At 38.1% G+C, this 57671-nt stretch carries 55 protein-coding genes and 1 CRISPR repeat array (2 of these 56 cut by a window edge); of the genes, 44 read left to right on the plus strand and 11 right to left on the minus strand.

Features of this window, described 5'->3' with window-relative positions; translation table 11 throughout:
* Positions 1-461 carry the 3' portion of a 16S rRNA (adenine(1518)-N(6)/adenine(1519)-N(6))-dimethyltransferase RsmA gene (gene rsmA, locus ATZ99_RS02830; RefSeq protein ID WP_245641289.1) on the plus strand. Its footprint begins 382 nt before the window's first position, so only the last 461 of its 843 coding nucleotides appear in the window; its start codon lies beyond the left edge, outside the window; its stop codon occupies positions 459-461.
* Between the two features lie 14 nt (positions 462-475).
* A complete protein-coding gene (locus tag ATZ99_RS02835) occupies positions 476-946 on the plus strand; it encodes a ribonuclease H-like YkuK family protein (RefSeq protein ID WP_068747839.1) in 471 nt (156 codons plus the stop codon).
* Here ATZ99_RS02835 and ATZ99_RS02840 read toward each other — a convergent pair.
* Positions 936-1727, minus strand: a complete 792-nt coding sequence (locus ATZ99_RS02840; RefSeq protein WP_068747733.1) for a glycosyltransferase family 2 protein — start codon at positions 1725-1727, stop codon at positions 936-938. The two genes, ATZ99_RS02835 and ATZ99_RS02840, sit on opposite strands and share 11 nt — an antisense overlap.
* Positions 1728-1826: 99 nt before the next feature.
* Between ATZ99_RS02840 and yabG the strand changes: the two genes are divergently transcribed.
* The 17 genes from yabG (at position 1827) to ATZ99_RS02925 (ending at position 16266) form a co-directional block, all read left to right on the plus strand.
* Positions 1827-2687, plus strand: a complete 861-nt coding sequence (gene yabG, locus ATZ99_RS02845) for a sporulation peptidase YabG (protein WP_068747734.1) — start codon at positions 1827-1829, stop codon at positions 2685-2687.
* 18 nt (positions 2688-2705) lie between these two features.
* Positions 2706-4100 carry a stage II sporulation protein D gene (gene spoIID / locus ATZ99_RS02850; RefSeq protein WP_068747735.1) on the plus strand — a complete coding sequence of 465 codons (1395 nt, stop codon included), beginning with the start codon at positions 2706-2708 and terminating at the stop codon, positions 4098-4100.
* Positions 4101-4237: 137 nt separating this feature from the next.
* Positions 4238-4510, plus strand: a complete 273-nt coding sequence (locus tag ATZ99_RS02855; protein ID WP_068747736.1) for a Veg family protein — start codon at positions 4238-4240, stop codon at positions 4508-4510.
* 61 nt (positions 4511-4571) lie between these two features.
* Positions 4572-5576, plus strand: a complete 1005-nt coding sequence (locus tag ATZ99_RS02860) for a chymotrypsin family serine protease (RefSeq protein ID WP_068747737.1) — start codon at positions 4572-4574, stop codon at positions 5574-5576.
* A gap of 194 nt (positions 5577-5770) precedes the next feature.
* On the plus strand, positions 5771-6427 hold the full coding sequence (locus ATZ99_RS12095; protein WP_068747738.1) for a CAP domain-containing protein: 657 nt from the start codon (positions 5771-5773) through the stop codon (positions 6425-6427).
* Positions 6428-6587: 160 nt separating this feature from the next.
* Positions 6588-6809, plus strand: coding sequence for a hypothetical protein (locus ATZ99_RS02870; protein WP_068747739.1), 222 nt, complete (start codon positions 6588-6590; stop codon positions 6807-6809).
* Between the two features lie 67 nt (positions 6810-6876).
* Entirely contained in the window at positions 6877-8499 is a 1623-nt protein-coding gene (locus tag ATZ99_RS02875) for a DUF3794 and LysM peptidoglycan-binding domain-containing protein (protein WP_068747740.1), read from the plus strand.
* A 149-nt stretch (positions 8500-8648) separates the two neighbouring features.
* Positions 8649-9503 carry a 4-(cytidine 5'-diphospho)-2-C-methyl-D-erythritol kinase gene (ispE, locus tag ATZ99_RS02880; RefSeq protein WP_083947309.1) on the plus strand — a complete coding sequence of 285 codons (855 nt, stop codon included), beginning with the start codon at positions 8649-8651 and terminating at the stop codon, positions 9501-9503.
* Positions 9504-9520: 17 nt separating this feature from the next.
* On the plus strand, positions 9521-10216 hold the full coding sequence (locus ATZ99_RS02885; RefSeq protein ID WP_068747741.1) for a GntR family transcriptional regulator: 696 nt from the start codon (positions 9521-9523) through the stop codon (positions 10214-10216).
* Positions 10216-10965, plus strand: a complete 750-nt coding sequence (locus ATZ99_RS02890) for a nucleotidyltransferase family protein (RefSeq protein ID WP_068747742.1) — start codon at positions 10216-10218, stop codon at positions 10963-10965. The genes ATZ99_RS02885 and ATZ99_RS02890 overlap by 1 nt, the downstream gene beginning before the upstream one ends.
* On the plus strand, positions 10962-11765 hold the full coding sequence (gene purR / locus ATZ99_RS02895; protein WP_068747743.1) for a pur operon repressor: 804 nt from the start codon (positions 10962-10964) through the stop codon (positions 11763-11765). The genes ATZ99_RS02890 and purR overlap by 4 nt, the downstream gene beginning before the upstream one ends.
* 91 nt (positions 11766-11856) lie before the next feature.
* The gene (spoVG, locus tag ATZ99_RS02900; RefSeq protein WP_068747744.1) at positions 11857-12114 is read left to right on the plus strand and encodes a septation regulator SpoVG; all 258 of its coding nucleotides are present in this window, start codon (positions 11857-11859) and stop codon (positions 12112-12114) included.
* A 128-nt stretch (positions 12115-12242) separates the two neighbouring features.
* Positions 12243-13646, plus strand: coding sequence for a bifunctional UDP-N-acetylglucosamine diphosphorylase/glucosamine-1-phosphate N-acetyltransferase GlmU (glmU, locus tag ATZ99_RS02905; protein ID WP_068747745.1), 1404 nt, complete (start codon positions 12243-12245; stop codon positions 13644-13646).
* The gene (locus ATZ99_RS02910) at positions 13627-14568 is read left to right on the plus strand and encodes a ribose-phosphate diphosphokinase (RefSeq protein WP_068747746.1); all 942 of its coding nucleotides are present in this window, start codon (positions 13627-13629) and stop codon (positions 14566-14568) included. Before glmU ends, ATZ99_RS02910 begins: the two co-directional genes overlap by 20 nt.
* Positions 14569-14674: 106 nt before the next feature.
* A complete protein-coding gene (locus ATZ99_RS02915; protein ID WP_068747747.1) occupies positions 14675-15307 on the plus strand; it encodes a 50S ribosomal protein L25/general stress protein Ctc in 633 nt (210 codons plus the stop codon).
* A 5-nt stretch (positions 15308-15312) separates the two neighbouring features.
* Positions 15313-15882, plus strand: a complete 570-nt coding sequence (pth, locus tag ATZ99_RS02920) for an aminoacyl-tRNA hydrolase (RefSeq protein ID WP_068747748.1) — start codon at positions 15313-15315, stop codon at positions 15880-15882.
* Positions 15883-15954: 72 nt separating this feature from the next.
* Complete coding sequence (locus ATZ99_RS02925) at positions 15955-16266, plus strand: hypothetical protein (RefSeq protein WP_068747749.1); 312 nt, start codon at positions 15955-15957, stop codon at positions 16264-16266.
* Between the two features lie 54 nt (positions 16267-16320).
* On the opposite strand, the gene ATZ99_RS02930 is transcribed toward ATZ99_RS02925, so the two are convergent.
* Positions 16321-17544, minus strand: a complete 1224-nt coding sequence (locus ATZ99_RS02930; RefSeq protein WP_068747750.1) for a dicarboxylate/amino acid:cation symporter — start codon at positions 17542-17544, stop codon at positions 16321-16323.
* Positions 17545-17865: 321 nt separating this feature from the next.
* Between ATZ99_RS02930 and ATZ99_RS02935 the strand changes: the two genes are divergently transcribed.
* The 5 genes from ATZ99_RS02935 (at position 17866) to ATZ99_RS12180 (ending at position 23419) form a co-directional block, all read left to right on the plus strand.
* Positions 17866-19230 (plus strand): PTS mannitol transporter subunit IIBC, encoded by a 1365-nt coding sequence (locus tag ATZ99_RS02935; RefSeq protein WP_068747751.1) that lies wholly within the window; start codon positions 17866-17868, stop codon positions 19228-19230.
* A 71-nt stretch (positions 19231-19301) separates the two neighbouring features.
* The gene (locus ATZ99_RS02940; protein WP_068747752.1) at positions 19302-21380 is read left to right on the plus strand and encodes a PRD domain-containing protein; all 2079 of its coding nucleotides are present in this window, start codon (positions 19302-19304) and stop codon (positions 21378-21380) included.
* Positions 21381-21396: 16 nt separating this feature from the next.
* A complete protein-coding gene (locus tag ATZ99_RS02945; RefSeq protein WP_083947319.1) occupies positions 21397-21873 on the plus strand; it encodes a PTS mannitol transporter subunit IIA in 477 nt (158 codons plus the stop codon).
* 1 nt (position 21874) lies between these two features.
* On the plus strand, positions 21875-23032 hold the full coding sequence (locus tag ATZ99_RS02950) for a mannitol-1-phosphate 5-dehydrogenase (protein ID WP_068747753.1): 1158 nt from the start codon (positions 21875-21877) through the stop codon (positions 23030-23032).
* A gap of 102 nt (positions 23033-23134) precedes the next feature.
* Positions 23135-23419 (plus strand): CC/Se motif family (seleno)protein, encoded by a 285-nt coding sequence (locus ATZ99_RS12180; protein ID WP_281178154.1) that lies wholly within the window; start codon positions 23135-23137, stop codon positions 23417-23419.
* Between the two features lie 4 nt (positions 23420-23423).
* Here the strand turns inward: ATZ99_RS12180 and ATZ99_RS02955 are convergent, their stop codons facing one another.
* Entirely contained in the window at positions 23424-24194 is a 771-nt protein-coding gene (locus tag ATZ99_RS02955; RefSeq protein ID WP_068747754.1) for a helix-turn-helix domain-containing protein, read from the minus strand.
* Between the two features lie 145 nt (positions 24195-24339).
* Here ATZ99_RS02955 and trxA point away from each other — a divergent pair, with 145 nt between their 5' ends.
* Together trxA and ATZ99_RS02965 are read left to right on the plus strand one after the other, a co-directional pair.
* Positions 24340-24654, plus strand: coding sequence for a thioredoxin (gene trxA / locus ATZ99_RS02960; RefSeq protein ID WP_068747755.1), 315 nt, complete (start codon positions 24340-24342; stop codon positions 24652-24654).
* A 130-nt stretch (positions 24655-24784) separates the two neighbouring features.
* Positions 24785-26350 carry an MBL fold metallo-hydrolase gene (locus ATZ99_RS02965; protein ID WP_068747756.1) on the plus strand — a complete coding sequence of 522 codons (1566 nt, stop codon included), beginning with the start codon at positions 24785-24787 and terminating at the stop codon, positions 26348-26350.
* Here ATZ99_RS02965 and hepT read toward each other — a convergent pair.
* The 3 genes from hepT to ATZ99_RS02980 all read right to left on the minus strand — a co-directional run bounded on the left by hepT (position 26339) and on the right by ATZ99_RS02980 (position 27545).
* Positions 26339-26761 carry a type VII toxin-antitoxin system HepT family RNase toxin gene (gene hepT / locus ATZ99_RS02970; RefSeq protein ID WP_068747757.1) on the minus strand — a complete coding sequence of 141 codons (423 nt, stop codon included), beginning with the start codon at positions 26759-26761 and terminating at the stop codon, positions 26339-26341. The genes ATZ99_RS02965 and hepT overlap by 12 nt on opposite strands.
* On the minus strand, positions 26745-27179 hold the full coding sequence (gene mntA / locus ATZ99_RS02975) for a type VII toxin-antitoxin system MntA family adenylyltransferase antitoxin (protein ID WP_068747758.1): 435 nt from the start codon (positions 27177-27179) through the stop codon (positions 26745-26747). Before mntA ends, hepT begins: the two co-directional genes overlap by 17 nt.
* A 99-nt stretch (positions 27180-27278) precedes the next feature.
* Positions 27279-27545, minus strand: a complete 267-nt coding sequence (locus ATZ99_RS02980) for a DUF1294 domain-containing protein (protein WP_068747759.1) — start codon at positions 27543-27545, stop codon at positions 27279-27281.
* A gap of 174 nt (positions 27546-27719) precedes the next feature.
* Here ATZ99_RS02980 and ATZ99_RS02985 point away from each other — a divergent pair, with 174 nt between their 5' ends.
* From ATZ99_RS02985 to ATZ99_RS03000, 4 genes are read left to right on the plus strand one after another with little or no spacing between them, the layout of a single operon-like run.
* Complete coding sequence (locus ATZ99_RS02985; RefSeq protein ID WP_068747760.1) at positions 27720-28622, plus strand: metal ABC transporter substrate-binding protein; 903 nt, start codon at positions 27720-27722, stop codon at positions 28620-28622.
* Between the two features lie 31 nt (positions 28623-28653).
* Positions 28654-29406, plus strand: coding sequence for a metal ABC transporter ATP-binding protein (locus ATZ99_RS02990; RefSeq protein ID WP_068747761.1), 753 nt, complete (start codon positions 28654-28656; stop codon positions 29404-29406).
* A gap of 5 nt (positions 29407-29411) precedes the next feature.
* A complete protein-coding gene (locus ATZ99_RS02995) occupies positions 29412-30221 on the plus strand; it encodes a metal ABC transporter permease (protein ID WP_068747762.1) in 810 nt (269 codons plus the stop codon).
* On the plus strand, positions 30212-30637 hold the full coding sequence (locus ATZ99_RS03000) for a Fur family transcriptional regulator (protein WP_068747763.1): 426 nt from the start codon (positions 30212-30214) through the stop codon (positions 30635-30637). The genes ATZ99_RS02995 and ATZ99_RS03000 overlap by 10 nt, the downstream gene beginning before the upstream one ends.
* On the opposite strand, the gene ATZ99_RS03005 is transcribed toward ATZ99_RS03000, so the two are convergent.
* The 4 genes from ATZ99_RS03005 to ATZ99_RS03020 all read right to left on the minus strand — a co-directional run bounded on the left by ATZ99_RS03005 (position 30627) and on the right by ATZ99_RS03020 (position 35627).
* Positions 30627-31616 carry an ornithine cyclodeaminase family protein gene (locus ATZ99_RS03005; RefSeq protein ID WP_068747764.1) on the minus strand — a complete coding sequence of 330 codons (990 nt, stop codon included), beginning with the start codon at positions 31614-31616 and terminating at the stop codon, positions 30627-30629. The two genes, ATZ99_RS03000 and ATZ99_RS03005, sit on opposite strands and share 11 nt — an antisense overlap.
* Positions 31617-31715: 99 nt before the next feature.
* Positions 31716-32435 carry a FadR/GntR family transcriptional regulator gene (locus ATZ99_RS03010; RefSeq protein WP_068747765.1) on the minus strand — a complete coding sequence of 240 codons (720 nt, stop codon included), beginning with the start codon at positions 32433-32435 and terminating at the stop codon, positions 31716-31718.
* 244 nt (positions 32436-32679) lie between these two features.
* Positions 32680-33963: a dicarboxylate/amino acid:cation symporter gene (locus ATZ99_RS03015; protein WP_068747766.1), complete on the minus strand. Its 1284-nt coding sequence runs from the start codon at positions 33961-33963 to the stop codon at positions 32680-32682.
* A 74-nt stretch (positions 33964-34037) separates the two neighbouring features.
* Entirely contained in the window at positions 34038-35627 is a 1590-nt protein-coding gene (locus ATZ99_RS03020; protein WP_068747767.1) for an L-serine ammonia-lyase, iron-sulfur-dependent, subunit alpha, read from the minus strand.
* Positions 35628-35959: 332 nt separating this feature from the next.
* On the opposite strand from ATZ99_RS03020, the gene ATZ99_RS03025 reads away from it, so the two are divergent.
* Positions 35960-36721, plus strand: coding sequence for a YlmH family RNA-binding protein (locus tag ATZ99_RS03025; protein WP_068747768.1), 762 nt, complete (start codon positions 35960-35962; stop codon positions 36719-36721).
* A gap of 1 nt (position 36722) precedes the next feature.
* Here the strand turns inward: ATZ99_RS03025 and ATZ99_RS03030 are convergent, their stop codons facing one another.
* Positions 36723-37874, minus strand: coding sequence for an NAD(P)/FAD-dependent oxidoreductase (locus tag ATZ99_RS03030; protein WP_068747769.1), 1152 nt, complete (start codon positions 37872-37874; stop codon positions 36723-36725).
* Between the two features lie 213 nt (positions 37875-38087).
* Between ATZ99_RS03030 and ATZ99_RS03035 the strand changes: the two genes are divergently transcribed.
* From ATZ99_RS03035 to cas2, 13 genes are all read left to right on the plus strand, one after another.
* Positions 38088-40208 (plus strand): BglG family transcription antiterminator, encoded by a 2121-nt coding sequence (locus tag ATZ99_RS03035; protein ID WP_187694812.1) that lies wholly within the window; start codon positions 38088-38090, stop codon positions 40206-40208.
* Positions 40209-40223: 15 nt separating this feature from the next.
* Positions 40224-41498, plus strand: a complete 1275-nt coding sequence (locus ATZ99_RS03040; RefSeq protein WP_068747771.1) for a PTS ascorbate transporter subunit IIC — start codon at positions 40224-40226, stop codon at positions 41496-41498.
* Between the two features lie 17 nt (positions 41499-41515).
* Entirely contained in the window at positions 41516-41809 is a 294-nt protein-coding gene (locus ATZ99_RS03045) for a PTS sugar transporter subunit IIB (protein ID WP_068747772.1), read from the plus strand.
* 12 nt (positions 41810-41821) lie between these two features.
* Positions 41822-42565: an SIS domain-containing protein gene (locus ATZ99_RS03050; protein ID WP_068747773.1), complete on the plus strand. Its 744-nt coding sequence runs from the start codon at positions 41822-41824 to the stop codon at positions 42563-42565.
* A 91-nt stretch (positions 42566-42656) separates the two neighbouring features.
* Positions 42657-43811, plus strand: coding sequence for an N-acetylglucosamine-6-phosphate deacetylase (nagA, locus tag ATZ99_RS03055; protein WP_068747774.1), 1155 nt, complete (start codon positions 42657-42659; stop codon positions 43809-43811).
* 129 nt (positions 43812-43940) lie between these two features.
* Complete coding sequence (gene cas6, locus ATZ99_RS03060; protein ID WP_222927059.1) at positions 43941-44669, plus strand: CRISPR-associated endoribonuclease Cas6; 729 nt, start codon at positions 43941-43943, stop codon at positions 44667-44669.
* Entirely contained in the window at positions 44670-46298 is a 1629-nt protein-coding gene (cas8a1, locus tag ATZ99_RS03065; RefSeq protein ID WP_068747775.1) for a type I-B CRISPR-associated protein Cas8b1/Cst1, read from the plus strand. It abuts the gene before it with no gap.
* A 1-nt stretch (position 46299) separates the two neighbouring features.
* On the plus strand, positions 46300-47244 hold the full coding sequence (gene cas7i, locus ATZ99_RS03070; protein ID WP_068747776.1) for a type I-B CRISPR-associated protein Cas7/Cst2/DevR: 945 nt from the start codon (positions 46300-46302) through the stop codon (positions 47242-47244).
* A gap of 2 nt (positions 47245-47246) precedes the next feature.
* The gene (cas5b, locus tag ATZ99_RS03075) at positions 47247-47993 is read left to right on the plus strand and encodes a type I-B CRISPR-associated protein Cas5b (RefSeq protein ID WP_068747777.1); all 747 of its coding nucleotides are present in this window, start codon (positions 47247-47249) and stop codon (positions 47991-47993) included.
* The gene (locus tag ATZ99_RS03080; protein WP_068747778.1) at positions 47983-50331 is read left to right on the plus strand and encodes a CRISPR-associated helicase/endonuclease Cas3; all 2349 of its coding nucleotides are present in this window, start codon (positions 47983-47985) and stop codon (positions 50329-50331) included. The genes cas5b and ATZ99_RS03080 overlap by 11 nt, the downstream gene beginning before the upstream one ends.
* A 47-nt stretch (positions 50332-50378) precedes the next feature.
* Positions 50379-50897, plus strand: a complete 519-nt coding sequence (cas4, locus tag ATZ99_RS03085) for a CRISPR-associated protein Cas4 (RefSeq protein ID WP_068747779.1) — start codon at positions 50379-50381, stop codon at positions 50895-50897.
* Between the two features lies 1 nt (position 50898).
* Positions 50899-51882, plus strand: a complete 984-nt coding sequence (cas1b, locus tag ATZ99_RS03090) for a type I-B CRISPR-associated endonuclease Cas1b (RefSeq protein ID WP_068747780.1) — start codon at positions 50899-50901, stop codon at positions 51880-51882.
* Position 51883: 1 nt separating this feature from the next.
* Positions 51884-52147: a CRISPR-associated endonuclease Cas2 gene (cas2, locus tag ATZ99_RS03095; RefSeq protein WP_068747781.1), complete on the plus strand. Its 264-nt coding sequence runs from the start codon at positions 51884-51886 to the stop codon at positions 52145-52147.
* A gap of 174 nt (positions 52148-52321) precedes the next feature.
* Positions 52322-57671: a CRISPR direct-repeat array (repeat unit 29 nt; unit sequence GTTTTTTCTTAACTATGTGGGATTTAAAT); it runs 7184 nt beyond the window's last position.

Consider the following 57671-nt stretch of genomic DNA (forward strand, 5'->3'; position numbering starts at 1 on the left):
TAATGAAGGTAATAGAAAACAGGGAGATTATCTCCAAGGCGGTTGTCATGGTACAAAAAGAGGTAGCAGAAAGGCTCGTATCACCACCGGGAAGCAAAAGTTACGGCATACTCAGTGTGGCGGTTCAGCTGTATTCGGATGTGGAGATTGTCGACCTGGTAAAAAGGTGTGCTTTTTTTCCACCTCCTAAGGTGGATTCGGCCATCGTTAAACTCGACATCAGGAAAGAAGCAAAAGTGGCAATGCCCGATGAAAAAACCTTTTTTAAAATTGTGGAAGCCGCTTTTTCCGAAAGGCGTAAGACCCTAAAAAATTCCTTAAGGAACAATTTAAATCTGAGCAACGAGGAAATAGAGATGATTTTAAAAATTTCGGGTATAGATGGAAGTAGAAGGGCGGAAACACTGAGTTTACAGGAATTCGCATCGCTTTGTCGGGTTTTCATGGATTTGAAAGAGTGAAAGGAAGGGGTATAATGTATTTTATAAGCCCGACAAAAGGGAGGCTATCCCTTAAAGAAACCGTAATGGATATTATCAGTTATATAGAGGAAGACCCAGAAGCTCGCTACAAACTGATAATAGGTACCGATTCTCAGGAAAAAAACAATACCTGCTTTGTTACGGCAATTATAATTCACAGGATTGGCAAGGGAGCCAGGTACTATTACAGGAAAAGAATCATGTCCCTTGTAAAAAATTTAAGACAAAGGGTTTATATCGAAACCTCTTTGTCTTTAGAGGCGGTCAACTCTATAAAGAATGAGCTTGCCAGGACGAATTACAAAGATATGGATGTGGAGGTACATGTGGATATAGGGCAAAACGGAGATACGAGGGAACTTATTAAGGAAGTTGTGGGTTGGGTTATGGGAAGCGGCTTCAGGGTTAAAATAAAGCCTCAGGCTTACGGTGCTACGAAGGTGGCGGACAGATTTACGAAATAAAATTTTTTAATATATCAAACCTTCTTTCGCTATTGTATCCCGTATATTCTTTGTTGTTGATAACGCGAGTTCGCGGTAAGCCTTTATAAAAATTTAACGCTTCAATTATATCGCCGATAATGGTATCGGCCATTTTTTTTGCATGACTAAAGCCGCGAAGCTTGGAACCCGGCTCCTCCACCCGCATAATTGAGGGTGCGGCTACCTTCAGCCCTTCTTTTACCGCAAAAACCGACTCTAAAGGGGGTATTGCAAAATAGCTGTAATCAACACTTTGTAAAAATTTTCTGGAAACCGCGTGAGGACCGTGGGAGGGTATAGCTGTATATACCTTATGGTACAGGTTTAACGTCTCGTTAAACAGTCTTTTATAATAATAAAGCTCTAAGGAAAGCCGGTTTTCTTTCAGGTAATCGGGGTAAAACCTGGTTAAAGAAAGATCGACCTTTTCCTTGAGTATTGATTTAATTAGAGCTTTTAATTTACAGTTCATTCTCCCTTCCATATCTCCATCCACAAAAATAACGCACTCCGCTCCTTCTTTATAGGCGGTGTAAGCCCCTATGGCTTTGGGCACGTCATACCCTAAGGCTTCTTTGAAATGAATAATTTTTATTATACCCGCAAAAGAGGTGCTCAATTTTTGTACTTCGTAAAGGGTATTATCCGTGGAACCGTTAATTACGGTAATAATTATATCCACTCCTATTTTTATCAAATTAATTAAAACCTTTGAAATCCTTCCCTCCTCGTTTTTTGCAGGTACTACAGCAGCAATCACGAAAAGCCCCCCAATTTAATTAACATGCGGCTTTATGGTAGCATATTATGTAATAAAGTTTAAAAGTGTGAATAAAGAAAATTCGAGGGGGTGAAGGGGATGGCTAAGGTTAAACCAGGAGATATAGTAAAGAGGATTTCTTACGGAGGGGATTTACTTTTTAAGGTGGTAGAGGTTCATGAAGAAAAAAATTTAGCCCTTTTAAAGGGTATTAACATAAGGGTTTTAGCAGATGCGCCGCTGGATGATTTAATATTACCCACTAAAAATGAAATTAGGGAATACAGAATCAATCTTATAAAAACCTACAACGAATGTTTGGAGAGGGTTTTTTACAGGAGGGAACTGGAAAAAGAAAAAAACTACACCAGGAACGAAAGGGTAGAGAACGGCTTTTTTTGTATGCCGGTAAAGGTTCTGCACTTGGACGGCGATGAGGATTACTTAGAAATATGCCTGAATACCTATAAACAGTTAGAGATAGAAGCTGTGGGTTTTAATATTTCCGAAAAGGATCAACCAAAAAATATTAAAAATTTGCTTTTTGAGTTTGCACCGGATATTCTCGTGATTACCGGGCACGACGGCCTTTTAAAAAATGCAAGGGATTACAATAATGTAAATTCGTACAGAAACTCAAAGTTTTTTATAGAATCGGTAAAAGAGGCAAGAAAAATACAGCCATCCAAGGATGAGCTGATAATCTTCGCCGGTGCGTGTCAGTCTTACTATGAAGGCCTGATAAAAGCCGGAGCGAATTTTGCAAGTTCTCCCCACCGGGTTTTTATCCACGCCCTGGATCCCGTTATGGTAATTGAAAGGGTGGCTTATACTCCCATATCAAAAATAATCTCTTTGAAAGAAGCCATTGAGGCGACGATTACGGGCACAAAAGGAATAGGCGGCATCGAAACCCGGGGCAAGTACAGGGAAGGGCTCCCGCGTTCTCCTTACGAGTAAAGCAGGCGGTGATGAAAAATGGAGCAAGGATTAATGCTAAAGGTTTTTGATTCAAGGATGAAGAAAGTATACCGAATGGAATTAGAGGAGTACGTAAAATACGCCGTGGCATCCGCAATGCCCGCCGATTTTCCCATGGAAGCCCTAAAATCTCAGGCGGTTTGCTGCAGGACAATTGCCGTAAGGAGGATGAGAATATTCGGCGGAAGCGGATGCACGAGATACCCCGAATACGATGTGTGCACAGACCCTGGACACTGTCAGGGATTTTCGGATAAATTGGGGGAAATTCCCGAGAGCATAAAAAAAGCCGTTGAGGAAACCTCCGGATTAATTTTAACATACAATGGAAACCCTGTAGAAGCCCTGTACCACGACACCTGCGGTGGATATACGGAAGATTCGGAAAATGTCCTGGGAAATAAGATAAGTTATTTGAGGAAGGTAGAATGTGGATTCTGCAGCGATTCACCCCATTACGTTACCCGCAGGATTATTACAATTAAAAATTTAAAAAAAAAATTGGGGGTTAACTTCGACTCAGCTACGGGCAAGGTGGATATAAAGGGAATCTTTGAGGAAATAAAAACGACGGGATCCGGGCGGATAAAAAGGATAAAGGTAGGAGACAGGGAATTTTCCGGAGAAGAAATAAAAGAACTGCTTTCCATAAATTCTAACAAATTAAACTGGAAGGTAGTAGCTATAGCCTTAGAAATTATGGGGAAAGGCCATGGACTGGGAATGTGTCAGTACGGGGCAAGAGGGATGGCTTTAAAAGGGCAGGATTTTGCGAATATACTAAAGCACTATTTTACGGGAACGGAAGTAGAAAAAATAAAAATGCCCTCCGAGGATAATCCGCTAATTTTTAAAAAAATTGCAGTGGATCCCGGCAAGGGGTCCGAGGACGATTTATGCGGGCCTATGGGGTTATCGGAAGGATTTATAAATTACGAAATGGCAAGGGTTTTGCGGGAGATACTTTCTAAAGAAGGGGCAAAAGTGATCCTCACCAGGAATAATAATGAAAAAAAAGACCTCATGGAAAGAATAAGGGTTATTAATGATTTTGATCCGGACCTTTTTATCAGCCTTCAGCAAAATTTTTTGAAGCCCGACAGGGAAGGGTATGTGGAAATTTTTTACCTGCCGGGAGATAAAGAAGGGAAAAGACTTGCTGAATGCATCAAGGAAGCTTTTATCTCAAATCTAAAGGTTCAAGCGGTATCCTATGAGGCAGACCTTTTCCTGCTGAGAGAATGCAAATGCCCCGGAGTAATGATTTTCACTTGCAATTTAAACTGTCCCCGGGAAGAAAAAAGGATATCGGAAGAAAAGTATAGAAAAAATGTCGCACAGACAATTTTTTCTGGGATTATCCTCTATTATTACGGCCTCACATTAAAATAGGCCGTTTTTTGTTTATAATATGACATTTGACAAAACAGCATAATACTGATAAAATATTCTACTTTTTATTTGACATTTCGGACAAGGGGTGTTATAATACAATCGTGTAGTTTGTATAATAAAGAGGTGAGTTTAATTTGTTAAAGGATAATGCTCTCCTCAAAATAAAAAAAAGTATAGAACCCTTTGTGGGGAAAAAGGTTAAGATTAAAGCAAACAGGGGTAGAAAAAAGACTTACGAGAAAATAGGTATTCTCGAAAAGGTTTATCCCAATATATTTGTTATAAGGATTGAAGAATCTCCCGAATTTATAAACAGGGTTTCATACAGTTATTCCGATGTATTAACCGATTCCGTCGAGCTGATATTCTGTGCCGGTAACGGCAAAGCGGTGAAAATTAAGCATTAGGGCGCAAAAGCCTCCCTCATGAATATTATAATTATAAAGATTCATGGGGGAGGCAATTTTTATGGACCGAACCGAAAGAATATTAAGAAAATATACAAAAAAGCTTCTTGAAATTCAAAACGTGGTGGGAGTGGGTATCGGTTATAAAACCGTTAATGGAGAGAGAACAAATAAAAAATCACTGCTGGTACTGGTTAAGAAAAAAATCCCCCGGGAGGAATTGAGAAAAGCTGAGGTTATCCCCGAAAGGGTAGAGGATGTGAACACGGATGTCATTGAGGTGGGAGAAATAAAACTCCTGGGGCTGAGGACAGAAAAGTTAAGGCCTGCCAGGCCCGGCATCAGCATAGGCCATTATAAAGTTACTGCGGGCACCTTTGGAGCGCTGGTAAGGGATTCGGTTACCAGGGAGCCTTTAATCCTCTCCAACAATCACGTTCTTGCAAACTCCACCAACGGCAGGGATAAAAAGGCAAGCCTTGGTGACCCCATCCTGCAGCCCGGAGCTTATGACGGCGGGAAAAGCGAGGATGTCATTGGACACCTTTTCAGGTTTATCCCCGTAGAGAAGGATATGACTCAGGTAGAATGCCCCGTGGCCAAAGTCGGAGAGAGAATTCTGGACAAAGCCGTAAAAATCCTGAGGCCAAGCTACAACGTAAGGTTTTATAAAAAGAAAGCCATGCAGAACCTGGTGGATGCTGCTCTGGCAAAACCCGTTCACCCTTCCTATGTGTCCGATGAAATTCTGGAATTGGGAAAGGTAAAAGGCGAAACCCTGCCGGAGCTGGGGCTGTCTGTTGTGAAAAGCGGGCGCACCAGCGGGGTTACAAAAAGTGAAATAAAAGCGATGAATGTGGTAATCAAGGTAATGCTCGGAGAGAATGAAGAAGCGACTTTTTACGAACAGATACTTACGGGCCCCATGGCAAAACCCGGAGATAGCGGTTCCCTGGTATTGACGGAAAAAAACGAAGCGGTGGGTCTTTTATTTGCAGGCTCAGAAGAGGCCACATTAATAAATCCGATAATAAATGTCATGAAGCTTTTAAAGTTTACTTTTTAAGGTTATAGGACCTCTTATTACCATCCTGTTTCATTTTACCGCTACGCTTATGTATTTTATATAAAGGCTATGGTATTTGAAATTAAAAAGCCTCAGGGCTTTTTTTTTATTTATTTATCAGAAAACCGGGTTTGTGTACGGTGTTTTGGTTTTTTATAATTAATAAAAACTAATTAGTACAAGGAGGTAAAGGTATGAAAGGCATGAAAAACAAGGTAATTGTGCTACTACTGCTGTTATCTCTTTTTATATCCTCCACGGCCTTTGCGGCAACCAGCATAAACATAAGTTTTAATGCGGGAAAATTGTTGCCGGGGGTAAAGTATGTTTTTTACATAAAATATAACGGCATTACCTATTTGAGTACCCTTTTAAAAAGCATTGAAACAAAGGCCCCATCTTCTACAAATAGCGGTGTCTCATCAAATAACGGGCAGTCCCAGAACAGTACGGTTGTTCAGGGTTTGACAAAGGATGAGAAGCTAATGCTTGACCTGGTTAACAATGAAAGGATTAAGGCGGGGCTAAAGCCTTTAGAAATAGATATGAGGCTTGTGGATATCTCCAGGAAAAAGAGCAAGGATATGATTGAAAAAAATTACTTTGGGCATATTTCCCCTACCTACGGGTCCCCCTTTGATGCATTAAAAAATGCCGGAGTAGCTTACAGGTATGCGGGAGAAAACATCGCCGGGGCACCAACGGTGGAAAAAGCTCATCAGGCTTTAATGAACAGTCCCGGCCACAGAGCAAACATTTTAAATCCTAACTTCAATAAAATAGGTATTGGAATCGTTGACGGGGGTCCTTATGGCAAAATGTTTACCCAGACCTTCATAGGGACTAATTAGGGAAGATTCTGTGGAAATGTGCATTAAATGTGAATAACTCTGTGGATAATGTGGATAAAAGCAGGCAATAGCCTGCTTTTTATCTTTTTTTGAACCTTTATTTTAACAAAATAATATATTAGTATTAAAGCTTTACCACCCTTTAGCGGGGAGGATTTTAATGGAAAGCCTAATGGCCTTTATAATTCTAATGGGTATTGCGGTGATATTGTTTTACCTGTATCTTTTAAGATTTTTTAAAGAAAACATCTATGAGGATTTGGAGAAAAGACTATCCCCCGTAAAAGGTAATGATGGGGATGTAAAGGATGAAGGGACCATAAAAAATGATGTAAAGGATGAGGCTAAGATACCTGAAATCGAAGAAGAATTAAAATTGTAACATATTTACGAATAGTGACATATATTAATAAAAGTAAAGGGAGTATTTTATTGAAGGGAGGAATAGTATGGGAGTCGTTTTAACAAAGGAAATAGTCAGGGTAGACCAGGTAGTAGGAGAAGACAAAGCCCAGGCAGTAGTAGAGGGCATAATAAACCTGCCGGCAGGAAAACCGGATATCAGCCGTGTAATTTCAGTAAAGGCAGAAGTAGATTTAGATTCATTGAAAATTAGCATACTGGACGGGAAAATAATGGTAGAAGGCGAATTAGAAGTGGATGCCATGTACGTCGCCAACATTGCTTCCCAGCCGGTTCATGCGGTGGAAGGCAGAATATCTTTTAGCTTCTTTGCCAAGGTGCCGGGCGCTAAAAAGAATATGGCGGTAAAGGTCATGCCCAAGATAGAGTACAGCAAGTTTTCCTTTGACCCGCAGAGGCCCCGGGAGATATCCGCAAGCTTTGTAATCCAGTTCCTGGTAAAAGTGCTCCAAAGGGTTGAAGTGGAGGTTGCCGTAGATGCCACCGGACCCGCAGACCTGCAGGTATTGAAGGAAACGGTAAAGCTGGATCACATAGTAGGAGACGCTTCTTCCCAGAGCATTGCCAAGGGAGATATTGCCGTTCCCAACGTAAAACCCGATATCCTGGAGATAATTAAGGTTCAGGGCACGGCCAGGACCACTCAGGTTAAGGTTTTGGACGGTAAAATAATCGTAGAGGGAGTCCTGGATGTAGGGGTTCTTTACGTAGCCAGGGTTCCGGAAAACCAGCCCCAGCAGCCGGTGCATTTCCTGGAAGGCCAGATACCTTTCACCACCTTTGTGGAGATACCCGGAGCCAAGGAATCCATGACCAGAATAGTCAGGGTAGAAGTAGAACACATAAGAGGACGGAAAAAGGACGATAGAACCGTTTCCGTGGAAGCGGTAATAAAGGCAATGGTCAGGGTATACGAGACAAAGGTACTGGATGTAATTATAGACCTCTTTAGCCCCTCAGAAAAATTAGAGGTTAAAAAGATAGAGCTCAAAGTTGACCAGGTGGTAGGTGAAAACGAAAACCAGATAATCGTAAAAGAAACCGTCAATGTACCCGATCCCAAACCCGACATCCTGGAAATTTACTCTACAAATGCTACCGCCCGAATTGACAATGCGAGGATTATCGACAGCAAGGTAATAGTAGAAGGAACATTGCTCGTAGAGACACTGTATGTGGCCAAGGTTCCCGAAGGCCAGCCCCAGCAGCCGGTACATTTCATGGAACATGAAATACCCTTCACCACCTTCGTAGAGATTCCCGGTGCCCAAGAGAATATGATGCTGGACTTTGATTTGATAGTAGAACACGTTACCGCAAGCTTCGATCCGGCTTCGCCCAGGAAGATGGAAGTCAGGGCAATTATAAAATTATTTGCGAAGGTGACGGAAACAATTGAAATTGAAGTGGTGACCGAAGTAATCGAACCGGAAGAGGAAGAAAAGCCCGAAAAACCTGAAAAGCCTGAAAAACCCGGTGAAATGCCGCCAGAAAAGCCGTCCCTGACCATTTATATAGTGCAAAGAGGCGATACCCTCTGGAAGATAGCAAAACGCTACAATGTGACGGTGGACTCCATAGTAAAGGCAAACAACCTGCAAAATCCGAATATGATAATGCCCGGCCAGCAGCTAATAATTCCAAGGTAAATTTTAGGCCCGCAAAATCAAGCGGGCTTTTTATTTTTATATTATAATAAAGACGTATTTATAAATAATTTCGTTAAATTATTTGTTTTTGAAGGATTTTTGAATAAAATGTGAAATATATATTTAGGGACGAAAAGGCGGGGATAATTTTGCACAGATTTGAGATGGATGTAAAAGCAAAAATCAACCTTACATTAGATGTTCTTTACAAAAGGCAGGATGGTTACCATGAAGTGGAGATGATAATGCAGACGATTTCTTTAAGTGACAGGGTCAGTATTAGGTTACTTCCTGAAAAAGAGATAAGAATTCTCTGCGAAGCCCCCGGAGTACCTCTGAATGAAGAAAATACGGCTTATAAAGCGGCAAAACTTATGATGGATAAGTTTAATCTGGATGCCGGACTGGAAATAGATATCAAGAAATATATTCCTGTTGCAGCCGGGCTTGCAGGCGGGAGTGCCGATGCGGCTGCCGTATTGATGGGCATTAATGAGATTTTTGATTTAAAGAAAGATTTAGGGCAGTTGATGGAGCTGGGCAAAATAATTGGAGCCGACGTTCCTTTTTCGATAATGGGGGGAACGGCCGTAGCACGGGGCATAGGAGAAAAACTGGAACCTTTGCCCGGTTTAAAGGATATAGTTGTTTTACTGGTTAAACCCCCCTATTTTGTTTCCACAAAGGAAGTATACAGTAGACTGAATGTAGGAAATATAAAAAAAAGGCCTGACACCATGGGAACTATAGATAAAATAAAAAGAGCGGATGTCCGGGGGATTGCAGAAGGCCTCTGCAATGTTTTAGAAGAGGTTACCTTTAAAATGCATCCGGAACTTGAAAGGATTAAAGAGGCTATGAAGGAAAGGGGAGCTCTGGGCAGCCTGATGTCGGGGAGCGGACCCACGGTATACGGCATTTTTGAAAGCCTTAAGGATGCTCAAAAGGCTGCTGAAAAATTTAATGGCAACAATAATACTGTGATAATTACGGAACTAAGTTAATTCGGGGAGGGGAAATTTTGGCAGGCAGATTTAAGACAATAAGGTTGGACAATTATAAACCCCTGAGGGAAATAGTATTTCAGGCATTAAGAGAGGCTATAATTTCCGGCGAATTAAAACCCGGCGAGAGGTTGATGGAGGTTCAGTTAGCGGAAGAGATGGGGGTATCCCGAACTCCTGTAAGGGAAGCTATAAGGAAACTGGAACTTGAAGGGCTTGTGGTGATGGTGCCGAGAAAGGGGGCCTACGTGGCGGGGCTTTCTATGAAGGACGCTGCCGACGTTTTTGAGGTAAGGCAGAGTTTGGAAGGCCTTGCAGCGGCCTTAGCTGCCGAAAGAATTACCGATGAAGAGATAGAATCTTTAGAAAGGGTGCTCCTTGAAATTAACGATGCCGCGGAAAAAAATGATTTAGACCTTATAATCCAGAAGGATGCGGAATTTCACAATATCCTTTTTAAAGCCAGCAGAAATGACCGTCTGGTGCAAATAATAAGCAATTTAAAGGAGCAGATTGACAGGTTCAGGATACAATCCTTTGAAAATCCGGGTAGATTGAAGAAATTGATGGAGGAGCACAAAAAAATAGTGGAAGCGATTACCGAGAGGAATGTGGAAAAGGCAAAAAAACTTGCCGAGGAGCATATAGAAAAAGTGGAAAATAATGTTATGGATATTTTAAGAAAACAAATGGATATTGGAGATGATAATTAATGAAAGCTCTTATCCTTGCCGGGGGGACCGCTGAGGATAGTTTAAAGGATAAAGGAGATAACAAGGCGTTTATTAAGATAGCCGGAAAGGAAATGATATTATACATTGTGAACGTGCTTAAGGAAATTAAAGCAATTGATGAGATTTTTGCAATAGGACCTGAAAAATTGAAGGAAATATCGAGAGGAGATTTTAATGTAATAAAGGAAGAAGGCTCCCTTTTTGAGAATGTTAAAAAGGGATTATCGGTTTTTTCGGAGGAAGAAGAAATTCTTATCCTTACCTCCGATATTCCCATGATTACAAAGGAGGCCCTGGAGGACTTTATAGTGAGGGCTAAGGCTACGGGTGCGGAATTTTGCTATCCCATCGTGAAAAAGGAGGTCAACGACAAAAAATTCCCCGGGGTAAAAAGAACCTACGTGAGGGTATATGAAGGGTCTTTTACCGGTGGGAATGTGGTTCTGGTAAAGCTAAGCGCCGTAAAAAGGGCTATCGATAAGGTGGAAGGTTTTTTTAAGTACAGAAAAAATCCTTTGAAGCTTTCTATGATTTTCGGCCCCGTTTTTCTCGTTAAATTCTTGATTGGCACTTTGAGAATAAAGGACCTGGAAAAAAGGGTATATGAGCTTTTTGATGTGAGGGCAAAAGCCATAATAAGCGAATATCCGGAAATCGGAACGGATGTGGACAAAATTAGCGATTTAGAAATTGCAGAAAAGGTGCTCGCAAAAGGGGGCGGATTATGAGGAGAAGTCAGAGATTGGTTTTAATTACTAAACATCTTACGGAGAATCCCAATAAAATAATTCCTCTTAAATATTTTGCAGAAAGGTATAATGCCGCAAAATCTTCGATAAGCGAGGATTTGAACATTATTAAGTCTTCCCTTTCTTATTCCATGGAGGGGGTTTTGGAGACCCTTCCAGGAGCTGCAGGGGGAGTGCGTTACCGGGTAAAAAACTCTAAGGATAAAATACAGTCTCTTTTAGGGGAACTCTGCGAACTTATAAACGATAAAAACCGGTTGATTCCGGGGGACTATATATATCTTACGGATATAATATTTTCTCCCGAATACTCCTACCGCATAGGAGAGGTAATAGCCGAGAAATTTTTAGAAAAAGAGCCTACGTGCGTGCTCACGGTGGAAACCAAAGGAATCCCACTGGCTTTGATGACCGCAAGGGCTTTAAATGTCCCTCTGGTGGTGGCAAGAAGGGATATAAAGGTGACCGAGGGCCCGTCGGTAAATATCAGCTACGTATCCGGCTCCAGCGGCAGAATTCAAAACATGGCCCTCCCCAAAAGGGCTTTATCGGAAAAAGCAAGGGTTTTGATTGTGGATGATTTCATGAAAGGCGGGGGGACAGCAAGGGGAATGACGGAGCTTGTCCGGGAATTTAATGCTGAAACCGCAGGTATAGCCGTTTTTATTTCCACCGAAGAGCCCAAGGAAAAACTTGTAAAAAATTATACCTCACTTCTGGTGCTGGAAAAGGTGGAAACCCTGAGGGGGATAATCAAAATTCGTCCGGGAATTTTTTAAAAAATCTATAAAAATTATTAAAAATCAGGAGGACTTTGTCCATTTTTATAGAAGTACAACTAAAAGGAAAATATTTTTGGAGGTGCGGTTTTTGGAAATTACCGATGTAAGAATTAGAAAAATCCAGGAAGAAGGAAAGATGAAAGCCATTGTTTCAGTGACTTTTGACAATGAATTTGTGGTCCATGATATCAGGGTTATCGAGGGGGACAGCGGTCTTTTTATTGCGATGCCCAGCCGCAAGACCGCCGATGGGCAGTTCAAGGATATTGCTCACCCTTTGAATTCTTACATGAGGGCTAAAATCCAGGAGGCTGTCCTGAAATCCTATCAAGCTGCAATTAGTTAAATTGAAGATAGAAAATTTAAAAATATAGGGCAAATCTGTCCCTATGTTTTTTTTTTGACTTAGATTTCTTCAAAAGGCTCTTTATGATATATTATAAAAGGTGATATTTTGTTTCAGGAGGGTAGTGTATGGGTGAATTTTCTGCGGTTATCCTGGCTGCGGGTGAAGGGACGAGGATGAAATCGAATACTCCAAAGGTTTTACATAAAATCTGCGGTTATCCCATGCTGCATTACGTGGTAAACTGTGCAAGAGAGGCCGGAGCGGATAAAATAGTGGTGGTAGTGGGGAGAGGAGCTGAAGAGGTAAAAAAAGCCTTTGAAAATGAAAATGTAAAGTTCGTTCTGCAACCGGAACAAAAGGGTACGGGACACGCTTTAATGCAAGCAGAGGAAGCGGTTAAGGGCAGCAAATATATAATGGTTTTATACGGCGATATGCCCCTTATAAAACCCCAAACCTTGAAAAACCTCTTCAATTTTCACATAGAACATCAGCCTGCAGCTACGGTTTTGACGTGCGAATTTGATAACCCTTATGGGTACGGAAGGATTATAAAAAAAGAGGGCAGGGTGGTAGCCATAAGGGAGGAAAAGGATGCAAAAAAAGAGGAAAAACTAATAAAAGAGATAAATTCGGGAATATACTGTTTTGAAACGGAAAAGGTTTTTTCAGCATTGAAGAATGTTAAAAACGAAAATCGCCAGGGAGAATATTACCTTACCGATGTGGTGGAGATATTTAACAATGAGGGAGAAAAGGTACTGGCCTTTAAAACAGAAAACCCAAATGAGGTTCACGGGATAAACGACCGGGTGCAACTTGCAAAAGCCCGGGCATTAATGCAAAGAGAAATAGTGGAAAATTTGATGAGGGATGGAGTTACCTTTATCAATCCGGAAAGCTGTGTCGTGGATGCAAGGGTGAAAATAGGGAGGGATACGGTTGTTTATCCCGGTGCGGTTATTGAAGGGGAAACCCAAATAGGAGAAAGCTGCTTAATCCTGGGTAATAGCGTAATAAGGGATTCAAAAATTGGCAACAATGTGGAAATATTATCCAGCTTTGTGGTGGAAAGCGAAATAGGGGACGGAGTAAAAATAGGGCCTTTTGCCAACCTGAGACCGGGCACCAGACTTTCCTCCCACGTAAAAATTGGGGATTTTGTTGAAGTAAAGAACAGCACCGTAGGAGAGGGCACAAAAATTCCTCACCTTTCTTATGTGGGGGATGCGGAAATAGGAGCGGGAGTGAATATTGGCGCCGGGGTAATTTTTGTCAATTATGATGGATACAAAAAACATAAGACGGTGGTTCAGGATAATGCTTTCATAGGGTGCAACTCCAATCTCATTGCCCCTTTAAAAATAGAAGAAGGCGCCTATGTGGCGGCGGGTTCCACCCTGACCAAGGATGTGCCCGGCAAAGCCTTAGCAATTGCCAGAGCTAAGCAGGAAAATAAGCCGGGGTGGGTAGAAAAAAGAAAGAAGATTTTTGAAGGAGGAAAAACAAATGGCGGAGAGCAAGCTTAAGATTTTTACAGGGAATGCCAACCCGGATTTAGCGAAGGAAATAGCCCAGATACTGGGAGTAAATGTGGGCGATGCGGTTGTCAATACCTTCAGCGATGGCGAAATTCAGGTGAAGATAAACGAAAGCGTAAGAGGCGCCGACGTGTTTGTTGTTCAGCCTCTTTCCTATCCTGCTAACGACCACATAATGGAACTTCTGATAATGCTTGATGCTTTAAAAAGAGCGTCGGCCTGGAGGATAACGGCGGTCATACCCTATTACGGTTATGCAAGGCAGGATAGAAAGATCCGCGCAAGGGACCCCATTACGGCAAAACTGATTGCCGATATCATTTCCACTGCCGGAGCCCACAGGGTTTTGACAATGGACCTACATGCAGGGCAGATACAGGGATTTTTTAATTTCCCGGTGGATCACCTGCTGGCAGTACCGATCCTTGCGGATTATTTCAGAAAAAAGGAGATTGAGGACCTGGTGGTTGTGTCGCCGGATTTAGGTGGGGTAACCAGGGCGAGGGAGCTGGCAAACAGGTTAAATGCTTCCATAGCCATTATTGATAAAAGGAGACCGGAGCCCAATGTGGCTGAAGTTATGAACATTATCGGAAATGTCAAAGGGAAAACGGTAATTATTATTGACGATATAATAGATACCGCAGGTACCATTACTCTTGGCGCCGAAGCCTTACTGGAAAGAGGAGCAAAAGAGGTTTTTGCCTGCTGCACTCATCCGGTGCTTTCCGGACCTGCAATTGAAAGATTGAGAAAATCGGAAATAAAAGAAGTTGTAGTGACCAATACCATAGCCTTGGATGAGGAAAAGAAAATAGAAAAAATCAAGGTGCTTTCGGTAGCTCCCCTTTTTGCTGAAGCGATAAACAGAATTCATCAACATCTTTCGGTGAGCACGTTGTTTGATTAATTGATTTTTGAAAACTTTCAAATATTGATTATTTGTTAAAAAGGGGATATACTATTGTATATGCATAGAAGCCATAATATTCCACAATTTTGAAAGGGGGATTTATATGGCACAGGTTACTCTGAAGGTTGCGGAGAGGAAACTAAATAGTAAGGGCACACTCAGGGCTTTAAGAAGGGAAAGAAAAATTCCTGCGGTTTTGTACGGTAAAAACATAGAAAACAAATACTTAGCGGTGGACGAAATGGAGTTTTTAAAAGCCATTAAGGGGCATGGGGAAAGCGTCCTCATAGACCTTATCTTTGGCAACGAAAAACACACAGTAATTATTAAAGAAATTCAAAGGGATCTACTAAACAACGTTATAAACCACATAGATTTTTATAAAGTTTCCATGACCGATAAGGTAGAGGTGGACGTGCCCATATTATTAAAAGGCGAGCCGGAAGGCGTAAAAATGGGCGGAGTTTTACAGCACCAGCTGGATGAACTTACAATAGAGGCTCTACCGCAGGATATTCCCGAACATATCGAAGTGGATATTTCCCATTTGAAGATAGGAGATGTTCTTACCGTAAAGGAAATAAGCCTTCCCGACAAAATAACCGTGCTCGACGACCCCGAAGAAATTGTGGTAGCGGTTCTCGCACCCGCGGTTGAGGAAGAGGAAGGAGCTGGAGCCGCTGAAGGCGAACCTGAAGTGATAGCAAAAGGTAAAGAAAAGAAACAAGAGGAGTAGTGTAAATGCATTTAATTGCAGGCCTGGGTAATCCGGGTAAACAATACGAAAAAACGAGGCACAACATTGGTTTTATGGTGCTGGACCTTATAGCCGAGGAACTGGGAACGGTAATAAACAAAATTAAATTCAAAGCCCTTTACAGCGACATTTATTACAAAGAAGAAAAATTAATTCTTTTAAAACCCATGACATACATGAATCTGTCGGGGGAAAGCATTAAAGAGGCAGTAAGTTTTTACAAACTGCCTCTTTCCAGCTTAATAGTTGTATACGATGACATGGACCTGCCCCTTGGCAGAATAAGGATAAAAAAAGGGGGCAGCAGCGGAGGGCACAAGGGGATAGAATCCATAATCTACCATATAAATTCTGAAGAATTTACGAGGGTGCGGGTGGGGATAGGAAAACCAAAACCCGGTCAGGATACAATAAGTCATGTTCTGGGCACTTTTCAGGAAGACGAAAGGGAAAAAGCGAGAGAAATTATACAGCTTGCGGCCAAAGCCGCTTTATGCGTAGTAGAAAAAGGCATAGAAAATGCGATGAATGATTACAATGGCATTAAATTATAAAAAAATTTACATAAATTACCGGGAATTTTATTAATTAAACAGGGCATCCTGAATTTTAGAGGAGGGATGCCCGTGTCTGTTATAAAAAAATTGTTTTACGGGATGGGTCTTGCTGCTCTTGCCTACATGATTATGCCGGATAAAATGAAAAAAAAGGTAGAACCCATGGTTTCTAAGAGAATGGATGAGGCAAAAATGCTGGCAGAGAAAGGCAAGAACATGCTAAAAAAAAACTTTGATGAAAAAAAAGAAGATATCATGGATAAAATTTGTGGTGATGAGGCTCCTGAAAAAGAAGAGGTGGATTTGAAAAAGGAAATTGAGGAATTAAAAGCGACAGTTAAGGCACTTCAAAACGAAATAAAAGAATCCCGCATTTATTAAAAAAAATTTTAAAGCTGGCCGGAAAAATCTGGCCAGCTTTTTTGTTAAATTTTATTATAGTGCTTTAGCTACGTCCGGGTTAAGTTCTCCTTCGGTAGCCGCAACCACCACGGAGCCGGCAATATCACCGGTTACGTTGATGCAGGTCCTGGGCATATCTAATATCCTGTCAATACCGGCAATCAATGCAATACCTTCTAAGGGGAGACCTACCGACTGCAGCACCATGGATAGCATTATAAGGCCGGCACCGGGAACACCGGCAGTTCCTATGGATGCAAGGGTGGCGGTTAGAATAATGGTAAGCTGCTGGGATAGGGTTAGGTTAATTCCGAAAATCTGGGCGACGAAAAGCGCGCAGACTCCCTGGTACAATGCCGTTCCGTCCATGTTAATGGTGGCTCCTAAGGGCAGGACGAAGCTGGATACGGATTTTGAAACCCCAAGGTTTTTCTCGGTGACATCCATGCTTACGGGAAGGGTAGCGGAGCTGCTGCAGGTGGTAAAGGCTACCAGCATGGCAGGGGCAGCCCCTTTGAAAAATTTTGCCGGACTAATTTTGCCGAATATCCTCACAAGGGTGGAGTAGACTATGCCTGCGTGGAGAGCAACTCCAAGATAAACAGCTATTATAACCTTTAAAAGGGGTAGGAGCACTTTGGGACCATTGGCGGCTACAACGGGGACGATAAGGGCGAATACACCGATGGGAGCGTATTCCATTATGATTCCGACTATTTTATAACTCACTTCTGCCAGGCTCTCAAAAAAGTCGAGCACCGGTTTTCCTTTTTCCCGGGCAATGGTTATTCCTATTCCCAGGAACAGGGCAAAAGCGATGATTTGAAGCATGTTAGCATCTACCATAGCTTTTACCGGGTTTGTCGGAATGATGTTTAAAAGGGTTTCCACCACCGACGGAGCTTTGTTTACCTCAACCTTTGCGTTAGCCGGAAGAGTAAGACCGAAGCCCGGATCGATAATGTTTCCAAGGATTAGGCCAAGGGTTACGGCAAAAGCTGTAGTCAAAAGGTAGTAGGCTATGGTTTTTACTCCAATCCTTCCAAGCCTTCTTACATCACCCGTGCTTGCTGCTCCTACAACTAAGGATGAAAGAACCAGCGGGATGATGATCATCTTAATGAGGTTAAGAAATAGGTCGCCGAAGGGTTTGATATAGGTCTTAGCTGCATCGGGCGCAGATTGGAAGAAGAGACCCACTATTATACCAACTATAAGTCCTATAAAAATTTTGGTGGTTAAATTGAGCTTCTTCATGCAAACACCCTCCTTTATAATTTTTTTAAAATATATTTTCTCAATAAAATATTATACAATTTACCCCACAGAAAATAAATAAAATACCACAAAATACTACACAAAAGTAAAGACAAATATGAAATATTACAATATTTTACCCTATTAAGACAAAACTATTAATTAAAATTATTAAACAATGTCACCAGAACATATGTTATCTGGTGAATATGTTTTCCTTGAAAATCAATGCACAAAGGTATATCATAAAATCGGAGAATTTCAAATGCTAATTAAAAAATGTCACCAAATGCGGGTGACAAAATTTAAAGGAGGTAGGCTATGAGGACAAAAATTCAAAGCTTTGGGCGGTTTTTAAGCGGGATGGTGATGCCTAACATCGGGGCTTTTATAGCCTGGGGTCTCATAACGGCCTTTTTCATTCCTACCGGCTGGCTGCCCAATGAAAAGCTGGCAAAACTCGTGGGCCCCATGATAGTATACCTGCTCCCCGTTCTAATTGGCTATACCGGAGGGAAGATGGTTCACGGCGTTCGCGGCGGAGTAGTGGGTGCTGTGGCAACAATGGGCGTAGTTGTGGGTGCTGATGTTCCGATGTTTCTGGGCGCCATGATTATGGGACCGCTCGGGGGATATGCAATTAAAAAGTTTGATGAAGCTTTTCAGGACAAAATTCCAGCGGGTTTTGAAATGCTTGTAAACAACTTTTCTGCCGGTATCATAGGTATGATTATTACCCTGCTCGCATATCTTGGAATCGGCCCGGTGGTTCAGGCCTTAAATAACTTCCTTGCCTCAGGAGTTCAGGCGATAGTAAATGCAAAACTCCTGCCCCTTGCATCCTTGTTTATAGAACCCGGTAAAATCCTCTTTTTAAATAACGCTATAAACCACGGGATTCTTGCACCCCTCGGAGTACAGCAGGCAGCACAAACGGGCAAATCTATTTTCTTCCTCCTGGAAACAAATCCCGGTCCCGGTCTTGGAGTGCTCTTGGCTTACTGGCTGGTGGGTAAGGGCATAGCAAAGGAGTCCGCTCCAGGGGCTATTATTATACACTTTTTTGGCGGTATTCACGAGATTTACTTCCCCTACGTCCTGATGAACCCAATCCTGCTGCTGGCGGTAATCCTCGGAGGAGCAACCGGCGTATTTACCTTCGTGGTAATGGGCGCAGGGCTTGTGGCCACCCCGTCTCCCGGAAGCATATTTGCCGAGCTTGCCATGACACCTAAAGGGGGATATATCCCGGTTATTTCGGGTATTGCGCTTTCTGCTCTCGTATCCTTCCTGGTTTCCTCAGCCCTGTTAAAGAGATTTGGCCAGGAGGAAGGAGATTTGATTGCGGCCCAGGATATGGTAGATCAGCTGAAAGGGAAACAAGCCTTTCATGCGGTGAAGAAAACTACCAGCGTAAGGAAAATAGTTTTTGCCTGCGATGGCGGCATGGGTTCTTCTGCCATGGGGGCTACCGTTTTGAGAAAAAAGATTCAGGAAGCCGGTTTAAAGGTAGAGGTAGTTCATTCAGCTATCAATGAAATTCCGCAGGATGCCGATATAGTTATATCCCACAAAGAGCTTACAGAAAGAGCAAGGGAAAAGGCTCCCAATGCGGAACACATATCCATAGAAACCTTTGTAAATAATCCCGTTTACGATGAAATAGTAAAAAGGCTTTCCAAGTGATATAATAATTTAAAATAAAATAAAGTAACGGCAAATGCCGTTACTTTAAATTTTTTGGTATGGTGATGAATATGGCCGATGAATTGGAAACGAGGGAAAAAAGGATTTTAGAATTTCTACTGAAAGGCCCCAAAACCGCACAGGATTTGGCCAAAGAACTTTCGGTATCCCGGAGGACAATTTTGAGGGATTTGCCGTCGCTGGAAGAAAAGCTTAAAAAAAGAGGGCTTTTTCTTGAAAGAAAGGCCGGCAAGGGTATCAAGTTAAGAGGACCCGATAGTGCTATCGAAAACCTGTCAAAAGAGCTTTCTAAAAAAACGCTTTCTGAAGACAGGCTTCCCGCAAAAGAAAGGCAGATACTTGTGCTTTTAAACCTTATTGAAAAAAAGGGGATAGAAAAATTATACACCTTTGCAAGAGAACTCAGGGTAACGGAAGCGACTATAAGTTACGACTTAGACCAATTAGAAGGGATACTGGGGAAATACGAGCTTAAAATAATTAGAAAACCTGGGCTGGGAGTTTTCTTAGAGGGGGAGGAGAAAAATAAAAGGGCACTCCTGGCAGATCTGATTTACGAACAGTTTAACGAGTCCGAGTTAATCGAGCTTTTAAAATCCAGGTTCGGGGAAAGAAATGCACCAGAAGAAGATTCCGGGGACATAATAGACGAAGTGAAGTTGAGGCTTTTAAAGTTTATTGAAAAAGATTTGATAAATGATATTGAAGAAGTTCTAAGGGAAATTACTGAGGAATTCGACATAAAACTGGCGGACAGTGCTTTTGCGGGGCTTTTGGTGCATATCGTCCTATCCGTGGCACGGCTGAAAAAGGGCGAAAAAATTACGATGGAAAAGAACGTCCTGGCAACCCTGGAAATGACCCGGGAATTCCAGATAGCAAGATCTCTTGGGAAAAGGATGGAGGAAAAGGGGATTTTCCAAATTCCCGAGGAAGAACTCGGATATATAACCATGCACCTTCTGGGGGCAAAAATCAGAGAAAGAGAAGGATTTGACGAAATTTTCTACTTTATCAATGATGACGAAGCGTTGAAAATGGCGGAGGAAATTTTTATAAATGCCGGTAAGGTCCTTCAAAAGGAAATTAATAAAGACAATAAGGCTGTTAAAGACCTTGCCCTGCACCTGAAACCCGCAATTGCAAGGTTGAGGCTAAAGATGGATATAAGAAACCCCTTACTTTTTCAGCTAAAAGAAAAGTACAGCGATTTGATGGAAATCTGTAAAAGAGCTGTTGAACCTCTGGAGAACAGGCTTTTAATTAAATTTCCTGAATCGGAAATAGGATTTATTGCAATGCATGTGGGAGCTGCTGTGGAGAGGATGAAAAGGGACAAAAAATACAGCGTTATACTCGTCTGCCCCACCGGCATAGGAAGCTCTAAAATGCTTTACAGCAGAGTGGAAAAAGAACTTCCGCATTTAAAGGTCCTGGATGCGGTCTCCCTTCTCGAATTAGACGGGGCATTGGCGAAATACCCGGGAGTGGATCTTGTAATATCTACAATACCGATTGAATTACCCCGGGTAAAAACGATAAGCGTTTCCCCCCTTCTCACAAAAAACGAAGTGGAGAAAATAAATACCCTCTTAAATGAAATAGAAAACCATTCAGCAGAAACCGAAAATGCCGAAGAAAATTCGGACTATCCCAAGGAAGAATTAAAAGATGCGATATTCAATCTGATAGAAAAAATGGTTTTTATCAAGGAAATAGCAAAGAAAAATATAGAAGGATTAATGGATGAGGTGATTAAATATTTTAATGACGTCGTAGTAGACGGGAACCTATTGAAGGAAGATTTAAAAAGGAGAATGGAGCTGAGCGGCTGCGGAGTTCCTGGAACGGGGGTATACCTGCTGCACGCCAAATCCCGTTCGGTAAGGGAGCCGTTGTTTGGAGTTTTTGGAACAAAGGAAAAAATGTTTTTAAAAAACATGGATGGACAAAAGGAAGGTTACCGGGACTTTGTCCTGATGCTTTTACCGACGGAGGGTTATAAAAAAACCGCGGAAGTTTTTGCAAGGATAAGCGTTTTAATACTGGAGGATAAGGAATTTTTAACAGCATTAAAAGGGCAGAACGAATCGCTGTTTATAAAAATACTGTTAAAGAAGCTTAAATAGGAGGTTTTAGGTGCAAATGGTATTCGGTTTTTTAAAGAAAAACAATACTCAAAATAAAAACGGAGAAATAATAAAAGAAAGTATGATAGTGGTGGATGCAAAGGTAAGGGATAAATTTGAAGCAATAAAAATGGCGGGAGAAATCCTGGTAAAGGAAGGATATGTGGAACCTGAATATATTGATGCAATGTTTGAAAGGGAAAGGATGCTCTCCACCTATATAGGCAATTTCATAGCCATACCTCACGGTGTGGGAGAGTCAAAAAAATACATTAAAAAAACCGGATTATCGGTTATTCACGTGTCCGATGGAGTAGACTTTGGAGATAATAATATAGTTTATCTTGTCATTGGCATAGCTGCCCTTGGAGATGAACATTTAAACATCCTGGCCAACATAGCCACCCTTTTTGAAAACGAAGAAAAGGTAAAGAAATTAATTCAAAATCCATCCAGGAAAGAAATTTTCGATTTTCTAAACGGGAGGATCTGACATGAAAAAGGCGGTTCATTTTGGAGCCGGGAACATCGGAAGGGGATTTATCGGTTTTTTGCTTTCCCGGTCGGGTTTCGAGGTTACCTTTGTTGATGTGGATAGGGAACTCGTGGATTATTTGAATAAACACGGCAGGTACAGTGTGGTGGAAAAGTACGGAGAAAAAGAAACGGTTATCCCCGTGGAGGGGGTAAAAGCGGTAGTTTTTGAAGAGGAAGGGGAAATCATAAAAAAAATTTCTGAAGCCGATATTATTACCACATCCGTAGGGCCAAAGGTACTGGAAGTAATTGCAGGAGTGATCAAAAAAGGGCTTCTTAAAAGAGAAAAAGAAAACCTTGAGCCTGTAAATGTAATTGCGTGCGAAAACCTCATCAGGGCATCTACCCATTTAAAAGAATATATGTTGAGGGATTCGGATAAACAGGAACGAGAAATAATATCAAAAATTGCAGGGTTTCCCGACGCTGCGGTAGACAGGATAGTTCCTCCCCAGGAAAGGGATTATTCTAAGGTGTTAGTGGAGCCTTATTTCGAATGGACTGTGGAAAAGCCGGGTTTCAAAGGTAAAATTCTTGAAATAAAGGGCATCACCTGGGTGGAGGACCTTGAACCCTATATCGAAAGAAAAATTTTTATATTAAATGCCGGCCACGCGGTCTGCGCTTATTTAGGATATCTAAAAGGTTACAGAACCATAGAGGAATCCCTGCAGGATCCCGATATTTTAAATACCGTAACCGGTGCCATGAGAGAGGCGGCTTTTTATCTTTCAAAAAAATTCGCTTTCGAAGGCCTGGAAGAATATATTAAAAAGACCTTAGACAGATTTAAGAACAAAGCGTTAAAAGATAGAGTGGAAAGGGTAGGAAGGGAGCCCTTGAGAAAACTTTCTATTAATGAAAGATTGGTAAGACCGGCCAAGGAAGTCGCCGATTTAGGAGCAAAACCGGTAAACCTTGCAAAAGGAATAGCTGCAGCCCTCCTCTTTGACTACCCGGAAGACAAAGAAGCTTTGAGACTTAAGGAAATGCTAAAAAATCAGGGGATGGAATACGTTTTAAATTATGTTTTAGGTTTATCGAGGGAGGATGCAGATCTAATCCGTCTTATAATGGAAAATTATAATAATCTTTTGGGCGAAAGAAAATCATAAAATAGGGGACTTTATTAATAGCCCCTATTTTATTTTTGCACTTTTATATTGACGGCGAAAATTTATAATAGTATAATTAAATTAAATCAGGAGGTGAAAATAATGGTAAATATTATAATAGATGAAAGGGCTAAAAAATACTTGGAAGAAAAGGGACTTTCCGAGGTCACCGTAAAGCTGGAAAAAATCGGCGGAGGATGAGCGGGCTGCAGATATATACCTGCCGTGTATGCGGGTTCGCCTGCCGATGCCTCTAATTACGATGTATACGAAGCGGATGGAGTAAAAGTTTATGTAAGTCCCTTTATAGACGTAAGCAGGGGTTTAAAGATTTATCTTTCGGGCTTCAGCCTGTTTAAAGGCCTTGCCGTTGCCCCCGCTTATTAAAGAATCAGATTTTCCTGTGGGATTTATAAAGTTCGATAAAGCGCAGAATAAAGCTCAATTCTTCAGGGGTACAGTCGGCCACCATTTCCAGAACCGATTTTACCTTTGGATCTAAAAAAAGCTCTTTTAATGCCGGGTTCATTATTTTAAAGATATTTTCAGCACCATCGTCGTCGGTTACGAAAAAACACGGGGTTACGGATAAGGCCTGAGCTAATTTCTCTAAGGTTTTAATGGAAGGTTCTACCTTTCCGTTTTCTAACTGTCCTATCAGGGCGGGAGAAACCCCGGCTTTTTTAGCCAGTTCTACCTGGGTAAGCCCCCTTTCGGTCCTCAATTTTTTAAGTTTTGCACCCATATTGGCACTGTTATTCAGTAACTCTTCAGGTTTTATATCGAGGAATTTCGTAAGGCCGGTAAGGGTGGAAAGGGAAGGTAGGACATTTCCTTTCTCTATCTGACATAAATAGGAGGCGGAAATACCGGCTAATTCAGCGAGTTTTTCCAGGGATAAATTTTTCCTTTGCCTGAGAAGATGAATTTTTTCTCCTATGGATAAGGGCTTTTCGGGGGTACTATCTTCACCCGTGTTAAAAAAGGCTTCGACGGATACGTTTAAAGCATCGGCAAGTTTTTGAACAACTTCTAAAGACGGTTTCTTTTTACCCGTTTCTATTTCGCTCAAATAGGAAACCGAAAGCCCTGTTTTTTCAGCAAGTTCTTTTAAGGATAATTTTCTGTTTTTTCTAAGCTGACGTATTAAAGAGCCTTCCATGCCCATTCTCCTTCAATTTTGAAAATACTTTAACAAAATTATAGTATAAATATAGTGAATGGTCAAAGGGAAAGAATTGTTTACTTTTTAAAATTTAAGGGGCATAATAAAGTTAAGAAAATATAAATTTAAAGGAGGAACTATGATGAAACCCGTAAATGTTACCGATGCCAATTTCCAGGCTGAGGTTTTAAACTCTGATTTACCCGTGCTTGTAGATTTCTGGGCTGCATGGTGCGGACCCTGCCGTATGATGGGTCCGGTAATTGACGAGATAGCTGGTGAATACGAAGGTAAATTAAAAGTCTGCAAGATGAACGTGGATGAAAATCCTAATACCCCGACAAAATACGGTATTATGAGCATTCCCACCCTTATACTTTTCAAGGATGGGGCACCCGTTAAAAAGCTCATCGGCTTCAGGCCTAAAAACGATATAATCGCGGAATTGGGGATATAAAAAGACCGCAAAAAGCGGTCTTTTTTTTGTGGAGTTTTTCAGGGTAAATTTTTGAAAAAAGCAGTTTAATAAATCAAGTATGATATAATTTATTATAAGTTATTTCAGATAATTAAAAGAAGGTGATACTATGCCGGTTTCCCTTACTTTTTACGATGGTGCGGGATGTATTGGGGGTAATAAAATACTTTTGGAAAACGGCAACGATGCCGTATTTTTTGATTTTGGAACTAATTTTGGGGCGGAGGGTAAGTTTTTCGACGAATTCCTTGCACCGAGAGCATCCTTCGGCCTGTACGACCTTCTTTGCCTTGATATTCTTCCACCGCTCAAAGGGATTTACAGAAAGGACATGGAATACCCCGGAATCTGGGAAAAATTTTCGTCCCATGGGTATTTCAGACATTTAACCCTAAGGGGAGTAATACTTTCCCACGCCCACTACGACCATTGCGGACATTTTTCCTATATAAGCGAGGATATCCCGGTAATTACGGGGCTTTCCAGCGCGCTTATATGTAAAGCCCTTCAGGATACGGGCGGAGGAAACAGACTTCAGGAGATCTGCTATATTAACCCCAGGGAATTAAAAGATGGACTTTTGCAAACGGGACATTATAAGGTCACTCCCTACAGGCAAAGAAAGTTCCTTATAACCGACCGAGAAGATATTCCAGATAAGGCCTGTGAATTCTGGGAAAAGGTGGATAGTTCCAGGAGTTTACATTGCTGCTCGCTGGAAAGCGTGAATAATAGCAAGGGGATAAAGGGTTTAAAGATAATTTCCTGGCCGGTAGACCACTCCGTACCGGGAGCTTCTGCTTATGCCATCGAAACTTCGGAGGGCTGGGTGGTCTACACCGGAGATTTAAGGCTTCACGGGAAAAACGGGGGACTTACCCGGAAATTTTTCAGTGAAGCGGCGAAGCTAAATCCCGCAGTTCTTATATGCGAGGGGACCCACCCGGGCACGGTAAATCCTGTGACGGAAGAACAGGTGGCGCAAAACTGTTTTGATGCGGTTAAGAAGGCGAAAGGATTAGTGGTAGCCGACTTTGGCCCCAGAAATGTGGAGAGGCTTTTATCCTTCCTTTCCATTGCTAAGGAAACAAAAAGAAAGCTGGTATTGACTTCGAAAGATATATATCTTCTTGAGGCTTTAAATTGTGCGGATGAACCGGAGATTCCGAATCCTTTAGCGGAGGATTTAATTCTTCTTTATGATAGGCCAAAAACCCGGCGGGATAAATGGGAAGAGGCTTTATATGATAGATTTGATTCTTCAAAGATAATAGATGCGGAGGGTATCAAGCAAAATCCCAAGGATTACATACTTTGCTTTTCCTATTACGATTTTCATGCCTTTTTGGATATAGAGCCACAGGGAGGAACCTATATATACTCATCCAGCGAGGCCTATGATGAAGAAATGCTTATAGACCACAACAGAATAAAAAATTGGATTGAATATTTCGGCTTTGCATTATACGGAAGCCTCGGCAGGGACAGGGAAAAATCGGGTTTTCACGCCAGCGGCCATATTCACGGCCCGGGAATTGAAGAAATGGTGGAGACCATAAAGCCCCGGGTTTTAATTCCTATTCACACCCAGGATAAAGAATTCTTTAGACGGTTTGAAGGGAAATGTCAGGTATTATGGCCGGAAAGAAGTAAGACTATAAAATTATATCAATAGTTTATTCATTTGATTTATAAATGACTCGAAATCCTTTAAATTATATTTTATTATTTTATAAACCTCTTTATCATCTACTTCATCATAAAAATGAACTATACGATTTCTAAACTTAGCCATTAATTTGTATGTATCGGCTTCTTTTTTTTCTATTATTCCATTTTTATAAAGTATTTCAAAAGTATCAACGTAAGTTTTTGGGATACCAAGTCCTTTTCGAGATATAATGTGGTTTCCTATATCTATCATCGCTTCGATAGCTGTCTGCAAATTATATTTCGCGGAATCGAAGTATCTAAAATCAGACGTGAATTCCTCTTGTGGAAGTTGAGCAAGGGTCTTTAATTTTAAGAGATTTTTTTGAATTAATTGAATTTTATCCAATATCTTTTTTTTATCTATTGCCTCCATATTTGATTCTCAACCCTTCCTTTAAGTCTTCATAAAATTTTTTTAAGGTTATCCCGTAGTCACCGTAGATTTTAAATACTTTTTCTTTAAAATCTGAAAGAAGTATTTCGTCGCTACAGTAAAGAAGGTTACCTGTATACAACACTTCATGGCAAATATCAATGGGTGCTGTATTTAAATTTATCACATCGATATTATCACGTTCAAAAAAGCGGCTTAACTGGCATTCGATTTCGAGTTCATTATAAAGAGTAGGATTGTTTTTATATAATATTGCAAGATCAATATCGCTGTTAGGTTGTTCATAATCCGTACCGAAGGAGCCAAAGAGAAAAACTGCCACAATATTTTTATTGGTTTTGAAGTAATTATTTAATTTTAATATTTGCGAATTAATTTTACTCAGATTTCTTTTCATAACAAACCACCGCTAATTAGTTTATGTTTTTATTATAACACAATTAAATAAATTATGAATAAAATTATGAAAATAGGGAAGTTAAAGGGATAGTGGATATTATAAATTTTGTATTAAATACCCCAAAAGTAGTATCTGTATGATTATAATTACAGGAATTCCCAGGGTAAAACTTGAATGCCTGGTTTTATGATTAAAAAAATACATTCCTAAATATACGCCTATGCTTCCGCCCAAAAGGGCTAAGGTAAAAAAGGTCTTTTCCGGGATTCTGGATTTTCTCTTTTTAGCCTTTCTTTTATCTACAAACATTAATAATAATGAAACGATGTTTATGATTATTAGATAATATATAAAAAATTTCATTTTTTAAACCTCACTAAATCGGAGTTATTATTGCTTTTTATTATATCATAAATATTTTATTGTATGACTTTTTATATTGTAACTGCAAAATTTGACAATGCTTTTTAAAAGCATTATATTTTTTATAGAATGTAAATGCAAATCATTTGCAAAAAGGAGGCGGAAACTTAAAAAATGTACAGAAATAGCAGTATTCTCTCTGCATCAAGAAAACTATTATTTATTATTTTAATTATATCCTTAGTTTTTCCTTTGATGGGTTGCCAAAATAAAAAGGCCAAAGTAGATGAGAATAATATTGTGGTATATACCTCCATTTATCCCTTATTCGATTTTGCAAAAAAGATAGGACAGGATTACATAGTTGTAGAAAATATTACACCTGCGGGGGTTGAGCCTCACGAATTTGAGCCTTCATTGAGCAAAATTTCAAAAATATACGAGGGCAATGCCTTTATATATCTGGGCGGGTCTATGGATCCGTGGGCGGAAAGAATTGCGGGAGAGCTCGTTAAGAGGAATATACCGGTTTTAAAAGCAGGAGAAGATTTGATAGAAGGAAATGACCCTCATATATGGCTCTCACCGAAAAAATCGATGCAAATGGCAAAAAAGGTTTACGACTTGTTGGCCAAGGTCGATGGAAAGAACAAAGATGTATATGAAAAAAATTATAATCGTTTAATTGAAGAACTCAAAAAATTGGATGAAGAGTATAAAAAAGAATTGACCTCAAAAAGGCTAAGAGACTTTGTGGTATCCCATGCGGCATTCGGCTATTTGGCAAAGGAATATGGATTAAATCAGGTATCCATTAAAGGACTTTCCCCTCAGGAAGAGCCGTCTTTAAAACACATCAAAAATTTGGCGGATTTTTGCAGGGAAAGGGGAATAAAATACATCCTTGTTGAAAGTTCTGAAACTCCCAAGGAAGCTCAGGCTTTAGCGAAGGAAGCGAATTTAAAGATACTGACTTTAAACCCCATAGAGGGCCTGTCGGAGCAGGAAGAAAAGACCGAGGATTATTTCAGCTTGATGAGAAAAAATTTAGAGGTTTTGAAGGAAGCTTTGAAATAGAAATAAATCTTGTATTCTGGGGGAATTTTATATGTCTACTCCCATTCTGGAGCTAATAGATGTCAGCTTTTCCTATAACGGGAATCCGGTGCTGGAAAATGTAAATCTCAAAGTAGAGAAAGGAGATTTTTTAGCCCTGATAGGCCCTAATGGGGCTGCAAAAACCACGCTGATGAAAATAATGGTGGGGCTTTTAACTCCAAAACACGGCAGGGTATTAATTTTCGGTGAAAATATAAGGGAATTTAAAAAATGGGACAAGATAGGGTATATTCCTCAATTAACCGGGGAAATAAATACGGGTTTTCCGGCTACCGTGTGGGAAATAGTCGATTCGAATTATTATAACGGTTTTTTAAAAGGATTTATAAATAAGGACAGGAGGGAAAAATCGGTAAAACAGGCCCTTGAAAAAGTGGGAATAGATAAGCTTTCTCAAAAAATGCTTAAAGAACTATCCGGAGGAGAAAAACAGAAGGTATTTTTGGCCAGGGCCCTTGTGAAAAATCCAGAAATCCTATTTCTCGATGAGCCTACCAGTGCCATGGATGCCCCTTCCCGGGAAGATTTTTATAATCTCCTTACCGACTTGAATAAAAATTTGGGGATTACCGTGATCATAGTTACCCACGATATCGGTTTTGCCTGTGAAAAAGCTACGAAAATAGGCTGTGTAAAGGGGAAAAGGGTATTCATTCACGAAAATGTAGGGGAAGTAACGGAAGGTCATATTGCAGGTTTAATGGGGTATAAAATTGCTGCTAGTGATATTCATAAGGAGTGAAAGGCATGGATTTTTTAAGTATTTCTTTTATCAACAGGGCCTTTGCGGCAGGCGTATTGACATCCATATTAATTTCTACGGTAGGGGTCTTTGTGGTTTTAAGACGAATGTCAATGGTAGGGGATAGCCTTTCCCACGCTTCCTTGGCGGGAGTGGCTTTCGGAATGCTTTTTGGCATTTATCCTTTTTACGGCGCTCTGGTCTTTACTGTAATTGCGGCAATTCTAATAGAAATTCTGCGGAAAGCTTTTAAAAAATATTCGGAAGTGGCGCTGGCCGTAGTAATGTCCGCCGGAATAGGGCTTGCGGTGGTCATGATAAGTTTGGGGAAGTCCTTTAACAGAGATCTTTTTTCCTATCTTTTTGGAAGCCTTATCGCGGTTAGCGAAACAGACATAAAAATAATGGGCTTTCTGGGATTGGCGGTGATAACTTCTATAATTGCTTTGAATAGAGAGCTTTTTGCGGTGACCTTTGACGAGGAGTCGGCGAAAATTTCCGGAATACCGGTAAATCTAATCAATTTATATCTATCCCTCGTTACCGCTTTGTCGGTAGCCCTATCGGTTAGAATCGTGGGGACTCTGCTGGTTTCCGCGTTAATGGTAATACCCACTGCCGTAAGCCTGCAGGTCTCAAAAAGCTTCAAAATGGTTTTTATTATTTCAAACCTGGTAGCACTTTTTTCGGTTATTCTGGGTATCATTATTTCTTACTATTTTGACCTCGCGCCGGGCGGCACTATAGTATTGATATCCTCTTTTATCCTTGCCATTGCTCTTTTAATTAAGGGGGTCAGGAGCGGATGGGATTGATCTCATCGGAAGAAATAATAAAAAACGCCGGACTTAAGGTTACCGAAAAACGAAGGGCAATAATAGATACCCTCCTCAAGTCCGGCAATATGCTCTCAGCAAAAAAAATATATGAAAAGGTTAAAAAGGACTATCCGGATATAAATTTTTCTACGGTTTACAGGAATTTAAACCTCCTGGCAAAAAAAGGCATATTATGCTTTGTTTTATCCGAAAATAAAAGCATGATATTCAGCGTAAAGCTTACCGAGGAGCATCACCACCACGTTGTATGCAAAAATTGCGGGACTTCGGTGGCAATAAATTACTGTCCCATGAAGTTCATAGAAAAGGAACTGGAAAATTTCGGATTTTCTGCTATGGAGCACAACTTTATAATATACGGTATATGCCCCGACTGTAAATCTAAAGGGTAATATCTTTACCAAGTCCCAGCTCCAAAGCCTTTTCGTAGATTTTAGCTGCGGTTACCACATCCTGAACGGCCAATCCTACGGACTTGAACATGGTAATTTCGTTTTCGGAAGTTCTGCCGGAAAGTTCTCCGGTCAGCAATTTTCCAATTTCGCCGGTTATTTTTTCTTTATTTATAACTCCTTTGTTTATGGGTATAATAAGGTCCCCGGCCTCGGCCATGCAGGCTTCCAGCGAATCCACATATATTTTATCCGCTTTTAATACGGCTTCTTCGGGGATTTCCTGCATTTCGGGGGTGTAGGCTCCTATTCCGTTTATGTGTACGCCTTTTTTAATTAAATTTCCGTTGAACACCGGTTTTTTGGACGTGGTGGCGGTGGTAATAATATCTACTTCGGGAAGTACATCGTCCGCATTTTCCACTGCGGTTATTTTTGCATTGTAATCCTTGAAAGTTTCGTTCATTTTTTCGGCAAACTGTTTTGCTCTGTTAAAATCAATATCAAAGACGTATACCTCTTCAAGCTTTCTAACACAGAGCAGTGCCCAAAGCTGGGTTTCTGCCTGCCCGCCCGTGCCGAACAGAAGGGCTTTTTTGGCATCCTTTCTTGCCAGGATTTCCGTGGCTGCACCGGAAGCCGCACCCGTTCTAAGCCTGGTAAGATATGTACCGTCCATTATCGCATTGACAATACCTGTTGAGCCGTCAACCAAAATCATGGTTGCGGGTACTGCCGGCAGGCCTTTTTTAACATTTTCCGGGTATACGGAAACTACCTTTACTCCGGCAAAATCAACACCTTCTACGTAAGAAGGCATAAAAAGTATTTGTCCATTATGCTTTTTTACGGTAATGTTGGTCCTCAAGGGCACAATGCTGTTGCCCCGGGCTAAGGTAATATAGGCTTTTTTCACAGCTTCAATGGCTTCTTTCATAGAGAGCACCTTTTTCATTTCTTCAGCACTTATAATAAGCACGTAACTCAGCTCCTTATACAATATAATTATTTAATAAAGAGATTAGTATTATTAGAAATTTTTATAATCTACAGGACTTTTAAAAAAAGTGAGACCTAATTATTTAGGTTGTGGATTGTCTCCCATGTTTAGTGCAGATTTAACTATATCAAGGTGTTCTTCCATACCTTCACTCGCAGATACAGGATCACCTTCTTTAATTGCCTTAATAATTTTTTCAAACTGTCTTATGGTTATTTCGCAGGTATACGGTAACGTCTTCATAAAAGCTATAGCTTGCCCTGAAACCCTTTGTATAAGCAAATTAATTAATTCTGTTAGTAAAGAATTTTTACATGAACCGGATAAAGTAAGGTGAAATTGTAAATCATAATCGAAAAAAAGATTTAAATTATTTTTATCAACCTTTTTCATTTCCTTAATTAGTTCTTCCAGTTCGGATATATCATCGTCCGTAGCCCTTTCAGCAGCCAGTCGTGCTGCTGTTACCTCAAGTATTCTTCGGACTTCCATAAGTTCAAACATAGAAGCGCGTTCGATCATCTGACCCCATGTTAGCGAATTTAGTATCATAATGGCATCTTTGTTCAAAAACCTTCCAATACCCGGTCTTGTTTCTATAAGTCCCAAATGCTCTAAAGACTGAAGCGCTTCTCTCACAGAAGATCGCCCAACACCAAATGCTTCGCATAATTCCATCTCGGTTGGAACTTTTTCGCCCGGTTTTAACACCCCCTTTTTTATCAAAGAACGTATTTCATCTGCAATAGTTTCAGTAATTTTACTGGGTCTTTTAATCTTATTAATGTTTTTAATCATACTCAAACACCTCATTTTTCTTGCAACCATTATAAACTAAAAATATCATTTTATACAAAAAATTCTGTTCTGCAGTACTAAAATCAAAATTTTTCAATTATATATACTCTTTCCTTTTATTATACCTAAAAAAAATACTACAATACAAATGGTCTCTTTGATGTTTAATTTCTTTATTGTATACGTCTGGAGACCATTTTTATAATAAATGGTCTCCAGACGGGCATCTATAATTGTAACTTTTTTATACCCATTTTTCCATATCTAACATTCCTTCGGATTTTGCTACAATACAGGTTCCAACCATATCTCCCGTAACATTGCACATCGTTCTACCCATATCGAGAATCACATCAATTCCAAGCACTAAAGCAAAGGCTCCTGCAACCACAGTTCCCGGTTCAACGTTAAGGCCTACCATATTCATAACTGCTAATAATACCACCGGACCGGAACCGGCAATACCGGCAGTTCCCATAGTACCTATTGTAACAACAAGAATAACTATTAACTTTTGAATAGCAGTAAGATGAATTCCCGCCGCGAAAGCTACAAAAAATACAGAAATAATCTGATAATAAGCTTCTCCGTCTAAATTAATTTGCGACCCAAGAGGGAGGGTAAAACTACCGATATTTCTCGATACCCCCAAGTTTTCTTCTGCAACTTTTAATGTAAGTGGCAAAGTTGCACTGCTACTTCTTGTAGCAAAAGCCATAAGCATAGCGTCTTTTGCTTTTGCGATAAATTTGGCATAACTTAACTTAGCTAATATCGTGAACAGCAAACCGTATACAATTAATAATTGAAAAGCATAACCTATATAGCATGTTAAAACTAATTTAGCAACAGACCCAATTACCTTTGTACCTTCTTGTGCGAATAGCACGGAAATTAGGGCAAAAACACCTATTGGAGAATATTCAAGAACACCTTTTGTAATGCTGAACATTAATTCAGCTGTGCCCTGACAGAATTTATAAACAGTTAATACTGCTTCCCTTATTGTATCGTCTTTTGCATCTCTTAAAAATGAAATAGCAATACCAAAAATGACAGCAAATACCAAAACTTGTAAGTAAGCTCCATTTGCAAACGATGCCGCTACGTTATCAGGCACCATGTTTAAAAGCACGCTACTGACAGAAGGGGTTTGCACTGCAGCGCCTTCGGCTGCGGTGCCGCTTAAAGATAGGCCAAGACCAGGCTTAAATATCTGGGAAAATAAAAGTCCAAAGGTAGCTGCAAAAACGGTGGTTGAAACATAATACAATAAAATTTTCCCTGCGACTCTTCCGATTTTTGATGCAGGCATACCGCCTACACCGGTTACAATTGCAGAAAATATAAGAGGAAGTATGATCATTTTTAGTAATTTAATCATCAAAGTGCCTAAGGGTTCTATTACAGCTATTTTTGGGCCAACTATTAGACCAACAATGGCACCTATAATAAGTGCTATTAGAATTCTCCACACAAGAGGTGTACCAAAATACCAGCCAAGAAATCTTTTTTGCTTTTCTACCATTTTTTTGCCTCCTTTTTCACAAGAATTTTTTCAGCACATTGGCAACAAAATTCTTTTTACCCTGTCTAACTTTATCACCCCTTTTCTGCGCGTTTTTTTAGAGCGTTATATATTTTTTTCGAAGTTTCTGTTGTTGATAGACCTCCGAGGCCGGTGCAACGCAACTCGGGGGGCAACATCCTCCCAACTTCATCCATAGCCACCAGCGTCTCTTCTAAAGGGATAACCTTATCATACCCTGCCAAGGCCATATTGGCACAAGCTATAGCGTTTGCGCCTGCCATAATGTTTTTCCCCAGGCAGGGCACTTCCACCCTTTCCGCAACAGGATCGCAAATCAAACCCAAAATGTTTTGCAATGCCATGGATGCTGCATCAACACACTGCTGTGCACTCCCGCCGAGTAATTGTACAAGGCCGGCAGCAGCCATACCCGAGGCAGCACCGCACTCTACCTGGCAACCGCCCACTTCTGCGGCAAAACCAGATTTTTCTGCAATAAAAACGCCAATCATCCCTGCAGCAAGCATGGCCTTAACAACATCATCAATACTAAACCCCATCTCTGTAGCCACACCTATAATCGTGCCCGGCAAGACACCACACGATCCCGCAGTTGGGGCCGCTACGATTACCCCCATAGAGCTTTTAACTTCCATCATTGATGTGATATAAGCTATTACCGTATTAAAAATCCCGGGGATTAATTTATTTTCTTTCTTACATTTTTCGATCATCCAAGCCTGGGGGCCAAGAATCCTGTCTTCATATGAAGTGCCTTTTAGCCCGGCTTCAATAGATGATTTCATTAAAATTACTATTTCCTTCATCTTGTCAAAAACCTCTTGTTTGGGTATATTACCTCTGGCACTCTCATACATTAGAGCAAGTTCCCACAATTGCAAATTTCCTTCTAATGCTACCTGCAACATTTCTCCAATGTTTCTAAAAGGAACATTACAATTTTTTCTGGATATAATTGGTAGAACGGGAATAAGCTGTATTAAATTTTCAACCTGCTCAAAACTTTCGATTTGCTTTATTACTTTGTCCGGTAGCTGACAGCTGGTTTTTACATTTATCAGTCCTCGCTGCCTATTTGTCAGGCAATTACAAAAATCAAAATCCCCTATAAGTGCTTTGATTGCGTCAGCTTTTTGTTTAAGAATATCCTCGTCTATTTTATTTAAAAATATTAAAGTTTCGTAAAAATCACCGGAAATTTCAACTTCAAATCCATCTATTTCTTGAACCTCAATCATACCACCGCCAATAGAAATAGCAGTTAGCCGCTTAATCTCATTGTCATTGCTAATAACTGTTATTCGATATGTATTGGGGTGTTTTGCGGGATAGTCAACAATTTTAAAACTAACAACAATACCTTGTTTTTCGGCTAACTTGAGTGAATCAGTCAAACGGTCATCTTCCGGTCCAAAACCCAAAAGCCCGCCAACAAAACCGATATCTGAGCCATGTCCGTGGTATGTAGTTGCCAGGGACCCTTTTGTATCAAACTCAACAATAACTTCTTTGAGCTTTCCCTTAACCATCTGTTTAACCAGGTTGCCAATTCTTAGTGCTGCGGCTACATGCGAACTTGAAGGGCCTCGCATAATTGGACCAATTACATCATTAAAAATACTGGCAGGTTGCTTAAGCATTTGTATTCCTCCCGATATAATAATTTTTTCTTTTGTATACTGAAATAAAATCAGATAATAAAATATCATATAATCAGTTCATCAGATTGTCTGATGTCTTATTAACTAATATTTTATATTCGATGTATTAAGAGATTTTCCTTCTTAATTTTATAAATTTTTATTAATTTATTTTTTATTAAAATATTTTTAGAAACACTTATCTACGTAAAATTCTACAGCAAAAAGACGAAATTTTTTGGGTACAGGGTTATCTTACACTATAAAGGTATGATATTTTTTATTAATGTATGATATTATTAATAAAAAACATCTTAAAGGAGTGTCTTAACATGGAGGTAATGGATGAAAAATTGGCGATGGCAAGGATTAGAGACCTTTTCAGAGCAGCCGAAAAAAAGGGGGATTATGCGGCGAGCAATTTTCTTACACCCCTGGAACAGGAAATGGTTTTTGATATATCAAGGGAGTTTCCTGAAGTTAAATTCTTTTTTGAGGGCGGATATAAAGAAGCTGAGAGGAAAATACTGGTAACGTATCCCGAATACGTAGAAGGGCGCCCCTTTGTCGCACCTGTAAAGGCCCTTCGCGTAAAGGTAAGGGAGGAGGATGCTTTCCCCGGGCACAGGGATTTTTTAGGATCTATACTGGGCCTTGGCATATCCCGGGAAAAAATCGGAGATGTTCTGGTAAAAAAGGGAGAAGCCATAGTTATAGTAAAAGAAGAAATAATCGAATTTCTCGGGCTTAATCTTAATAAAGTGAAAAATTTCGATGTGGAAACGGAAGAAATAACGTTGAAGGAAATAATTGCACCCGAAAAAACCTATAAAGAGGTAAAGGGCACGGTGGCCTCCCTGCGCTTAGATGCGGTGGCAAGCCTTGCCTTTGGAGTATCCCGTTCGAAAATGGCACCTTATATAAAAGGGGAAAACGTTAGAGTAAATTTCAAGATAATTTCCGACCCTTCCCACGAGGTGAAGGAAGGGGATATCATATCCGCCACCCGCATGGGAAGGGCAAAGGTAGAGAAAATCGGAGGAGAGAGCAAAAAGGGCAGGATTTACGTTACAATACATAGATTTACAGGGTAGTTCATACGCATGCGGGTTCGAAAATTAATTCCCCTTTTTCAAATCTTTTCAGGTTTAAAACATCTATATCGATGTGGCTTTTTCCTTCGACTACGAGTTCGGCGAGCAAAAGGCCTACAATTGGTCCCATTTGAAATCCGTGTCCGCTCCAGCCCAAATCAAGGTAAAAACCTTCCACATCGGTCTTTCCTATAATTGCCTGTTGATCCGGGGTCATGTCGTAAAGGCCGGCCCAGTGCCTTACAATCCTCAGGTTTTTGATTTTCGGAAGGTGGAATACAAATTTCTTGACCGCATTCTCCAAGAAATCCCAGGAGGAATTGACATTGAAATCCTTTACCTCATGTTCCGGATCGCCTACCCCCATTAATATAGTTCCGTTAGGAGATTGTTTAAAATAAGTTCCGTGCAAAAAGGAAATCACCATGCAGGGAAGAAAGTATTCAATGGGTTCTGTTACGAATATCTGGTGCCTTTCCGGATATACGGGAATGTCAATACTTAGCTTTTTAGCAAGCTCCTTCCCCCATGCTCCGGCGCAGTTCACCACAACCGGCGTTTCGTAGACCCCTTTTTCGGTAATAACTTTAAAAAGACCGGGTCTTATGATTTCAATATCCAAAACCCGGTTGTGAGTTATTATACTCGCTCCCATCCTTCGTGCGGCTTCCGCATAGGCGAAAGTAACCATGAAGGGATTGGCATGGCCGTCCTTTGGGTTATAGGAAGCACCGATTACGCCTTCCAGGTTTAAATCGGGTACAATTTCCTTTATTTCTTGCGGTGAAAGAAAAACAGATTCCTTTATTCCTAATTCGTGCTGCAGCTTAATATTTTCGTTAAATTGCTTTACCTGAGATTCATTATAAGCCAGCATCAAATAACCGCCCCGGGTAAATTCTATGCTCCTATCAAAATTCAGTTCTTCTTCAAGGTTTTCAAGCAGTTTCATGCTTTCCTTCATTAAAAGGCAGTTTATTTTTGTTCCGAACTGATGCCTTACACCCGCTGCGCACCTGCCCGTTGCCCCGCTCGTTAAGTATTCCTTTTCGAAAAGAAAAATATTTTTCAACCCTTTTTTTGCCAGATTGTATAAAACCGAAACTCCGTGAATACCCCCTCCTATAACCACTGCTTCTGCGGTTATTGCCATTTACCGCCCCTCCTTTTTAATTCATAATTAAAAGAAAAAATAATACAATTAAAAATAGTATACAAAATAATCAAAAATCAATCAATTATAAAATGATCGACAATAACCGGGAATAAGATATTTTTTTGCAGGATTTCGGTTTTTTTCTGCGAAAGACATTAGTCTTTTAATGGGGCATTCCTTGAAATACAATATAATTGGTAGGTGAAGAAGTTGCTGGACGAACGGAGTGCAAAGATTTTGTTAAAGCTCCTCAGGGAAGGTGACTTTGTAAAAATTGAGAATTTAAGCAGGGAATTCAATGTATCGATAAGGACGGTACAGTACGACTTAGACAAAATCGATTATTTTTTAAAAAACAATGGATTTAGCATTTTAGAAAGAAGGCCTAAAAAAGGTATAAGGCTTTTACAGGAAGAAAAGCAGAGGCTTAATGAAGTATTGAAAAACAAAATTGAATCTTACTATTATCCCACCCAAAAAGAAAGGCAAAACAAAATCTTAGGCGAACTTTTTAAAGCCAAAGGCTTTATAACCATCGAGGCTCTCGCAAGCCTTCTCGGGGTAAGCAGAAGTACAGTCATAAAAGACCTTCTAAAGGTGGCACAGTGGCTTTATAAAAATAATCTCAAACTTGTAACCCTGCCCAGGTACGGGGTGAAAATAGAAGGAGAAGAAAGGACAATAAGAAAAGCTGCTTTACAATTTTTAAGGGAAAATTTGGATTCCGAGCTGCCTTTTTTGGAAGAGATCGAGTCCAACAATTTGCTGATAAATAAGGATTCCATAATAAAACTCCTTGATGGATTAGATTTTAAGCTCATTATCGATGCGGTAAAAAAGGCTGAAGAAAAATTTCACATCTATTTAACCGATAAAACCTTCAATGCCGTCGTCCTTCACATTGCTTTTGCCATAAAGCGGATAATGTCCGGAAAAGACATTTCCATGCCCCGGGAAGAACTTTTAAAACTTAAAAAATACGGCGAATACGAAATCGCAAAAGACATAGTAGAAAGGCTTCAGGAAAACTGCAGGATCAAAATACCTGAAGACGAAGTGGGTTACATTACAATTCATTTAGTGGGAGGTAATTTTGTTAAGGAAGATTTTTCTTCCTATAAAGATAATTTATTTTTGGTGCAGATAATAGCTGCGAGGCTTGTAGAACTTGTTGGCAAGGAACTTAAACTGGATTTTTCCCGGGACAAAGAACTTTTTAACAACCTCATCCAGCATCTGGGACCTGCTTTTTACAGGCTTAAAAACGGCATTCCCATTGTTAATCCAATTCTCGGCGAAATCAAAGAAAAATTCCGGGAGATATTTGAAGCCTGCAGAAGGAGCGTCAAGGAGATAGAAAATATCAGTGAGTTTTCCATAAGCGATGATGAGGTGGGTTATATAGCCATTCACTTTGGCGCTTCCATTGAGAGGATGAAATTCTTTAAGCAAAGGTTATTCAGAGTCTACGTGGTATGCGGAACAGGCATAGGAACAGCCGAGTTTTTAACGCTGAGGCTCAAAAAGGAATTTAAAAATTTGGATATTCTGGGAACAGCCTCCTGTCACAATATAAGGGAGGTGGTTTCAGGAAGGCCGGTAGACCTAATTATTTCCACCGTGCCGCTTGCTATTGAGGGAGTACCCGTCGTTTGTGTAAGTCCTATTCTTTCGGAAAAAGACATTGAAAATATAAAAGAGGTCTTATCAGGGATTGAGAAAAAAGTCAACTCTTCCCTGGATGAGCTGAAGTTAATTGAAACGATAATGGAAGCGGTAGAAAGATACGCAAAGATTATGGATAAAGAAGGGCTTTACAGAGAGCTTTACAAAATCCTTTATAAAGATGAAGCAGTAATTACGAAGGGAGATGGCCAACCGGTGCTGAAGGAACTTCTGACAAAAGATACGATAAGATTAAAAGTCAAGGCAGAAAACTGGGAGGAAGCGGTAAGGATTGGAGGAAGACTTCTTTTTGAAAATGGGTTTGTAGAATCAACTTATGTAGAGGCTATGGTGAAAAATGTAAAGGAGATAGGGCCGTATATCGTAATTGCTCCGGGCATTGCCATGCCCCACGCCCGGCCGGAAGACGGGGTAAAAAGCATTTGCATGAGTTTGATAACCTTGGAAAATCCTGTAGAATTCGGCAACAAGGACAACGACCCCGTCAGTATGGTGATCTGTTTTGGGGCGGTTGACCATGAAAACCATTTGAAGGCTCTGTCCGAATTGATGGAAATATTGATGGATAAGGAGTGCCTGAACGGTATACTTAAATCTCAGTCGGTAAATGAAGTTCTTAATATAATAAAAAACAAAAAAAATTAAAAAGGAGGGGTTTTTTTGGGTATTATTAATTTTCTGGTTAACAACTTATTCAATCAAGTGGCAGTTTTAATCGGACTCATTGCATTAATCGGCCTTTTGCTCCAGAAAAAATCCTTTGAAGAAGTGATTTCAGGCACCATCAAAGCAATGGTTGGGCTTTTAATCATGTCAGCAGGTGTGGATGTCTTCATAGGAGGACTTGTATCCTTTCAGACCATAGTTTCTTCTGCTTTTCATATTTCTGCACCTGTTGCAAAAAACACTCTGCAAAACTTCACCGGGAATTTTGGGAGTATCGCTGTATCAATAATGGCCCTTGGATTTTTAATTCACTTAATAATAGTCAGGTTATTTAACACAAGGTTTGTTTACCTTACCGGCCACCTCATGTGGTGGATTTCCTTGGTAATTGCGGCAAGCTTAATTGAAGTGTTTCCCGACATGAATCAGGGACTTCTTATAGTTACCGGCGCGGTATTGATAGCCCTTTACTGGACCTTCCAGCCCCTGTACCTTCATAAGTACATGAAAAAAGTAACGGATAGTGATGAAATAGCCTATGGTCATACTTCTTCCATAGCGGCTTATTTAGCCGGACGCTTTGGGCATTTATTCGGTAAGCCCGAGGAAAGCACAGAAAAAATAAAGATTCCGAAGAGAATAGAATTTATGAAGGATGTCACGGTAGGCACGGCTTTCATTATAACGATCATAATGCTCCTTGCCAGCTTCTTTGCCGATAAAGAAGTGGTGGTAAAGCAAGCCGGTGACCTCAACTTTGTAATATGGGGAATCCTTCAGGGATTCAAATTTGCAGCAGGAATTACCATACTGCTTTATGGTGTAAGGCTCTTCTTAGCCGAGATAGTGCCTGCTTTCAGAGGTATATCTCAAAAGCTCATCCCCGGAGCAAGGCCGGCATTGGACGTTCCCGTGGTATTTCCCTACGCTCCAACGGCGGTTTTGGTGGGATTTATTAGCTCCACACTGGTATTTTTAATCTTCATGTTGATTTTTGGACTCACAGGCTTTGCAACTATAGTACCTTCCATGATAATGCTCTTTTTCCCAGCTGCCGGTGCTGCGGTATTTGGCAATGCCGTAGGTGGATGGAAGGGTGCCGCCTTCGGAGGAGCAGTAAACGGTTTATTCCTGGCTATCGGGCAGGCGTTAACCTGGCCCATGCTATCCAATACAGCCCCAGAACTTGCGGTACTTGCCGATCCCGACTGGTATGTTATAATATGGGTAATAATGGGAGTGGGAAAACTTATTAAAGCAATATTCTAATCAGGGGGTCTTAATTAATGGATAAAATTAAGATAGTCACGGCCTGCGGGGTAGGTATGGGCAGCAGCCTTATCTTAAAAATGATGGTGGAAGATATTTTAAAGGCAGAAGGAATAGATGCAAAAGTAGAAAACATCGATATAGGAAGTATAAAAAGCGCCAATGCGGATATGGTGGTGGTGCAGTCTTTCCACGAGGATAAGGTAAAAGATGCGGCGAAGGTTGTCGTAAACATTGATAATTTCCTCGATAAAGAAAAATTAAAAAATAAGGTTTTAGAGGGAATAAGGGTTTTGCAAAATAAAGATTAAGAAGGTGAAGCAATGATGATAAATTATTTAAAAGAAGTGGAAGCAGCATTGGACAGAATAAAAGCCACCCAGATAGAAAATATAAAAAAAGCTGCGGAATTAATATTCGAATCGTTAAAAAATAAAGAGGACAGCGTTTTTCACGTATTCGGTTGCGGACATTCCCACATGGCAGCGGAAGAACTTTTCTACAGAGCGGGAGGCCTTGCCTGTGTAAATCCCGTATTACCCGCCGAGCTAATGCTCCACGAAGGTGGATTAAAAAGCTCTTTTTACGAAAAAAAAGAGGAGCCGATAAAGTTTATTTTAGATAGGTACGATTTAAGAGAAGGAGAATGTTTGGTAATTGTATCCCATTCGGGCAGAAACGGCGCACCCGTAGAAGCGGCTTTTGAAGCAAAAAGAAGGGGATTAAAGGTCATAGCGGTAACCTGCAGGGAATACAAGGAGAAAACAACCTCCAAGCATTCTTCAGGGAAATTTTTGCAGGATGTGGCCGATGTGGTGATTGATAACTGCGGGAATTACGGTGATGCGGTACTTTTTGCAGAAAAAGAGGGGCTGGATATCCCCTTTGCTCCATTATCCACGGTGTTGAATACCGTTATATTGAATATGCTTATTGCGGAACTGGTAGAATTAATGCTAAAAAACAATATCACACCACCCGTGTTTTTAAGCGGTAACATAGACGGTGCCACTGATTACAATTTAGAGCTTATTAAAAAATACAGACACAGGGTAAGGCATTTATAAAAGTTTTGGGCCCTAAAAAGGGCTCTTTATTTTGTCCATATGTTGTAATATATTGGAAGAAAGAGTTTTTACTTTATGGGGGTGTTTAAATTTGAGGACACTTATTAAAAATGGAAAAATAATTACTCCGTTTGAGATTGTAAAAAATTACTGTCTTGCCATAGAAAACGGGAAAATTGTAGACCTTTTTGAAAAAAAGTTCGTTAAAGAGGAATTTTACGATGAGATAATAGATGCAGAAGGAAATTACGTATCTTTTGGGTTCATCGATATTCACTGCCACGGCGCTTCGGGATATGATGTGATGGATGAAGGCTTTAAGCCCCTGGAAAGTATAGCAAGGTTTAACTTAAAAAACGGCGTTACTTCCTTTTTTGCAGCTGTAATGACAGGGCCGGTTGAAAAAATAAGGTATTCCTTAAAAAATATCACCATTTATATATCTTCCCAGCAAAGAAATGAGGTCTGTAGGGACAAAGCTTCTATCCTGGGGATTTATTTGGAAGGCCCTTATTTTTCTCCGACAAAAAAAGGGGCACAGCCCGAAGAATATTTAAAGAAGCCTGATAAAGAAGAAATGGCTTCCTTTCTTGAAGATTCCCATCATTTTATAAAGGTTGTTTCCCTTGCTCCCGAACTGGTAGGAGCTCTGGAGGTGATAAAATATTTAAAAAAAGAAGAGGTTGTAATTGCCCTCGGGCATACCGATGCAAGTTACGAGGAAACCAAAAGGGCATTGTTATTGGGTGCAAGCCTTGCTACCCATACATTTAACGGTATGAGAGGTTTTAATCACAGAGAGCCCGGAGCCCTGGGGGCGTTTTTAACGGAGGAAGGAGTCTACTGTGAACTGATTGCCGACTGCGTACATGTAAATCCAGCTGCAATGAAGATGCTTGTAAAAGTAAAAGGAACCGATAAAATAATATTAATCACCGATTCCATGATGGCAGCGGGACTTTCCGACGGCGAATATCTTTTATCCGGGCAAAAAGTAATGGTTAAAAACGGTACAGCAACCCTTCCCGACGGCACCTTAGCCGGCTCTACCCTTACTTTAAACCGGGCAATATACAATATGGTATATGAGGTAGGCGTAAGCCTTCAGGATGCGGTAAAAATGGCCACATTGAATCCGGCAAAGGCCTTAAAACTTACCGGAAAGGGGAGCATTGAACCGGGGAATGATGCTGACCTGGTGATTTTCGATGAAAACATAAATGTAGTGAAGGTTATAAAATCATAAGCAGGCAATATGCCTGCTTTTTTAAATATTAAGAAAATATGGAGGATTTTTTGGAAAAATGTAGAAATAAGATATAAAAGAGAATTAAAAAATAATAGTCAATTAAAATTTTAAAAGGGAGGTGGAGTATTGAGATTTACTGCTATTTTTAGTACCGATAAGCTTCCTCAAGCAAATAATATGCTATTTGTAAGCTTGATGAAGGAGGCCATTCAAAAAAGTAATCCCGAATATTATGAAAAGATATATTTTTATGATGGCAAAAAAAATAAACGGCCTAAAAATTTTTGCTTCTCGATTTTTGTAAAAGATTTTGAAGTGATGGATGAATTTTACCATATAAAAGATAAAATATTCTTGAACATAAGTACTCCCGACTATGAATGTGGAGTAAATATTTACAATGGCCTTCTTAAAATCAAAAATTTTAATTATAAAAATTTCTATCTTAATAGAGAAAAGATATTTTTAGTAAGAGAAAAAAAGATCAATGATAATCAAGTAGTTTTTAAAACGCTTTCACCAATTTTAATAAAAGATAAAAACAACAATTTTTTAGAACCTAAAAATGAAAAATTTAATGAGGAAATGAATTATATATGTAACGAAATATTAAGGAATTACAGAGGCATTGGGCTAAAAAGACCTTTAACATTTCAAGATATTTCTCTAAGAAAGAAAGTAGTGAAACAGGAAATTGAGGGTTTTACTCAGATCACCGGGAAAAAGATTTTTTATGCAAATGCATATGCAGGCCTATTTAAATTAGAAGGTGACGTAAGTGACCTTGATGACCTTTACAAATTAGGTATAGGTTTCAGGCGTTCTCAGGGATTTGGGATGATCGAGGTGGTATAAATGGAAAGAGTATACTTGAGTGATTGGGCATATAATGCAGGGATTATAGGCTTTCTTGAAATAATACTGGATGGGGAAGATATTGATAAACAAAATATTATAAAGATTGGAGATAATTATATAGAATTTGACAGGAGTAGTTTATCCGGTTTTTCTGAAAAGTTTTTCAAAAAGGCTTATGAAAGATATCCCAGAACTGATGAAGTAATTACTTCAGCAAAAAAAATCTACGAAGATATTTTAAATGATAAATTAAATAATGAAACAAAAGAAGAATTGAATAAATTGAAAAGAAGGGTTGCTGGTTTTAGTAAATTAAGTAAAGCCCTGGATAATGAAGAAATAAAACTTAGCCCAAAATACAGTGAAGACGAAGCGATTATGTATTTAAATAAAATAGTGGAGATATTGGACAATAATAAAAGCGAGTTCATGGAAAATGATGTTAAAACCTATCTTGCCGCTATAAGTTCTATTTGCGGACAAAAGAGTTTTCTTCAAAATAATGTAACCGATAAACTTTTAGAAAGATTTAAAGAAGATTTTGAACAACCTATTATAGATGAATCAAATGAATATGATAGAAATAATTCTTGTCTTATTTGTGGACAAAGAAAGGCAAAGAGAGATGCTATGCTTGACACAGGGCTTGTGAGCTTTCTTGGAGCAAATAAAGATAACAAAAACTTTTTCTGGAATTTTAAGCCTAAACTACCTATTTGTGAAATCTGCGAGTTAATATATTTTTCTATCTTTGCAGGGTTAACCGAATTTAGATTCGGCCAGAATAAAAAATACTATTTTGTGGATAAAAGCGAATCTGTTAAAGAACTTTATTATTCAAACAAGCTTTTTATGGAACTGATGAGGAAAGAAGAGAATTTGTTGAAAGAAAAAGGTATATTAAATTTTCTTAATGATTATATTCTTATGAAGCTTAAAGAAGAAAGCAAATTTTCCCTTGCTAATATCTCCTTTATAGAAATTGATTTATCCGCAAGTTTCCCAAAGGTTTATGGTTTTAACATATCAAGGCAAAAAGCTCAATTTATTACTTCGAATTATAAAATTTTGGAAAAGTTAACGGGGTGTAATTATAAAATAAAGGATACGGTTAACTATATATTTGGAAGTTTTATGAATAGCATTTTAAACAATACCCTTAATTACCAGTATTTAGGAATGCTTGAACAAATTTTTATCAATTCGCTTAAACCAAATCCATCCTATAGTACAAATTTAACCTCTTATAAACTACAATTGTTTAATTTGCTTAGTTTTAAATATATAAAAATTTTTAAGCGAGGTGAACAAAATATGGATGAAAGGCGACTATGGCGTATGTACTTTTTTGGGCAAGAACTTAAGAACTTGTTTATTGAAAGGAAAAGCCAAAATAAGATATCATCATTGGCTTACAGGTTGATATCCGCATTGAGAGTAGGGGATATAAATACCTTTATGAATCTAATCATTAGAACTTATATGAGTTTTGAAAAAGAAGTGCCTTCTTTGTTTGTCTCATGTATTAATAATGAAGAAGACTACTGTGCATTAGGATATAGTTTTGTAAATGGGTTATTAGGACAAGATAAAGAAGATTTTAATAATAAGGAGGAGGAATTCTGATATGAATAAAAATGGTGGAATTACATTTACAGTTGTCTTTGAAGGAATGAGCTTGAATTATGGAGAAAGTTTGGGGAATATTTCAGAACTAAAAAAACTTACGAGGGAGAATAAAGTTTATACATATATGTCGAGGCAAGCATTAAGATATGAGAAATTCAGATTTATTTTGGAAAATGAAAGATGTAACCTTACCCCGGTAACGGGAAATGAACAGGTGATCCAATTTGCAAAAGAGGCCAATATAAAGGAGTATCCTGAAATAGATTTATTTGGTTATATGAAAACATCGGGGCAAGGACAAAATTCACAAAATAGGACAGCCGTAGTTAAAATTACTCCTGCAATTTCTTTAGAAGAATATAAAAATGATATTGAATTTGCGACGAATCTAAATTTGGCTCAAAGGGCAGTTGCACAAGGAATAAAAGCAAATCCAAATCCGTTTCAGTTAGAGCAACATAAATCTTTGTACACATATACGGTTTCTATAGATTTAGATAGGCTCGGCAGAGACTTTAATGAAAAAGGAGAGCTTTTGGAAGAAATAGATATCCAAGAAAAAATTAATAGGGTTAATATGATTTTGGATGCGGTTAAATTCTTAAGCCGCGATATAAAAGGCAGGAAAGAAAATTTAAGTCCTTTATTTATAATAGGAGGTCTATACCCGATTAAAAATCCCTTCTTTTTAAATAGAATAAAGCTTGTAAAAAATGAAGAAGGTTATGGAATTGATTCGAAGTTGATAAAAAGCACGTGCGAACTAACTCTTCCAGATAAAAATAAAGTAAAGGATTATACTTTGATAGGAATTTTGGAAGGATATTTTGCTAATGAAGGGGAATTTAAGAATTTATTACAGGGTTCGTGCGGTTCTATTGATTTCTTCTTTGAGGCATTAAAAGATAGGACTAAAAAATATTATAAAGAGGGGACAATATAAAAATGTCTCTGAAAGTATTAAAAATAAAACTGTATCAACCTTTTGCAAATTATAGGAAGCCCTTTTCTTATGGAATTGTGGATTCATACCCCTTACCTCCTCCGTCTACGGTAAAAGGATGGCTTCATAATGTTCTCGGAGCAAAAAATGGTGAATACTACGAAATGGCGGTTTCGATTTCAGGGAGGTTTGACTCAACAGTATATGATATACAAAAAATTATCAAATTTGACAGAATTAGAAAAGAAAGCAACCCAAACCAAATATTAAGAGAGTATTCCTCTACAGTTATTTCATCGATGGTTTATGTTACGAATTTGATTGATGTGGAGCTTTGTATTTATGTAAATTCTAAACCGGAGATACTGGAAAGGATACAGGATAATATATATTCTTCTTTCTGGGGCCTTGGAAGGAAAGAAGACCTGATGAGATTAGATTATATAGAAATTATTGAAACAAAAACGATGGATTATTTTGGATATGTACAAAAGCAATTACCTTCCTATGGTATGTATTTAAAGCAAAGAACAGCTGAGAAGCTTATGGTTGATGGTATTAATTTTAGGCTTAATTATAAATATGATAAAACATCTGATAACTTGAGGATCTTTAAAAACAAAAGAGATGTTGTATATATAGATTCCCTTAATTTATTGGAGCCGTCTTTAATTTTTAATGAAAATGTTTTGGTTGACGAGGAAGATATACTTATTGATTTGATAGGTGATGAGGAATATGAAAATTGATTATAATAAAATTCCTCTTTATGCAAAAAGGTTTAAAACCCCTGCAGGTTACAAATATCAGACAATATATGAACATACTTGGGAATTATTAAACAATATGGATATATTGTTTAGAGAATACTCTGCAGAAATAGAAGATGGATTAAAAAAACTTAATATTGACATTGAAAAATTTAAATACCTTCTAAAACTTGCAGCAATATATCATGACCTTGGAAAGGCAAATTTGTTGTTTCAGGCAAAGATTAGAGACAAACAAAAAAATAAGGAGGTACCTCGGGACAAAACATTGTCTCGCGAGGTGCCTCATAACTTTCTTTCTTTGGTATTTGTGGATGTTAACAAGATTGCAGAAGATATAAAAAATCATAATTTTACCAATAGTGAATGGGATACACTGTTATATACAATTGCCTTTTCCCATGATAGAGAATTTGATTGTAACATATATAATATTGATTATTTTAAAAACTATATTGAAAAAGGGGTGATACATTTTTTAAATAACCCCGATTTATACTGGTTTTTAAACTTCATTTCAGGCAGTATAGATAAGGATAAAATAATAAAAAATACTAATTTCTTTTGGAAAAAAATAAAACAATTTAAAATTAAAATGTTGGAAGAAATTTTAAATTTTGAAGAATATAATACGCAATTTAAAGTGCTATTAAAAGGATTTTTACACAGGCTTGATCATGCAAGCTCTGCATTGGTTACTGTAGAAGAAGAGAGGATAGACGATTTTCCAAAAAAGGTGGAGCTTTATCTAAAAGAAAAGGGTAATTTTAGCAATTTTAAAGAATTCCAAATGAAAGCCGTAGAGCTATCCGATAAAAACGTAATATTATTTGCTCCAACGGGGAGCGGAAAGACTGAATTTGGTTTAAACTGGGCTCAGAAGGGTAAATTAATTTATACGCTTCCTATTAGGGTTTCTATAAATGCAATGTATGAAAGGTTTATCAGAATTTTTGGTGAGGGCAGAGTAGGAATTTTACACTCGGATAATTTTCTGTTTTTATTAAATGATGAAGAAAAATATAACTCAGACGAAGAAATAGAAGTATTATTTAATAATTTAAATCTTTCAAAGAACCTGAGCCTGCCAATAATAGTTACAACGGGAGACCAAATATTTACTTCAGCTTTAAAATGGCCCGGATTTGAGAAAATCTATTCATTATTTTTATATTCAAAACTCGTTATTGACGAACCTCAGAGTTATTCACCGGAATCCTTGGCTATTATTATTAAAACTCTTGAAGAAGTATCATATCTAAATGGAAAATTCTGCCTTATGAGTGCTACAATAAATCCTATTATATTTAATTATTTTGGTGATAAAATTGAATATTTACAAGCCTATTCTGATAATGAGTTGAAAAATAGATTTTCACATATTATTTCTATTAGAGATAATTCAATTTTAGAATCTATTGATGAAATAATAAAAGAAGCAAAAACAAAAAATGTTCTTGTAATTTGCAATACGGTTAAAAGGGCTCAAGAAGTTTTTAAAGCCGTTAAAGAGGAACTTAAAAATTCAAAAGAATTGATAAAAGTCGAATTATTACATTCCAGGTTTATAGAGAAGGAAAGAAGGAGAAAGGAATTAGCGGTTTTAAACGGCAAAGATTTAAATAGCATTTTTATATCCACTCAAATAGTAGAAGCTTCTTTGGATATAGATTTTGATATGTTATTCACTGAAATTTCTAGTGCGGATTCTATTTTGCAGAGAATGGGAAGGGTGTATAGGAAAAGGCAATACAATAGCAAAACTCCAAATATTGTAATTTTTACAAAAGATATAAGTGGAATCGGTAGGGTTTATGAGGAAGATATCACAAAAAGAACAATAGATTATCTAAAAAATTTTGATGGGCTTTACCTTAGTGAATATGATAAAAAAGTACTTAACGAATATGTTTATGATTTGAAAGAAATTAAAGAAACGAGATTTATGAAAAAATTTAATAAGACTTACGATATTTTGAAATATGGTTATAGATCGGAAAATAAATCCGAAGCACAAAAAATATTCAGGGATGTTTTTACCGTTAATGCAATTCCTAAATCAATTTACGATGAAAATTTTGAAAAATTATTAGGTTATTTAGAAAAATTGAACGAAAAGAATTTAAAACCTGCCGAGAAAATAAAACTAATATCAAATATAAGAGATTATACGGTGAGTGCTCCGGGTTATTTATTGCCTAAATCAGGAGCAAGCGTTTTTGATAGTGATCTTGGCATATTTATAGTAAATCATAATTATGATGAACAATTAGGACTTATTTCTGATGAAGATGATCCAAATAATTATATATTGTAAGAATATTAATTTTAGACTTTTTATCTTTTTTTAGAGGTGCGATTCCTATGGATTTTGATTTTGAAAAATATAAGACCCAGGGGATAAAGGTAAATTATTATTATATTTGCAAAAGAAAACTTTGGCTTTATGATAAAGGAATTTGTTTTGAAAAAAATTTTGATAGGGTTTTGCAGGGCAAAATATTACATAAGAATGCTTTTCAAAGAGAAGAACACAAAGATATGCTGATAGATGAAATGATAAAAATCGATATTGTTTCTGCTGACCATATTAAAGAAATTAAAATATCAAGCAAAATGAAAAACCCGGATATAATGCAGCTTTTATATTACCTTTTTTATTTAAAACAATTGGGCATTAGTAAAAAAGGGACTATTAATTATGTAAAAGAGAAAAAAGTGGTTGAAGTTGAATTAACGGAAGAAGATGAAAAAGAAATTAAATCAGCTCTTATTAATATAAGACAAATCCTGATGATGAAAAAGCCTCCAGAAATAAAGAAGCTTCCTTATTGTAAAAAATGTGCATACTATGAATTTTGTTATGCCAAAGAGGTTGATTAATATGTATAAAGATTATTATATTTTTAGTAATGGAAAGATTTCTCGAAAAGAAAATACGATATATTTTGAGGATAAAGAAGAGAATAAAAAGCCGATTCCAATCGAACAGATTGAAAGATTACACTTTTTTGGTGAAATTGATTTAAATACTAAATTTATTGGATTAATATCTCAATACGATATTATTTTAAATTTCTATAATTATTACGGATATTATATTGGAAGTTATTTACCAAGGAAGAAAAATGTTTCGGGTTTGCTTATTGTAAAACAATCTGAGGGTTATATTTTTCATGAAAAAAGATTATTCTTTGCAAAATGCTTTGTAGAATCTGCAGTTTTTCATATTTTAAGAAATTTAAGAAACTATAAAGGAAAAACTGATGAGGTCATTAAAGAAATAGAAGAAGAAAAACAAAATATTTTTAAAGCAAGAGAAATAGATGAATTAATGGGTATTGAGGGAAGAATAAGAAAAAGATATTATGAATCTTTTTCATTGTTTTTAAATAATGATTTTGGTTTTTCAAAAAGAGAAAAAAGACCACCTACTGACCCATTAAATGCTCTTATTTCTTTTGGGAATGGTATGATGTACAATACAGTTTTAGGTGAAATTTATAAAACCCAGCTTGATCCTACCATTAGTTATTTGCACGAACCCTCCTCTAAAAGATTTTCATTAAGCCTTGATATTGCCGAAATATTTAAACCTTTGATTGTTGATCCTGTAATCTTTTATTTAATAAATAACAGGATGTTAAAAGAAGATGACTTTGACATCGAGGAAGGGATATGTTTTTTAAATGATGAGGGTAAGAAAAAATTTATTAAAGAATATCAGAATAAACTTGAAACTACTATAAAACATAGATCTTTGAACAGGAAAGTATCATATAGAACTTTAATAAGACTTGAGTGCTATAAAATAATAAAAGCACTTATAGAAGATGAACCTTATAAGCCTTTAAAGGCATGGTGGTAGAATGTTTGTAATAATAACTTATGATGTTTCTGAGAGTAGAGTAAACAAAGTAAGAAAAGTATTAAAAAAATATCTTATATGGACGCAAAATTCTGTTTTTGAAGGAGTAATTACTGAAGCGAAGTTATATAAATGCTTATCTGAAGTAAATAGGATCATGGATAAAAGAGAAGATTCATTGTATATTTATAAAGTGGAAAACCCTAAAAATTTATCTAAAGATGTATTAGGTATATGTAAAAATCCGGAAGATATGTTTTTATAAAAATTGCAGCAAACCATATTTTGTTAAAATTTCTATAAAACTTAGATTTTATAATTAGTACAAGCTAAAGTACTAAAAATACATTTTACACGACCATTACTTTGCTGCATATAATGAAAAATTCAATCAATGAAAGCCAGAAAAAATGCATATTTTTTATATTATTTTATTGGGGTTTTTTCTTAACTATGTGGGATTTAAATTTTTATTAATTATGTTTATTTTTAACTTTTTCGTTAAGTTTTTTCTTAACTATGTGGGATTTAAATACATCATTTGGAGCGGATGGATTGAGTATAACTATGGTTTTTTCTTAACTATGTGGGATTTAAATGAAATCGTTCATGCTCTTCCCGTGCCGTGGGAACCAAGTTTTTTCTTAACTATGTGGGATTTAAATGCGACACGAGAAAGGGCTGTAATGGGACATTTCGAGATAAGGTTTTTTCTTAACTATGTGGGATTTAAATGCGGCGCGTCCGGGCTTTGCTCGGACGTTGTACTGTACTCGTTTTTTCTTAACTATGTGGGATTTAAATCGGTAGTGATATATACGTCAAATCCGGCTGCTTTTACTTTGTTTTTTCTTAACTATGTGGGATTTAAATCTGATTGACACAATTATATTCTCAAACTCATCAAAAGTTTTTTCTTAACTATGTGGGATTTAAATTGTTAGACCCAGCTACGATGTTGAAGGCAGTAGAGCTATGTTTTTTCTTAACTATGTGGGATTTAAATATGCCGGGTAATACTAACCACGCTCTTTGAGGTATCTGCTCCAGTTTTTTCTTAACTATGTGGGATTTAAATTAATTTTCACCACCCATATTTAGATTGGGAAGCTTTTTCAGTTTTTTCTTAACTATGTGGGATTTAAATGAATTCCAGAAGCTTGACTTCGGCGATAAGGTAATCTACGGTTTTTTCTTAACTATGTGGGATTTAAATGCTAATCTATCTAGCGAAGAGCAAAGACGACAGATATTACGTTTTTTCTTAACTATGTGGGATTTAAATTGGGCCTCCGCTATGGCCCGCATAACCCGGCTTTCCTGAGTTTTTTCTTAACTATGTGGGATTTAAATGTGAGATTGATAAGCTTCTGGCCGATGAAACTGTAAGTTTTTTCTTAACTATGTGGGATTTAAATTCGCATGGTCGTTGAATGCATGGCTGGCCGGAAGGAGGTTTTTTCTTAACTATGTGGGATTTAAATAGGTTAGGCGTTGTCAACATTAGTTTTCACCCCCTACGGTTTTTTCTTAACTATGTGGGATTTAAATACGGGTAAGGCCGTACTCTGCGGCCCGCAGGTCCAAATAGTTTTTTCTTAACTATGTGGGATTTAAATTAATAGCTGGAATTGTTGCAGGAATAATATTTAATTTAAGTTTTTTCTTAACTATGTGGGATTTAAATTGAAAGGAAGAGTGCGAAAGAATTTATAGAATACCTGAATAAGGTTTTTTCTTAACTATGTGGGATTTAAATGTTCCGGATTTAATCTGCCTCCTGCCGCCAAATCTGGTTTTTTCTTAACTATGTGGGATTTAAATCAATTTTGCGAGATACACTTCGAGAGGTTCTTCCAACCAGTCTGGTTTTTTCTTAACTATGTGGGATTTAAATGCGGCGTAAGCCTACGGGGCGTCAGGGTGGTAGGCAGGTTTTTTCTTAACTATGTGGGATTTAAATGGAAAAATCTGTTATATACCTTGTAATCCGTTATTTCGTTTTTTCTTAACTATGTGGGATTTAAATGGATTAGGGCACTTCCGGGTAATAGCCGTTTACCCGCAGAGTTTTTTCTTAACTATGTGGGATTTAAATTTCAATGCTTTCGATGATTTCTCCCAAGAGGTTGGAAATAGTTTTTTCTTAACTATGTGGGATTTAAATCTTGATCTTCCGGATGTTGCAGATAAATTTCATGTTCACGTTTTTTCTTAACTATGTGGGATTTAAATTAAAATGCGTTTTATCAAAAAATGGGCAAAAAGTTACTGAGTTTTTTCTTAACTATGTGGGATTTAAATTGTCAATAGTCCACCGGAGTTGCAAAGTTTGCTTGATTCGTTTTTTCTTAACTATGTGGGATTTAAATTTGCGAGTCATAACTGATAATAATATTATTAAAACGTAGTTTTTTCTTAACTATGTGGGATTTAAATATTAGTAATTTAAATGATTTAACACAAAAGACTTGGCAAGTTTTTTCTTAACTATGTGGGATTTAAATGCGTCTATATCATCGGTGGGAGTTACAAAGGTATTTAGTTTTTTCTTAACTATGTGGGATTTAAATTGAACGAAAAATGTCAAAGGCAGGTGATTCAATGGAATGTTTTTTCTTAACTATGTGGGATTTAAATGCGGTAAAAACCGTAGGAGATGCTATAAATAAAAGCAGTACGTTTTTTCTTAACTATGTGGGATTTAAATTTTCGTAACTGTTAATTTAATTGGTAATAAACTTAATATTGTTTTTTCTTAACTATGTGGGATTTAAATGGAAACGCCTGTAGTTGAAGGCAGGCTGCGGGCCTCATAGTTTTTTCTTAACTATGTGGGATTTAAATTTTTTTAATGCTTCTTTTGCTTTTTCGATATAGTTTTTAGTTTTTTCTTAACTATGTGGGATTTAAATTGCATCTTTAATAACGGTCTCCGTAAAGGTCAAGGTTAGTTTTTTCTTAACTATGTGGGATTTAAATGTTACTTCTTTTATTTTGAACGATGCCGCCTTTTCCTGTTTTTTCTTAACTATGTGGGATTTAAATGTGTTTCCTTCATTATGCGAATTATTTTGGCATTATCCGTTTTTTCTTAACTATGTGGGATTTAAATGGTTTTACTGTATAAGTTTTTGGCGGGGGCGGTGTTGGCGTTTTTTCTTAACTATGTGGGATTTAAATGTAATCAATCACGGTTTTACGAATGCGCGATAAGTGGGCATCGTTTTTTCTTAACTATGTGGGATTTAAATGTATGTAATTGACGCAATGGAAGAAATTGCAAAAAAGAGTTTTTTCTTAACTATGTGGGATTTAAATGACTAAAAAGCTCATTTAGTGCATTTCTAACAAATTTGTTTTTTCTTAACTATGTGGGATTTAAATGTTCAATGTTCAGGACCACTTCTGCGGTTTCTCCTGCTCGTTTTTTCTTAACTATGTGGGATTTAAATTACTTTCTGAAATCCCTAACTTTTGTGCGGCTTCCTTTAGTTTTTTCTTAACTATGTGGGATTTAAATCTGGGCACAGTGCAGGGACCAGATGTAGCACTTGCAAAGGTTTTTTCTTAACTATGTGGGATTTAAATGCAAATACTTTCTGCCAAGCATCGAAGCCTGTTTTAAGTGCGTTTTTTCTTAACTATGTGGGATTTAAATGTGTCAACAGGACACAGCCCGTCCTGTCGCACCAGTGTTTTTTCTTAACTATGTGGGATTTAAATTTACATCATCGAAAATCTTTTCTCTGAACTCGCATTGTACAGTTTTTTCTTAACTATGTGGGATTTAAATATTTCTATTTTAGCACATTTTTGCACATTTTTGCAGTTTTTTCTTAACTATGTGGGATTTAAATCTGCGTTGTCCCTGTTAGCGAACGCGCCGACCTGTAGTTTTTTCTTAACTATGTGGGATTTAAATGCTTATGATGTATAGGATGTACCTCAATCCTTTTTGCGTTTTTTCTTAACTATGTGGGATTTAAATTTCAGTAAAGCATCTAACAAGGCATTTTGAGCGGCTCGTTTTTTCTTAACTATGTGGGATTTAAATTCATTATTGCAAGCATACTAATTGGAATGTGCTCGGTATAGTTTTTTCTTAACTATGTGGGATTTAAATCCATGCGCATTTCTCTTGTTTGCACTCTACATCATGCGTTTTTTCTTAACTATGTGGGATTTAAATGTTGAAGAAAAAGCTTCTCAAAATCAGATTAAATAGTTTTTTCTTAACTATGTGGGATTTAAATTCGTTCTTCAAAACGTTTATATATTTGGGTTATTCGAATGTTATTAGGGTTTTTTCTTAACTATGTGGGATTTAAATTTGTTCAGTTTCTGATTATATTATAGCGAACGCTCCGTTCGTTTTTTCTTAACTATGTGGGATTTAAATTAAATTGTGTCCATGACGTCACTAATGTTGCTCGCCGTTTTTTCTTAACTATGTGGGATTTAAATTGGAACGGATTTCGGTGAAATGCCAAAAGGCACTATAAAAGTTTTTTCTTAACTATGTGGGATTTAAATTAGGGACAGGGTTTGGAATAGCAGAGGCTATTTTTATTGTTTTTTCTTAACTATGTGGGATTTAAATGAGTGTGCTTATATTTTTTCGGATCAGACTTTCAGAAGGTTTTTTCTTAACTATGTGGGATTTAAATTTTTTTAATGCTTCTTTTGCTTTTTCGATATAGTTTTGTTTTTTCTTAACTATGTGGGATTTAAATAAATTGTAGAACAGCAGCAGACAGAGCCAGCACCGAAATGTTTTTTCTTAACTATGTGGGATTTAAATGAGAGAAAGAGTAAAGATTAGAGAAAACAGAGGAGAGTTTTTTCTTAACTATGTGGGATTTAAATCGCACATTTTCCAGGAATTCTAACACATCCCCCTGATTAGTTTTTTCTTAACTATGTGGGATTTAAATCGTCCTTTTAGGGCGGGGATGAATGCACAAAGATTGAAACGTTTTTTCTTAACTATGTGGGATTTAAATAGGCTCTGGGCATATCCGAAAGCTCGGTATACTGGAGTTTTTTCTTAACTATGTGGGATTTAAATTTTGCTGTCCGTTACGACTCTTATTTCGACGTACTGTCCGTTTTTTCTTAACTATGTGGGATTTAAATCGGCTACGGCCAGAAACGCTATCCGTAATAGCTCAACGGGTTTTTTCTTAACTATGTGGGATTTAAATGCTTTTTATTGAAGCTAAAGGCGACCACTTGCTTGAACGTTTTTTCTTAACTATGTGGGATTTAAATTTATATAAGGCAACTTATTTAAACAAGATAAAAAAAGTTTTTTCTTAACTATGTGGGATTTAAATTTTGCAAAGATAGCAAGTTTAGATGGTTCATGGGTTCGTTTTTTCTTAACTATGTGGGATTTAAATCAACTACTACCGGACGGCCAAACAGCATCTTTTCACCGTTTTTTCTTAACTATGTGGGATTTAAATGAAAGCGGGACTCTTTCTGCGTTTATGTTGTTTTTCTTGGTTTTTTCTTAACTATGTGGGATTTAAATTTATGCGGATTTTTCTTTGAGTTCAGCGCTGAACTCTGTTTTTTCTTAACTATGTGGGATTTAAATATTAATGTCGTTGGCTCGCTGCTCGTCTGCAAAAAGGTTTTTTCTTAACTATGTGGGATTTAAATCAGCTTGTATATGTGCATACTTCAAGCTATACGCTCGAAGTTTTTTCTTAACTATGTGGGATTTAAATATTTTCACTGCAAACTGCATCTTTTGATTTCGGATTCGTTTTTTCTTAACT

This window comes from Thermovenabulum gondwanense, from assembly GCF_001601575.1.
GTDB lineage: Bacteria > Bacillota > Thermosediminibacteria > Thermosediminibacterales > Thermosediminibacteraceae > Thermovenabulum > Thermovenabulum gondwanense.

What these genes read in the sequence shown, in the direction of transcription:
- ATZ99_RS02835 (WP_068747839.1), top strand. Translation starts at nt 476, where the DNA reads ATGTATTTTATAAGCCCGACAAAAGGGAGGCTATCCCTTAAAGAAACC.
- yabG (WP_068747734.1), top strand. Translation starts at nt 1,827, where the DNA reads ATGGCTAAGGTTAAACCAGGAGATATAGTAAAGAGGATTTCTTACGGA.
- spoIID (WP_068747735.1), top strand. Translation starts at nt 2,706, where the DNA reads ATGGAGCAAGGATTAATGCTAAAGGTTTTTGATTCAAGGATGAAGAAA.
- ATZ99_RS02860 (WP_068747737.1), top strand. Translation starts at nt 4,572, where the DNA reads ATGGACCGAACCGAAAGAATATTAAGAAAATATACAAAAAAGCTTCTT.
- ATZ99_RS12095 (WP_068747738.1), top strand. Translation starts at nt 5,771, where the DNA reads ATGAAAGGCATGAAAAACAAGGTAATTGTGCTACTACTGCTGTTATCT.
- ATZ99_RS02870 (WP_068747739.1), top strand. Translation starts at nt 6,588, where the DNA reads ATGGAAAGCCTAATGGCCTTTATAATTCTAATGGGTATTGCGGTGATA.
- ATZ99_RS02875 (WP_068747740.1), top strand. Translation starts at nt 6,877, where the DNA reads ATGGGAGTCGTTTTAACAAAGGAAATAGTCAGGGTAGACCAGGTAGTA.
- ATZ99_RS02890 (WP_068747742.1), top strand. Translation starts at nt 10,216, where the DNA reads ATGAAAGCTCTTATCCTTGCCGGGGGGACCGCTGAGGATAGTTTAAAG.
- purR (WP_068747743.1), top strand. Translation starts at nt 10,962, where the DNA reads ATGAGGAGAAGTCAGAGATTGGTTTTAATTACTAAACATCTTACGGAG.
- glmU (WP_068747745.1), top strand. Translation starts at nt 12,243, where the DNA reads ATGGGTGAATTTTCTGCGGTTATCCTGGCTGCGGGTGAAGGGACGAGG.
- ATZ99_RS02910 (WP_068747746.1), top strand. Translation starts at nt 13,627, where the DNA reads ATGGCGGAGAGCAAGCTTAAGATTTTTACAGGGAATGCCAACCCGGAT.
- ATZ99_RS02915 (WP_068747747.1), top strand. Translation starts at nt 14,675, where the DNA reads ATGGCACAGGTTACTCTGAAGGTTGCGGAGAGGAAACTAAATAGTAAG.
- pth (WP_068747748.1), top strand. Translation starts at nt 15,313, where the DNA reads ATGCATTTAATTGCAGGCCTGGGTAATCCGGGTAAACAATACGAAAAA.
- ATZ99_RS02930 (WP_068747750.1), bottom strand. Translation starts at nt 17,544, where the DNA reads ATGAAGAAGCTCAATTTAACCACCAAAATTTTTATAGGACTTATAGTT.
- ATZ99_RS02935 (WP_068747751.1), top strand. Translation starts at nt 17,866, where the DNA reads ATGAGGACAAAAATTCAAAGCTTTGGGCGGTTTTTAAGCGGGATGGTG.
- ATZ99_RS02940 (WP_068747752.1), top strand. Translation starts at nt 19,302, where the DNA reads ATGGCCGATGAATTGGAAACGAGGGAAAAAAGGATTTTAGAATTTCTA.
- ATZ99_RS02945 (WP_083947319.1), top strand. Translation starts at nt 21,397, where the DNA reads ATGGTATTCGGTTTTTTAAAGAAAAACAATACTCAAAATAAAAACGGA.
- ATZ99_RS02950 (WP_068747753.1), top strand. Translation starts at nt 21,875, where the DNA reads ATGAAAAAGGCGGTTCATTTTGGAGCCGGGAACATCGGAAGGGGATTT.
- ATZ99_RS02955 (WP_068747754.1), bottom strand. Translation starts at nt 24,194, where the DNA reads ATGGAAGGCTCTTTAATACGTCAGCTTAGAAAAAACAGAAAATTATCC.
- trxA (WP_068747755.1), top strand. Translation starts at nt 24,340, where the DNA reads ATGAAACCCGTAAATGTTACCGATGCCAATTTCCAGGCTGAGGTTTTA.
- ATZ99_RS02965 (WP_068747756.1), top strand. Translation starts at nt 24,785, where the DNA reads ATGCCGGTTTCCCTTACTTTTTACGATGGTGCGGGATGTATTGGGGGT.
- hepT (WP_068747757.1), bottom strand. Translation starts at nt 26,761, where the DNA reads ATGGAGGCAATAGATAAAAAAAAGATATTGGATAAAATTCAATTAATT.
- mntA (WP_068747758.1), bottom strand. Translation starts at nt 27,179, where the DNA reads ATGAAAAGAAATCTGAGTAAAATTAATTCGCAAATATTAAAATTAAAT.
- ATZ99_RS02980 (WP_068747759.1), bottom strand. Translation starts at nt 27,545, where the DNA reads ATGAAATTTTTTATATATTATCTAATAATCATAAACATCGTTTCATTA.
- ATZ99_RS02985 (WP_068747760.1), top strand. Translation starts at nt 27,720, where the DNA reads ATGTACAGAAATAGCAGTATTCTCTCTGCATCAAGAAAACTATTATTT.
- ATZ99_RS02990 (WP_068747761.1), top strand. Translation starts at nt 28,654, where the DNA reads ATGTCTACTCCCATTCTGGAGCTAATAGATGTCAGCTTTTCCTATAAC.
- ATZ99_RS02995 (WP_068747762.1), top strand. Translation starts at nt 29,412, where the DNA reads ATGGATTTTTTAAGTATTTCTTTTATCAACAGGGCCTTTGCGGCAGGC.
- ATZ99_RS03000 (WP_068747763.1), top strand. Translation starts at nt 30,212, where the DNA reads ATGGGATTGATCTCATCGGAAGAAATAATAAAAAACGCCGGACTTAAG.
- ATZ99_RS03010 (WP_068747765.1), bottom strand. Translation starts at nt 32,435, where the DNA reads ATGATTAAAAACATTAATAAGATTAAAAGACCCAGTAAAATTACTGAA.
- ATZ99_RS03015 (WP_068747766.1), bottom strand. Translation starts at nt 33,963, where the DNA reads ATGGTAGAAAAGCAAAAAAGATTTCTTGGCTGGTATTTTGGTACACCT.
- ATZ99_RS03020 (WP_068747767.1), bottom strand. Translation starts at nt 35,627, where the DNA reads ATGCTTAAGCAACCTGCCAGTATTTTTAATGATGTAATTGGTCCAATT.
- ATZ99_RS03025 (WP_068747768.1), top strand. Translation starts at nt 35,960, where the DNA reads ATGGAGGTAATGGATGAAAAATTGGCGATGGCAAGGATTAGAGACCTT.
- ATZ99_RS03030 (WP_068747769.1), bottom strand. Translation starts at nt 37,874, where the DNA reads ATGGCAATAACCGCAGAAGCAGTGGTTATAGGAGGGGGTATTCACGGA.
- ATZ99_RS03045 (WP_068747772.1), top strand. Translation starts at nt 41,516, where the DNA reads ATGGATAAAATTAAGATAGTCACGGCCTGCGGGGTAGGTATGGGCAGC.
- ATZ99_RS03050 (WP_068747773.1), top strand. Translation starts at nt 41,822, where the DNA reads ATGATGATAAATTATTTAAAAGAAGTGGAAGCAGCATTGGACAGAATA.
- cas8a1 (WP_068747775.1), top strand. Translation starts at nt 44,670, where the DNA reads ATGGAAAGAGTATACTTGAGTGATTGGGCATATAATGCAGGGATTATA.
- cas7i (WP_068747776.1), top strand. Translation starts at nt 46,300, where the DNA reads ATGAATAAAAATGGTGGAATTACATTTACAGTTGTCTTTGAAGGAATG.
- cas5b (WP_068747777.1), top strand. Translation starts at nt 47,247, where the DNA reads ATGTCTCTGAAAGTATTAAAAATAAAACTGTATCAACCTTTTGCAAAT.
- ATZ99_RS03080 (WP_068747778.1), top strand. Translation starts at nt 47,983, where the DNA reads ATGAAAATTGATTATAATAAAATTCCTCTTTATGCAAAAAGGTTTAAA.
- cas4 (WP_068747779.1), top strand. Translation starts at nt 50,379, where the DNA reads ATGGATTTTGATTTTGAAAAATATAAGACCCAGGGGATAAAGGTAAAT.
- cas1b (WP_068747780.1), top strand. Translation starts at nt 50,899, where the DNA reads ATGTATAAAGATTATTATATTTTTAGTAATGGAAAGATTTCTCGAAAA.
- cas2 (WP_068747781.1), top strand. Translation starts at nt 51,884, where the DNA reads ATGTTTGTAATAATAACTTATGATGTTTCTGAGAGTAGAGTAAACAAA.